The following is a 56,489-nucleotide window of genomic DNA, read 5'->3' on the forward strand; positions in this document are numbered from 1 at the left end:
GCGCCCGAGCAGGTGCTGGCCCAATGCCGAGCGGTACCACCGGCGGCCGAGGAGACCCTGTCGGCGTTGTTCGCCGCCGGGCGCCGGGTGGTGGCAGTGGCCGCCAAACCGGCGCCCGCGATGACGGAGCTCAGCCGGGCGGACGAATGCGAGCTCTCGCTCGCGGGATTCCTGGTGTTCGCCGACGAGCCCAAATCCGCTGCGCGGCAATCGCTCTCGGAGCTGGCCGACCTGGGCATCGAGCTGAAGATCGCCACCGGCGACAACCCGCGGGTTGCCGAAAAGGTCTGCGGCGACCTGGGTTTGGCCTCCAAGGGCACCATCACCGGCGCGGAGCTCGACGGGTTGGACGACCACGCGTTCACCCGCATCGCGCAGAACCACACGATCTTCGCGCGCATTTCCCCCGAGCAGAAGGCGCGGCTGATCGTCGCGCTGCGGCGCGAGGGGCGATCGGTGGGCTTCCTGGGCGACGGCGTCAACGACGCGCTGGCCCTGCATGCCGCCGATGTGGGGATCTCGGTCGACAGCGCCACCGACGTGGCCAAGGACGCGGCCGACGTGGTGCTGCTGGAGAAGGACCTCGGTGTGCTGGCCACCGGCGTGGCCGAGGGCCGGCGCATCTTCGCCAACACCATCAAGTACGTGCTGATGGGCACCTCGAGCAACTTCGGCAACATGTTCAGCGCCGCGGCCGCGTCGGCGCTGTTGCCGTTCCTGCCGATGCTGCCCAGCCAAATCCTGCTCAACAACCTGCTCTACGACACCTCGCAGCTGGCGATCCCGACCGACCGGGTCGACGCGGCGCAGCTGCAGGCGCCGTCGCACTGGGACGTCGCGTTCATCCGCCGGTTCATGCTGATCTTCGGTCCGATCAGTTCGCTGTTCGATTTCCTGACGTTCGGCCTGATGCTGGGGGTGCTGCACGCCGGCGCCATCGAGTTCCGGACCGGCTGGTTCGTGGAATCCCTTGCGACGCAGACGCTGATCATCTTCGTCATCCGCACCCGCATGGTGCCGTTCTTTCGGAGCCGGCCCAGTGCGCTGCTGGCCGTCACCAGTCTGACCGTGGTCGCCGTCGGCGCCGGGCTCACGATTTCACCGCTGGCCCGCACGCTGGGCTTCACGCCGCTGCCGTGGCAGTTCTTCGGCGTGCTGGGCACCTTCGTCGTCTGTTACCTGGTGCTGGTGGAGCTCGGCAAGCTCCTTTTCTACAGCGAGCCGATACGCCTCAACGGGCAACCGCATCGCACCCGCGGAAGCGCGTACCGCATCCGGCGCCGCGCCGCGCGCTACCACCACTACGCCGAGCGACGGATGCGGAAGCGGAACTAGGTTTCAGTGCTCGACTTGCAGGATCGGCACGTCCGAAAGGCCTTGCTGGATTCCCCAGTCGACTTTGTCCATCAGAGTCGTGCTGCCCGCCGGAGCCGTCTCCTGGCAACTGCAGCTGAGGGTGTTGAAAGGGCTTGGGTCGGCGTTGGCCGATGCTGCCGTCCAGCATGCAGCGCCGATGGTGAGTGCCACGCCGACCAAAAGTTTAGGAATCATTTGGCCTTCGAGTTCTCGAGATTAGTTCAGGCGTAATTTTAGCGGCGCGCTTGTCACGGGCCTGTCAACTGACTGTTAACTTTCACGCCTGGGTGCCGTACTTCGGGCAGTACGCCCGGATGCTCACGCCGACGAAGTAGCCGGCGTGGTAGCCGTCGAGGTGGCTGTTGGACATGACGTCGTTTGCGACCTGTTGCGGCGCCTCGCCGGATTCGAGTTGCTGGCACACCAGGTGGCCGGACCGGATGGCGGTTTCGGGCGATTCGTAGTTGATGCCCTTGGCCGTCAGCGCCGCGAGGAATGCGTCATCGGCGGCGGTGGCGTGGACGGTCGGGGCCGCTGCCAGCACGCCCAGCAGCCCGACCGCCGGGACGACGCCGGCAGCCAACAGCAACACCAGCAGGCTGGGGTTGCGTACCTGGGTCCTCGTCATTTCTGATACTCCCGTGACATCGAAGTGCCGTTGCTCGCTGACAGCGGGGGCTGCCCGAATATTTGCACGCGGCGGGCTCGCACGGTGCACGATCAATGATATTGCGACCATTGCCACACCCAGCGCGGCTCCTGCGCCGGTCCCCTCGGTGTAGCGACGATATGCCATACGTGCGCTGGTTGGCGCTGGTCATCGTGGCGGTGTGCTTGGCGGGCTGTGGTGTGCGGCATGTGTCGGCGGCCAGCGCTCGGGATGCTTCCGGGACTTTCCGTTCCGGCGGCATGGACCGAACTTACCTGCTGCACGTGCCGCCGGGTACCCCGGTCGGGCTGGTGTTGAGCTTGCACGGCGGCGGCGGCACCGGCAACGGGCAGCGGGGGCTGACCGGTTTCGACGCCGTCGCCGACGCCCACAATCTGCTGGTGGTGTATCCCGACGGGTACGACAAGAGCTGGGCCGACGGGCGGGGGGCCTCGCCGGCGGACCGCCGGCACGTCGACGACGTCGGCTTCCTGGTGGGGCTGGTGGGCAAGCTGAGGGACGACTACGGCATCGCGCCGGGACACGTCTTCGTCACGGGGATGTCCAACGGCGCCTTCATGTCCAACCGGTTGGCGTGTGACCACGCCGACGTGTTCGCCGCCGTCGCGCCCGTGGCCGGCACCCTGGGCGAGGGCGTGGCGTGCAACCCGTCGCGGCCGGTCTCGGTGTGGGCGGCCCATGGCACCGCCGACCCGCTCGTGCCGTTCCACGGCGGTGTCGTGCGCGGTCGCGGCGGGGTGAGCCACTCCATCGCCGCCGACAGCATGGTGAACAAGTGGCGCTCGGCCGATGGTTGCCAAGGCGATCCGGTGGTGCAGGTCCTGCCCAACGTCGGGGACGGCACCGTGGTGCGCCGGTTCGACTCCACGGCGTGCGCGGCGTCCACCGAGGTGGTCTTCTACCAGATCGACAGCGGCGGGCACACCTGGCCGGGCGGCAGGCAGTACCTGCCCAAGGCGATCATCGGGCCCACCACCCGCGCGCTCGACGGGTCGGAAGCGATCGCCCAGTTCTTCCTGGCGCACGCCCGGGACTAGACCGTATGGGGGCTGGGGGTCGCCACCGTACGACCAGCGCCTCAGCGCTGGCAGGACGGGCACCAGTACGTCACCCGGTCCCCGGCGCTGTCGTACCCGATGGGGGTGCCGCAGCGGCGGCAACTCTGCCCGGCCCGCCCGTAGACCCACAGCTGCCGCCCGGTCCGGGTGTCGCCGGTGGTGCAGCGGTTCCAACGGAACCGGTTCAGCCACAACATGTCTCGGGCACGTGAGACCAGCCGGTGCGGGTCGGAGACCGCGCTCACCGGCGCGCTGGGCAGGTGTCCGCTGACGAAACACAGCTCGTTGCAGTAGACGTTGCCGATGCCGGCAAGCACCCGCTGGTCGAGCAGCGCCTCGGCGAGCGCCCGGTCCGGCTCAGCCGCCAGGTTGGCGGCGGCGAGCCCCGGGTCCCAGTCCTCGCCCAACAGGTCCGGCCCCAGATGCGCGACGGCGTCGCCGTCGCGGTCACGCTCGAGGATCTCCAGGACGCCCAGGTCCACGCCGACGGCGCGGACGGCGCCGGCTTCCAAGACGATGCGCGCCCGGTGGTCGACCCGCACCGGCCGGTCGGCGACCCGCCAGCTGCCGTCCATCTTCAGGTGCGAGTGGATGCTCGCCCGGCCGACCCGGATGAACAGATGCTTCCCCCGGCTGAGCACCTCGTCGACCGCCTGCCCGGTGAGGTCGACGGTGGCGTACCGCGGTACCCGGACGTCGCAGCGCGTCAGGGTGCGCCCCACCAGGCGCGCTCGCAGGACGGCCGCGGTGTGCCAGACGGTGTCTCCTTCGGGCATGGCTACCCGGCCTTACCGCAGCCGTAGTCCGCGCGGGGTGCGGGCGAAGCCGGCTCCCTGCAACGCGTTCGCCACCTGGCCGGGTCCATCCTGGGGCTGCAGCGCCGGCGTGCCGTCGATGCGTTCGATGAGGATCGACGCGACGCGCCGGACGGCGACCAGGTCGGCCAGCGCCGCGGCCGCCGCCTGGTGGGCACCGGGGTCGTCGGTGAAGGTGAGCAGGGACCGCCCGCCGCGCTCGAGGAACCAGGCCAGGTGGCCGTCCACCAGCACGACGAGCGCGCCGGCCTTGCGGCCCGGCCGGGCACCGGCCCCGACGCCCTCGCCGCCGGACGTCGGCCAGGGCAGGGCGGCGCCGTAGGGGTTGGCCGGGTCGGCCGCGGCCAATACCACCGCCCGGTATTCGGGGCGCTCGGGGTCGATGTCGTCGCTGTAGGTGCGTAGCCGGTCGACGGTCGAGGCGACGGCGAACTGGGCGCCGCCCAGCGACTCGACGAAGTAACCGCGCTGGCACCGGCCGGTTTCCTCGAAGCCGCTCAGCACCTTGTACAGCGTGGCGAACCCGCCGGTGACGCCCTCGGCCGCCACCGCGCCCCGGGTCAGCACGCCGTGGCGGCCCAACAGCAGCTCCGCCTGGTAGTGGGCGCGCACGGTGGAGTCGGGCTCGGGAGCGGGCAGGGCGGACCAGCGGCCCGCCACCGTCGGGTCGGCCGGGCGGGATTGCGCGTGCGCGACGCTGTAGCGGCTCAGGCGCGGCGGCCGGTGTGACCGGTGCGCCGGCGCCGAACGCCTGCGGCTGCCCACGCCGCCCAGCACGGCCCGCACCGGGGCGAACGTGTCACCGGTGACCCAGCCGGCCCAGATCAGTTCCCACAGCGCCGCTTTCAGTTCCGCGTCGGGGATCCCGCTCTGGGCCAGCTGCCGGAAGAAGTACGCACCCCCGCCGGCCAGCGTGTCCAGGATGGCGCGGTGGGCGTCGCTGAAGTCGATCTCGGCGGGACCGGCCAGGGTCAACGGGGCGGAATCGCCCACGTGGAGCGCGACCCAGCCGTCGCTGGACGAGATCGACCCGGCGCCCGACCAGGTGACCTCCCCGGTGGCGAGCAGCTCGTCGAGCATGGCGGGGGAGTAGTCCCGGACCCGGGGGCCCAGCACCAGCGGTTCGATCGCCGACGCGGGCATCCGGACACCGGCCAGCTGGTCGACCGCCGACATCAGCCCGTCCAGCCCCGAGTGGCCCGGCGAACCGGCGGAGCCCACCCGGTGCCAGGCCGGCAGGAACCGCCTGTACGCGGCGGTGCTCACGGGTTCGACCTGCGCGCGCAGCGCGGCCAGCGAGCGGCGCCGCAACACGCGCAGCACGTCGGCGTCGCACCACTGCTCGCCGCCGGATGCGCCGGAAATCTCGGCCGCGGCGACGAAGTCGCCGCGAACCAGCCGGCCGTCGGCGGCCAGCCGGCCCAGCACGTCGGCCGTCACCCGCAGCCCCAGCCCGAACCGGGCGGCGGCGTCGGTGGTGGTGAACGGGGTGCGGGTGCGCGCGTAGCGGCCCAGCAGTTCACCCAGCGGGTCGGCCACCGCCTCGGTGAAGGCGGCCGGTACCCCCAGCGGGACGGGCGCCCCCACCCCGTCGCGCAGCCGGCCGATGTCCTCGATGGCCACCCACCAGCTGCGGCCGGCGAACGACACGGTCAGCGCCCGCCGGGCCGCGAGCAGGCCTTCGAGCCAGCCGCCCACCTCGGCCCCGCCGGCGCGGGCGGCGATCTCGCTCTCGGTCATCGGGCCCAGCAGCCGCAGCAGGTCCGCGACGCCTTCGGCGTCGCGCGCGGCCCGGTCCTCCGACAGGTGCTGCAGCTGGCGCCCGGTCGCGGCGATGACGTCCGCGTCGAGCAGCTCGCGCAGCTCGACGCGGCCGAGCAGTTCGGCCAGCAGCGTGCTGTCCAGCGACAGCGCCGCGGCCCGGCGCTCGGCCAGCGGCGAATCGCCCTCGTACATGAACGCGCCGACATAGCCGAACAGCAGGGACGCGGCGAACGGGGACGGCCGCGCCGTCTCCGTTTCGAGCACCCGCACCGTGCGCTGGGCGATGCCGCCCATCAGCGCGACCAGGGCCGGGACGTCGTAGACGTCCTGCAGGCATTCGCGGATGGTCTCCAGCACCACCGGGAAGTCGGGGTATTTGCGCGCCACTTCCAGCAGCTGCGCCGCGCGCTGACGCTGCTGCCACAGTGGCGAGCGGCGCCCGGGGTGGCGGCGCGGCAGCAGCAGTGACCGGGCCGCGCACTCCCGGAACCGCGACGCGAACAGCGCCGAACCGCCCACCTCGGCGGTGACGACGGGGTCGATCTCGTCGGGGTCGAAGACGAAAAGTTCGGCGCCGGGCGGGGTCTCGCCGGAGTCCGAGAGCGTGTCGGGCAACCGCACCACGATGCCGTCGTCGGACGCGGTCGGCTTCTCGTCGAGCCCGTAGCGCTCCCGCAGCCGCCGGCCCACCGCCAGCGCCAGCGGCCCGTTCACCCGCAGCCCGTACGGCGAGTGCAGGATGACCCGCCAATCGCCGAGCTCGTCGCGGAACCGCTCGACCAGCAGGGTGGTGTCGGTGGGAACCACCCCCGCGGCGGTCCGCTGCTCGTCCAGCAGCGCCCACACGTTGTCCGTCGCGTAGGCGTCGAAGCCCAGGCCGGCGCAGCGCGCGTTGAACGCCTCGCGGCCCAGCCCGGCCAGCTCGCCGGTGAACGCGCCGAGCGCGGCGCCCAGCTCGGCCGGCCGTCCCACGCCGTCGCCGCGCCAGAACGGCAACCGGGCCGGCTGCCCGGGCGCGGGGATCACCAGCACCCGGTCGTGGGTGATCTCGGTGATCCGCCAGCTGGTGGCGCCCAGCGAGATCACGTCGCCGGGCCGGGATTCGTACACCATCTCTTCCTCGAGCTCACCCACCCGCGTGGGCTTTTCGGCCTCGGAGGCGAGATACACGGCGAACAGCCCGCGGTCGGGGATGGCGCCGCCGGAGGTGACGGCCAGCCGCTGCGCGCCGGGCCGCGCGGTCAGCGTGCCGGTGTCGCGGTCGTAGACCAGGCGCGGCCGCAGCTCGGCGAACTCGGTCGACGGGTACTTGCCCGACAACAGGTCCAGGGTGGCCTCGTACACGCTGCGCGGCAGCGTCGCGAAGGGGGCGCTGCGGCGCACCGTGTCGAACCACCGGTCGGCGTCCAGCGGCTCCAGCGCGGCGGCCGCCACCGTCTGTTGCGCGAGGATGTCCAGCGGGTTGGCGGGCACCCGCATCGTCTCGATCTGGCCGGCCAGCATCCGCTGCACGGTCACCGCGCAGCCGATCAGGTCGGTGCGGTGCTTGGGGAACAGGATGCCCCGGGAGACCTCGCCGACCTGGTGGCCGGCCCGCCCGATGCGCTGCAGGCCGCTGGCCACCGACGGCGGCGCCTCCACCTGGATCACCAGGTCGACCGCGCCCATGTCGATGCCCAGCTCCAGGCTCGAGGTCGCCACCACCGCCTTGAGCAGCCCGCGCTTGAGGTCCTCTTCGACCAGGGCGCGCTGCTCCTTGCTCACCGAGCCGTGGTGGGCGCGCGCCAGTATCGGATCGGCGCCGTAGGTCTGGCCGCTGCCCATGATGTGCGCGGGCGCCCCGCCCGGCACCCCGCGGTTGGCGTCCGACGCCAGTTCGATCCCGCAGCGTTCGGCGTGGATCTCGTTGAGCCGCGCGGTCAAGCGCTCGGCCAGCCGCCGCGAATTGGCGAACACGATGGTCGAATTGTGCGCTTCGATCAGGTCGACCAGCCGGGCCTCGACGTCGGGCCAGATGCTGTTGTTGGCCAGGTTGGCCATGTCGGGCACCGGCACCTGCACCGCCAGCTCCACGGTCTTGGCCGCCCGGGGCGCCACGATGGTCGTCGGTTGCTGCCCGGACAGGAACCGCGCGAGCTCTTCGGGCGGGCGCACCGTCGCCGACAACCCGATGCGCTGGGCTGGCGCAGCTTCCCGCAGCTCGTCAAGCCGCTCCAGCGACAGCGCCAGGTGCGCGCCGCGCTTGCCCGCGGCGATGGCGTGGATCTCGTCGACGATCACCGTCTGCACGCCGGCCAGGGTTTCGCGAGCGGCCGAGGTGAGCATCAGAAACAGCGACTCCGGCGTGGTGATCAGCACGTCGGGGGGTCGCGCGATGAGCTGGCGGCGCTCGGCGGCCGGGGTGTCGCCCGAGCGGACGCCGACGCTGATGTCCGGTGGCGGCCGACCGTGGCGCTCGGCGATGCGGGTGAGGCCGGCCAGCGGGGTGCGCAGGTTGCGCTCGACGTCAACCGCCAGCGCCTTGAGGGGCGACACGTACAGCACCCGGGTCCCCCCCGGCCTTTCGCCCGAGCCGGCAAGTCCGGCCAGGGAGTCCAGGGCCCACAGGAAGGCCGCGAGCGTCTTGCCGGATCCGGTCGGCGCGATCACCAGCGTGTTGTCGCCGTCGGCGATGGCGTCCCAGGCTTGTGCCTGCGCGGTGGTGGGCCCGGCGAACGTGCTGGTGAACCATTCGCGGGTGGTCGCGCTGAACCGGCCTAGCGGGTCACGGGTGGTCACCTACACCATGGTGCCAAGGTGCACCGACAAGAGCGTGGGCTAGCGCGGCTGGATGCGGGCCGTCGCCATCGCATGGGACAGTTCCGGCGGTATCTCGGGGACCCGGGCGATGGCGTCGAACAGCGAGTGCGCGCACGCGTCGGCGAGGCGCTCGGCGTCGATCGTGGGATCGATGATGCGCTGGCGGCACAGCTCGAAGGTGAACGCCAGCCAGCCGTGACAGATCACCCGAAGGTCCCGCTCGACGTCCCCTTCGAGCTTGGCCCCCGAGATGTTGGCCACCAGGTCGTGGATGCGGCTCATGATGTGTTCGAGCTGGCGGTTCTTGGCTTCGTCGTCGACGCCCAGCAGAACCGGGTCGGACCGGCCCAGGCCGACGTACGCGGCCCACGCGGCCTCCGGGTTCTGCTCGTGGTAGGCCATGTACGCCATGACCCCCATCCGCACCTCTTCGTACATGGTCAGGCCGGTGGCGTCGTCCATGTTGGTGGTCTCGTACAGGCGGTCGGCCTCGTCCTTGACCACGGCGGCGAAGAAGGCCCGCTTGTCGGGGAAGTAGTGATACATCAGCGCCCGCGACACTCCGGCGCGCTCGGCGATCTCGTCGATGCGCACCTCGTCGTAGGGTCGCTTTCCGAAGACTTCTGCCCCCAAAGCGAGCAGCTCAGCGCGTCGATCCTCGGGGGATAACCGCCTTCTGGCTGTCGGCATGTGAGAGATAGTACTCACCGGTCCTGAGACACCGACCAAATTGTGTTTATCCGGGCTCCACGCCCTGTGCCAGCGATTATTGGCGGATTAATTGACGGAGGCGTCGGTGGCCTCCGCGCCCCCGGGGCCCGGCACGCGCGCCGAAACCGGGCTTCCCGCATGCCGCCGGCTGTGGCAACGTCGCCCGGTTTCACCGGTTTTACCGGTGGGTATCTGTTCCCATGCGTATTCCGCTGGTGCCAGCGCGATCGCAGCGCCGAGTTTCGTCGGCCCATTTGTCATCGCGCGGTAACTATTGCGACGCAGCAAACGATGAAGAAAGCATTGACGACGCGGGGGACATAAGGGGCAGGGATGCACAAAGCGGAGGAGCGATCGGGTGGTGATCGCTTGGGGCAGGAAGACGGCGAAGTGCGCGCCGCCGTGCGGTTCGCGGCGCTGTCCGCCGTGGCGGCGGTGGGGTTCCTGGTCATGGCCGCGCTGTGGGTGAGCACCTGTCCGGGCACCGGGGTGGACACCGCGGCCTGCGGCGCTCCGCAGCGCACGTTGCTGGCGCTGGGGGGACCGCTGATTCTGCTGGCGGCCGGACTCTGGGCGTTCCTGCGCACCTACTTGGTGTGGAAGTCGCGGGGCACCTGGTGGGGATGGCACGGTGCCGGCTGGTTCTTGTTCACCCTGATGGTGCTGATGGTGGCCCTGGGCGTGTCCCCGATCGCCGGTCCGGCGCTGGCCCTCTGAGCAGGGTCTCGCCAAAGCCTTCCGGGGGATCTACCGTTGATGGTGCAACCCGTATTGAGCTGCGCACGAGCATCAAATCTCCACGAGGAGCAGCCATGGGAGACACATTTCATGACCCCGTTGACCATCTGAGGACCACACGGCCGCTCGCCGGCGAGTCATTGATCGACGTATTGCACTGGCCCGGGTATCTGCTGGTGTTGGCCGGCGTGGTCGGGGCGTGCGGAAGCCTGGCGGCCTTCGGCACCGGACACCATCACGAGGGCGTGACCGCGGGCGTACTGGCCGTCATCGCCGCGGTCGTCGGGTTGACGTGGGTGGCGATAGAACACCGGCGGATCCGCCGGCTGGCGGATCGCTGGTACGCCGAGCACCCCGAGGTGCAGCGGCAGCGGCCCGCCAGCTAGCTGGCGCGCCGGCCGCGCTCCAGGTGAGCGCCGGACCATTTTTCGGGTGAGCGGATACGGGGGGTTACCGGCCCCGCGGAGTGGGTATCACGTGTGCACCATGATGAGTGCCGGAAGGGTTGCGTCAGCGTGGTCACCCCATCATGGGGGACAGGATCACGAAGACACCGACATAGATGCTTACCGCCAGAACCACCACTACGGCCAGCGCGATCCCGGCTGCCATCATCGCCACGCGCCGAAGCCGTCGCGTCCGGACCGTTCCGGTGGTTTCGGGACCCTCCACAGCGGGTCGCATACCCGGCGGCAAACATGACTAATCGGCTCGAACGCACGGTCCACGGCGGTCTGCCGGGCGGTAGTAGTGTCAGTCAATCATTGCCGGGAGACCAGATGAACGATGCGGGATTGCGCACCAACCAGCGTCAGCGCGGGCATCGCGCCGTCGAATTGCACGTCGCGGCGCGCCTGGAAAACCTCGCGATGCTGCGGACGCTGGTCGGTGCGATCGGCACCTTCGAGGACCTGGACTTCGACGCGGTGGCGGATCTGCGGCTCGCGGTCGACGAAGTGTGCACCCGGTTGATCCGCTGCGCCACCCCCGACGCCGTCCTGGTCGTCGTGGTGGACCCGCAGGACGACCAATTGGTGGTGGAGGCGTCCGCGGCGTGCGACACCCACGACGTGGTGGCGCCCGGCAGCTTCAGTTGGCACGTGCTGACATCCTTGGCCGACGACGTCCAGACCTTCCACGACGGGCGTGAACCCAACCAAACCGGCAGCGTCTTCGGTATCACGCTGACGGCGCGACGGGCGGCCTCCAGCAGGTGACACCACCAGCTGCCGGCGGTTCGGTCTCGCGTCCGAACGAGTACGCCGATGTCCCGGACATGTTCCGCGAGTTGGCGACCGTGCCCGCCGACTCGATGGAATTCCAGCGTCAACGGGACAAGATCGTCGAGCGTTGCCTGCCGCTGGCCGACCACATCGCCCGCCGGTTCGAGGGCCGCGGCGAACCGCGCGACGACCTCGTCCAGGTGGCGCGGGTCGGGCTGGTCAACGCCGTGGTCCGCTTCGACGTGGAGACGGGCTCGGACTTCGTGTCGTTCGCGGTGCCCACGATCATGGGCGAGGTCCGCCGGCACTTCCGCGACAACAGCTGGTCGGTCAAGGTACCGCGCCGCCTGAAGGAACTGCACCTGCGCCTGGGCACCGCGACCGCCGATCTGTCGCAGCGGCTCGGCCGGGCGCCCACCGCGACCGAACTCGCCGCCGAACTCGGCATGGACCGCGAGGAGGTCGTCGAGGGCCTGGTGGCGGGGAGCTCGTACAACACCCTGTCCATCGACAGCGGTGGCGGCAGCGACGAGGACGAAGCCCGCGCCATCGCCGACACCCTGGGCGACGTGGACACCGGTCTGGACCGGATCGAGGACCAGGAGTCGCTGCGCCCCCTGCTCGAGGCGCTGCCCGAACGGGAGCGAACGGTGTTGGTGCTCAGGTTCTTCGAGTCGATGACGCAGACACAGATCGCCGAACGGGTCGGCATCTCGCAGATGCACGTCTCCAGGCTGCTGGCGAAGTCGCTAACGCGACTGCGTGACCAACTGCAATAGGGACAGCGACTCGTCGCCTTCCGCCCGCAGCGGTTCCAGCAGCGGCTCGGCCATCGGTGTCGTCACCGGCAGCGTGCCGTCGGGGTCGCAGATGCGCAGCAGCCGCGACACGGCCGGGCTGGGCGCCATGGCCCAATCCGCCTGGGCGCCCGAGGACATGACGTTGATCCGGTGCAGTGCCGAAAAACCCGCCGTACCAATGAATTTCAGGCCACGAAGGTCGAGGACCAGGCGCCGCGAACGGCCGATGCTCTGTCGGACATACGCCGCCAGCTGGTCGGCGTTGGCGGCGTCGAGTTCACCGTCGACCGTGATCAGGGTTCCCGAGGGTTCCCAGCGCGCGGTGAACTGCGCCGCGCGGCTGTGCTGCCAAGATTGGGCCACAGGCATGACTGACTCCATCCGTAGAGGAGGGTGTGCTGCGGAATAGGCCCGGCGTGGACCCGAAGGAGAGAGCAGTGAGTTCAAGTTCCCGCGCCCGTCGAGCTATCCGCACGGCTGTGAACTCAACCTGACCTGACCCTACCCGCGGTGCCGCAAGCCGACAACGATTCCTGTGCCAATTCTCAGGAACGCCGCATCACTTGATCTCGGCAAGTACCGTGCCCTGGGTGATGGCGGCCCCGGCCTCGACCGCGAGGCCGGTGATCACGCCGTCCTTGTGTGCGGTGACCGGGTTCTCCATCTTCATCGCCTCGAGGACCACGACCAGGTCGCCGCTGGCGACCTCCTGCCCCTCCTCGACCGCGACCTTGACCACGGTGCCCTGCATCGGGGCGGTCACCGCGTCGCCGGAAGCGGCGGCACCCGCGTGCGCCCCGCGCTTGCGCGGCTTGGGCTTCTTGCGGATGACACCGGCCGGATCGGCGGCGGAACCGTTGCCCAGCGCCAGGTCACCGGGCAGCGACACCTCGAGCCGGCGGCCGCCGACCTCCACGACCACCTTCTGGCGCGGGCGGGCGTCGTCCTCGTCGAGGGGCTCGCCGCCGGTGAAGGGTTCGATGGTGTTGTTCCACTCGGTCTCGATCCAGCGGGTGTGGACCGAGAAGCCGTCGCCGTCGCCGATGAACGCCGGGTCGGACACCACGGCGCGATGGAACGGGATGACGGTGGCCAGCCCTTCGACGTGGAATTCAGAAAGAGCACGCCGGGAGCGGGCCAGGGCCTCTTCGCGGGTGGCGCCGTACACGATGAGCTTGGCCAGCATCGAGTCGAACTGGCCGCCGATCACCGAACCGGCCTCGACACCGGAATCCAGCCGGACCCCGGGTCCGCTGGGGGTGTCGTACCGGGTGACGGGGCCCGGCGCCGGGAGGAAGCCACGCCCGGCGTCCTCGCCGTTGATCCGGAACTCGATGGCGTGGCCGCGCGGCGTGGGATCCTCGGTGAGATCCAGCTTTTCGCCGTTGGCGATCTTGAACTGCTGCAACACCAGGTCGATGCCCGCGGTCTCCTCGGTGACCGGGTGCTCGACCTGCAGGCGGGTGTTGACCTCCAGGAACGAGATCAGGCCGTCCTGGCCGACCAGGTACTCGACGGTCCCGGCGCCGTAGTAGTGCGCCTCCTTGCAGATGCGCTTGGCCGACTCATGGATCTCCTTGCGCTGCGCGTCGGTCAGGAACGGCGCGGGCGCCTCCTCCACCAGCTTCTGGAAGCGGCGCTGCAGGGAGCAGTCGCGGGTGCCGGCCACGATGACGTTGCCGTGCTGGTCGGCGATCACCTGCGCCTCGACGTGGCGGGGCTTGTCCAGGTAGCGCTCGACGAAGCACTCGCCGCGGCCGAACGCGGCGACGGCTTCGCGCACCGCCGACTCGTACAGGTGGGGAATCTCTTCGATGGTGCGCGCCACCTTCATGCCCCGCCCGCCGCCGCCGAAGGCCGCCTTGATGGCGATCGGCACGCCGTACTCCTTGGCGAAGGCGACCACCTCGTCGGCGTCCTTGACCGGGTCGGGGGTGCCGGGCACCAGGGGTGCCTGGGCGCGGGCCGCGATGTGGCGGGCGGTGACCTTGTCACCGAGGTCGCGGATCGACTGGGGGCTCGGGCCGATCCAGATCAGCCCGGCGTCGATGACCGCCTGCGCGAAATCGGCGTTCTCCGAGAGGAAGCCGTAGCCCGGGTGCACGGCGTTGGCGCCCGACTTGGCCGCCGCGTCGAGCAGCTTGCCGAAGTCCAGGTAGGACTCCGCGGAGGTCTGGCCACCGAGGGCGAATGCCTCGTCGGCGAGGCGCACGTGCGGCGCGTCGGCGTCGGGCTCGGCGTACACCGCCACGCTGGGCAGGCCCGCGTCGCGGGCCGCCCGGATCACCCGGACAGCGATCTCGCCGCGGTTGGCGACAAGCACTTTGGAGATCCTCGAGCTGGCGTGACTAGCCACTGCGCCTCCTGTTTGGCATATCTGAAGCGGACGTTCTTTCCGCCGTGGGCTTCTTTAAGAGAGTTTCTTACAACTCCCGGGAAGTCTAAGCGCCGCGCCGTCAGGCCGACGAGGCGGTGCCGGTATTTTGACCGGACTCGCGCAGCCGCCGCTTGATGCGGGCGAGCATCGCCGACATGCCGCGCAACCGCAGCGGGCTGATGAGCGCGGCCAACCCCAGGTCGGTGTAGAAATCCTCGGGCACCGCCAGAATGTCGGCGGCCGGCTGCTCGTCGAGACCGGCGGCCAGGATCGCCGCGAACCCCCGGGTGGTCGGCGCCTCGGCGGGCGCGCTGAAGTGCAGCCGCACCCGGTTCGGGTCGCCGGCGTCGACGTGGAGGAAGAGCGGGGTCTGGCACTCGGGCACCGGCTCCATGGCCTGTTCTTCCAACTCGGCGGGCAGGGCCGGGAGTTCGTTGGCGTATTCCAGCAGCAGCGCCAGCTTGTCCTGGCCCTCGACCTCGGCGAAGTCGGACACCACCTCGGCCAACGGGGCGGGCAGGGTCATCGGATGGGAACGTCGCCCGGCTCTTCACCCGCGACGATCGGGGTGCGCACGGTGTTGCCCCACTCGGTCCACGATCCGTCGTAGTTGCGCACCCCGGGCTTGCCCAGCAGGTAGGTGAGCACGAACCAGGTGTGGCTGGACCGCTCCCCGATGCGGCAGTACACGACGGTCTTGTCGTCGGGGGTGATGAAGTCGTAGAGCTCCTCGAGCTCGTCGCGGCTGCGGAAGCGCCCGCTCTCGTCGACCGCCTTGGCCCACGGGATGGACCGGGCGGTGGGGATGTGGCCGCCGCGCAGCACGCCCTCCTCGGGGTAGTCGGGCATGTGGGTGCGCTTGCCGGTGTACTCGTCCGGCGAGCGCACGTCGATCAGCGGCTGGGTGCCCAGAATGGCCAGCACGTCGTCCTTGAAGGCCCGGATGGGTTCGTCGTTGCGCGCGACGACGGGGTAGCCGCTGGAGGTCTTGGTCGGCACGTCCAGGGTGGTCTCCCGGCGCTCGGCCAGCCAAAGGTCGCGGCCGCCGTTGAGCAGGCGCACGTCGGGGTGGCCGAACAGCGTGAAGACCCACAGCGCGTAGGCGGCCCACCAGTTGCTCTTGTCGCCGTAGATCACCACGGTGTCGTCGCGCGAGATGCCCTTGCGGTCCATCAATTCGGCGAACTGCTCGCCGTTGATGTAGTCGCGGACCCTCGGGTCGTTGAGGTCGGTGTGCCAGTCGATCTTGACCGCGCCGGGGATATGGCCGACGTCGTAGAGCAGGACGTCTTCGTCGGATTCGACGATCACCAGGCCGGGGGTGCCCTGGTGGGCGGAGAGCCAGTCGGCCGTGACCAGTCGTTCCGGGTGGGCGTAGGCCGTCAGAGTCGGGCTTGGATCGGGGGGTAATGCCACGCCACCGAGCCTACCGCCAGGGGTGAAGCGTGCGTTTGCCGCCGCGACAGTTACGCCATGGCGACGACACGCCGGATCGGGCCGCCATGGTTCAAGTCTCGGGGATGTCGGTTGCCCGGTTAGCCGCCCACAACGCGGCGACCGACAGGCCGACGCGGCCCAACATCGACCGCAGCAGCGGCAGGCTGACGCCGATCACGTTCGACGGGTCGCCGTCGATCCCGTCGACGAACCAGCCGCCCAGCCCGTCGAGGGTGAACCCGCCGGCGACGTGCAGCGGCTCGCCGCCGGCGACGTAAGCCCGCAGGTCCGCGTCGGAGGGGTCGGCGAAATGCACTGTGGTGCAGGCCGATTCCGCTTCGCGGCCGGTGATCGCGCCGCCGCTCAGCCGCAACAGGCAGTGCCCGGTGTGCAGCCGGCCCGACCGGCCGGCCATGCCCCGCCACTGGGCCATCGCCGCGTCGGCCGAGCCGGGCTTGCCGCACAGTTCGCCGTCGAGGTGCAGCATCGAATCGCAGCCGAGCACAACGCAATCCGCCGCGACGGCGCCGTCCAGCTCGCCCGCCACCCGTTCGGCCTTCGCGGCGGCCAGCGCGCACACCACCTCGGCCGGTTCGGCGCCGGGAGCGAGCCCGGCGATGACGGCGTCCTCGTCCACACCGGAGACCACGACCAGCGGATCGGCGCCGGCCTGGCGCAGCACCTTGCGGCGGCCCGACGAGGCCGACGCGAGGACCAGGCGGGTCAACGCTTCATGTGTGTCATTTGCTGCATGGTGAGCCGCTGGTAGTTGGACATCGCGAACCGCAGCCGGTCCACCGGCAGGCCCCAGCGGGTGGGCTCGGGCTCGGTGGGCTCGGGGACGCCGCCGCCGATCAGGCCGAGCGCGGTGACCAGCGCGGCCAGCTCATCGTCGGTGGGGTGCCCCTTGAGGATGTGGAGGTGCGGCTCGTGCGCCTCGCGCGGCTCGTGTGCCTCGGGCGCGGTTTCGGTTGCCGCGGAACCGTTCTTCTCGCTCACAGCGGAATGTTCCCGTGCTTCTTGGGGGGCAGGTGCGAGATCTTGCGTTCCAGCAGCCGCAGCGCCGTGCCGATGTAGCCGCGGGTGTGCGACGGCGGGATCACCGCGTCGACGTAACCGCGCTCGGCGGCTACGTAGGGGTTGACCAAGGTGTCCTCGTACTCCTGCTGCAGCTCCAGCCGCAGCGCGTCGACGTCGTTGCCCTCCCTGGCCGCCTCGGCCAGCTGCTTGCGGTAGACGAAGCCGACGGCGCCGGAGGCGCCCATCACCGCGATCTGCGCGGTCGGCCAGGCGATGTTGACGTCGCAGCCCATGTCCTTGGAGCCCATGACGCAGTACGCGCCGCCGTAGGCCTTGCGGGTGATCACGGTGATCTTCGGGACGGTGGCCTCGCCGTAGGCGAACAGCAGCTTGGCGCCGCGCCGGATGATGCCGTTGTATTCCTGGCCGGTGCCCGGCAGGAAGCCCGGGACGTCCACCAGCATGATGATCGGGATGTTGAAGCAGTCGCAGGTCCGGACGAACCGGGCCGCCTTCTCCGAGGCGTTGATGTCCAGGCAGCCGGCGAACTGCGTGGGCTGATTGGCCACGATGCCGACCGGCCGGCCCTCGATGCGGCCGAACCCGACGATGATGTTGGTGGCGTAGCCGTTCTGGATTTCCAGGAACTCGTCATCGTCGAGGATGCGGGTGATCACCTCGTGCATGTCGTAGGGCTGGTTGGCCGAGTCCGGGATCAACGTGTCCAGCTCGAGGTCCTCCTCGGTGAGGTTGTCCTCGATCGCGCCCTCGGGGATGGGCACGGCGTAGCGCGGGGCGTCGGTGGCGTTGTTGGGCGGCAGGTAGCTCAGCAGGTCGCGCACCCAGTCGAAGGCGTCCTGCTCGCCGGAGGCGACGTAGTGCAGGGTGCCCGACTTGGCCATGTGGGTGTGGGCGCCGCCGAGCTCTTCCATCGTGACGTCCTCGCCGGTGACGGTCTTGATGACGTCCGGCCCGGTGATGAACATCTGGCTGGTCTGGTCGACCATCACGACGAAGTCGGTCAGGGCGGGGGAGTAGACGTGCCCGCCGGCGGCGGCACCCATGATCAGCGAGATCTGCGGGATCACGCCCGAGGCCAGGATGTTGTTGCGGAAGATTTTGCTGTACAGGCCGAGCGAGACCACGCCCTCCTGGATCCGCGCGCCGGCGCCGTCGTTGATGCCGATCAGCGGGCGGCCGGTCTTGATCGCCAGCTCCTGCACCTTGACGATCTTCTCGCCGTACACCTCGCCGAGGCTCCCGCCGAACACCGTGGCGTCCTGGCTGAAGATGCACACGTCGCGGCCGTCGATGGTGCCGTAGCCGGTGATCACGCCGTCGCCGAGCGGGCGGTTGTGCTCGAGGCCGAAGTTCTTGCTGCGGTGCCGCGCCAGCGCGTCGAGCTCGACGAACGAGTCCTCGTCCAGCAGGGCGAGGATGCGCTCGCGGGCGGTCAGCTTGCCCTTGGCGTGCACCTTCTCGACCGCCTCTTCGCCCACCGGGTGCAGCGACTCTTCCCGGCGCTTGTGCAGTTCGGCCAGCTTGCCTGCGGTGGTGTGGATGTCGATGGTGTGCTCGGCGGCCGGCTCCGCGGTGTGGTCGGTAACGCTTGTCATGGGATCCGATGGTATCGGCCGCCGCCCCGACGGAGTTTTAGGCTGGGTGGTGATGGCCACCGATGAGCTCCGGGCGCCGCTGGACGCGGCCGCGCTGCGCGCCGAACTGATCGGCACCGGGCTGGGCTGGCGCCGGCTGGACGTCGTCGAACAGACCGGCTCCACCAACGCAGACCTGCTCGCGCAGGCGACGTCGGGGACCGACGTGGCCGGCGCCGTGCTGATCGCCGAGCACCAGACCGCCGGCCGCGGGCGGCACGGCCGCGACTGGTCGGCCACCCCGCGGGCCCAGATCACGATGTCGGTCGGCGTCAGCATCGTCGACGTGCCGACCGCGGGGTGGGGGTGGCTGCCCCTGGCCACCGGGGTGGCGGTGGTCGACACGGTCGCCCCGCTGCTCGAGGGGGTTCGGGTGGGGCTCAAGTGGCCCAACGACGTGCTGGCGGGTCCCCCGGATTCGCCGGGCAAGCTGGCGGGCATCCTCGCCGAGGTGGCCAAGCCGGTGGTGGTGATCGGCCTGGGGCTCAACGTATTCCAGGCCCCTGATGGCATCGTGGGGGCCACCTCGCTGCTCGACCTGGGCGTGCCGGCGCCCGACCGCACCCGGCTGGTGTGCGGCCTGCTGTCCGAGCTCGGCCGGCGGATCGTGGCCTGGCGCGCCGCGCGCGGGGCCGACTGGGCGCTGGCGGCCGACTACCGGGCGCGCAGCCTGACCATCGGCAACCGGGTGCGCGCCCACCTGCCCGGCGGCAAGGAGGTCGTCGGCCTGGCGAGCGCCGTCGACGACCAGGGCAGGCTGTGCATCGAGACCGGGGGACAGACCGTCGTCGTTTCCGCCGGTGACGTGGTGCATTTGCGGTAGCTTCGGGCGAGTGAGCTATCCGGATAACGTCCTGGCCGCCGGCGAGCAGGTGATCGTCCACCGCCACCCGCACTGGAAGCGGCTGATCTGGCCGGTCGTGGCCCTCCTGCTGGCGACGGCGCTGGCGTCGTTCGGCTCCGGCTACCTCAACTCGACGCATTGGGGCCAGCTGGCCAAGAACGTCATCTACGGCGTCATCTGGGGCGTCTGGCTGGTGATCGTCGGCTGGCTGACGTTGTGGCCGTTCCTGACCTGGCTGACCACACACTTCGTCGTGACGAACCGGCGGGTGATGTTTCGGCACGGGGTGCTGACCCGCACCGGAATAGACATCCCGCTGGCGCGGATCAACAGCGTGGAATTCCGCGACCGGATTACCGAGCGGATGTTTCGCACGGGGACGCTGATCATCGAATCGGCGTCACAAGATCCATTGGAGTTCTACGACATTCCGCGGCTGCGCGATGTGCACGCGCTGCTGTATCACGAAGTCTTCGACACCCTCGGCTCGGAGGAATCGCCCAGCTGAGTCAACCGGCCGCGCCGGTTGCGCCAGGCCCGCAGCGGCGTGACGTTGCCGCCCTCGATCTCGTCCTCGAGCATCTCGGCGATGCCGCCGGCGGTCAGCGCGGACTCCAGCGCCTTGTCGGGGTTGCGCGCGAACTCGTCGGGGAACACCCAGCGCCGGAACGCCCAGAAGCGGAACGCCATCTGCAGCAGGTTGCCGATGACGTAGGCCGAGATGAAGTCCGCGATGTTCTCCACGGTCAGCGACACCGTGGGCTCCCGCAGCTGCAGGACGTAGCTGGAGAACCACAGCGGCGCCATGGAGAGCAGCACCCCCACGCCGCTGAAGGCGAAGAACAGCAGCGCCTCGTGGTGGCGTTCGCGGCCGCCGCGGTCGCGGAAGCTCCATTCGCGGTTCAACACGTAGGACGCGATCACCGCGACGATGCCGGCGATGACCTTCGCGGTGACCGGCTTGTAGTCCAGAATTGTCAGCTTCAGCGTGTAGAAAATCGCCGAGTCGATCACGAACGTCGTTCCGCCGACGATGGCGAATTTGATCAGTTCGTGGTGGCGCAGCAAATAGGGCTGAATAAACCCGGGCAGACGCTCGATTGCGGCTTCGGCGAAGGGCACAAGTCGTCAGTGTACGGACGCACACAAAATCGACGCAAAATGGTACATAACGATTCGGCGTCACCGCCGGTCAACACGCCGCCGGTGCCATGACACCATGATGGCCGTGCCGAGTACACGCCCGCCGGGGCCCGTTCCCGCAGTATCGCCGTTGGTCGCCATGGTCGGCGGCGGTCAACTGGCCCGGATGACCCACCAGGCCGCGATCGCCCTCGGGCAGACCCTGCGGGTGCTGGCCACCGCCGCCGACGAGTCGGCCGCGCAGGTCACCCCCGACGTCGTGATCGGCTCGCATACCGACCTGGAAGACCTGCGCCGGGTCGCGGCCGGCGCCCACGTGCTGACGTTCGACCACGAGCACGTGCCGGCCGAGCTGCTGGACAAGCTGGTCGCCGAAGGCGTCAACGTCGCGCCGCCGCCGCAGGCGCTGGTGCACGCCCAGGACAAGCTGGTCATGCGCCGGCGGCTGGAGGCGCTGGGCGTTCCCGTGCCCAGCTATGCGGAGATCCGCAGCCTCGACGAGCTCGATGCCTTCGCGCACCGCATCGCCGGTCCCGTCGTCGTGAAGGCGGTCCGCGGCGGTTACGACGGGCGCGGGGTGCGGATGGCGCGCGACCCGGTGCACGCCCGTGAGATCGCGGCGACTTTCCTGGCCGACGAGGTGCCGGTGATGGCCGAGCAGCAGGTGAACCTGCGGCGCGAACTGTCGGCGCTGGTGGCGCGGTCCCCGTTCGGCCAGGGCGCGGCGTGGCCGGTCGTCGAGACCGTGCAGCGAGACGGGATCTGCGTGCAGGTGATCGCGCCCGCGCCCGGGCTGCCCGACGACGTGGCGGCGGCCGCCCAGCAGCTGGCCTTGCGCTTGGCCGCCGACCTGGGCGTGGTCGGGGTGCTCGCCGTCGAGCTCTTCGAGACCACCGACGGCGCCCTGCTGGTCAACGAGCTCGCGATGCGGCCGCACAACTCCGGGCACTGGACCATGGACGGGTCGCGCACCGGTCAGTTCGAGCAGCATCTGCGCGCGGTGCTGGACTATCCGCTCGGCGACACCGACGCCGTCGCGCCGGTGACGGTGATGGCCAACGTGCTCGGCGCCCCGCAGCGGCCGGCGATGACGATCGACGAGCGGCTGCACCACCTGTTCGCGCGGATGCCCGACGCCCGGGTTCACCTGTACGGCAAGGAGGAACGCCCCGGTCGCAAGGTCGGGCACATCAACTTCCTGGGGACCGACATGGCGGGGGTGGCCGCGCTGCGGGAGCGCGCCGGGCTGGCGGCACACTGGTTGGCGAACGGGCAGTGGACGGACGGATGGGATCCGCATGACTAGTACTCAGGCGCCTCGCGTCGGGGTGATCATGGGCAGCGACAGCGACTGGTCGGTGATGGTTGACGCCGCGGAGGCGCTGGCCGAATTCGACATACCGGCCGAGGTCCGGGTGGTCTCGGCGCACCGCACGCCCCAGGTCATGTTCGACTACGCGCGCGGGGCGGCCGAGCGTGGCATCGAGGTGATCATCGCCGGCGCCGGCGGCGCCGCACACCTGCCCGGCATGGTCGCGTCCGCGACGCCGCTGCCGGTGATCGGGGTGCCGGTGCCGCTGGCGCGCCTCGACGGCCTGGATTCGTTGCTGTCCATCGTGCAGATGCCGGCGGGCGTCCCGGTGGCCACCGTCTCCATCGGCGGCGCCCGCAACGCGGGCCTGCTCGCCGTGCGCATGCTCGGGGCGTCCGACCCGGCGCTGCGCGCGCGGATCGTCGAGTTCCAAGCCCAGCTGGCCGAGAGCGTGCGGGCCAAGGACGAGGCGCTGCAACAGCGTCAGGGTAAAGTTACCGACGAGTAGCTATAGGAGGCTCGAGATGGCTGGTTGGGCCGGAGACCCCACGTTCGATCTGTTCCAGTTGCCCGAGGAACACCAGGAACTGCGGGCCGCGATCCGCGCGCTGGCGGAGAAGGAGATCGCCCCGCACGCCGCCGATGTGGACGAGAATTCGCGGTTCCCGGACGAGGCGCTCGAGGCGTTGAACGCCTCGGGGTTCAACGCGGTGCACGTGCCCGAGGAGTACGGCGGCCAGGGCGCCGATTCGGTGGCGGCGTGCATCGTGATCGAGGAGGTCGCCCGCGTCGACGCGTCGGCGTCGCTGATCCCCGCGGTGAACAAGCTGGGCACGATGGGGCTGATCCTGCGCGGGTCCGACGAGCTCAAGAAGCAGGTGCTGCCGTCGATCGCCGACGGCTCCGCGATGGCCTCCTATGCGCTCTCCGAACGGGAAGCCGGCAGCGACGCCGCCTCCATGCGCACCCGCGCCAAGGCCGACGGTGACGACTGGATCCTCAACGGCGCGAAGTGCTGGATCACCAACGGCGGCAAGTCGTCCTGGTACACGGTCATGGCGGTCACCGACCCGGACAAGGGCGCCAACGGCATCTCGTCGTTCATGGTGCACGCCGACGACGAGGGTTTCACCGTCGGCCCCAAGGAGAAGAAGCTGGGCATCAAGGGCTCGCCGACCACCGAGCTGTACTTCGAGAACTGCCGCATCCCGGGCGACCGGATCATCGGCGAGCCCGGCACCGGTTTCAAGACCGCGCTGGCGACCCTGGACCACACCCGGCCCACGATCGGCGCCCAGGCGGTGGGCATCGCCCAGGGCGCGCTGGACGCCGCGATCGCCTACACCAAGGACCGCAAGCAGTTCGGCCGCCCGGTCAGCGACAACCAGGGTGTGCAGTTCATGCTCGCCGACATGGCGATGAAGCTGGAGTCCGCCCGGCTGATGGTCTACCACGCGGCCGCGCGCGCCGAACGTGGCGAATCCAACCTGGGCTTCATCTCCGCGGCGTCCAAGTGCTGGGCCTCCGACGTCGCGATGGAAGTGACCACCGACGCGGTGCAGCTCTTCGGCGGCGCCGGCTACACCGTCGACTTCCCGGTCGAGCGGATGATGCGCGACGCCAAGATCACCCAGATCTATGAGGGCACCAATCAGATTCAGCGCGTGGTCATGTCGCGGGCGTTGCTGCGCTGACCGATAGGATCTCCGACGGTTGACCATTCGGGGTGGTAGGCCGGACGTAGAGTCGTGCGATGGGTCTTGCCCGCGGCAGGGGGTCTGAAGTGAACAGCGTTGCTACCTCTGCGCGTCCTCGAATGTCCGGGAATTGATGCCCGTGCGCGCTGCAGCGACCCCGGCGGATTGGCAGTCGTTGTCGTTGCTGTTGGTCGAGGACGACCGCGCCGATGCGGTCCTGGTGGAAGACCTGATCGCCGACGCGGTCGCCGACATCCGGGTGGTGTGGGCGCAGTCGATGGCCCACGCCGAGCGCGAGCTGGCCTCCGCCCGGCCCGACTGCGTGCTGCTGGACCTGCACCTGCCCGACGCCAGCGGCATGGACGCGCTGGATCGCATCGCCAAGCGCGATGCCACCGTTCCGATCGTTGTGCTGACCGGCTTGAACGACGAGTTCTTCGGGGCCTCCGCGGTCGCGGCCGGCGCCCAGGACTACCTGGTCAAGGGCCGCGTCGAGCCCGAGATGCTGCGGCGCGCGCTGCTGTACGCGATCGAGCGCAAGCGCGCCGAGCTGATCGCCGCCGACCTGCACGCGACCCGGCTGCGGGCCCGCGAGAATGCGCTGCTGGAGCGCGGGCTGCTGCCCTCCCCGCTGCTGCTGGACAACCCGGGCGTCGACATCGTCGCCCGGTACCGGCCGAGCCGCGAGGACGCGCTGCTGTGCGGGGACTTCTACGACGTGGTGCAGACGCCCGACCGGGTCGTCCACGTCCTGATCGGCGACGTCGCCGGGCACGGGCCGCACGAGGCCGCCCTGGGCGCGGCGCTGCGGATCGCCTTTCGCGCGCTCACCTTCGCCGGCGTGCACGGGGTGGAACTGATGCGGCAGCTCGAGCGGGTGCTGCACTCCGAACGAACGGGCACAGGGGTTTTCGCGACCGTGCTCAGTCTGGAGATCCCGCCCGACAGCCCGCGCATCAGAGCCATCCGGGCCGGCCATCCCGGGATGCTGTTACAGCGTGACGGCACCGTGGAATGGGTGGAGCCGCCGGGGGGGCCGGCGCTGGGCCTGCGCGCCGACGACTGGCCGCTGCACGAGATGGATCTGCCGGCGGGGCACGGCCTGCTGCTGCTGACCGACGGGCTGTTCGAGGGATATGCGGGGCAGGGCGCCCGCCGCCTCGGCGAGGAGGGCCTGCTCGAGCTGGCCCGCTCGCACGCGAACCGGCCGGGGCCGGAGTTCGTCGACGCGCTCATCGACGGGGCCCAGCGACTCGCTCAGCCCCAAGGCGGGCTGACCGACGACATCGCCGTGCTGCGGGTCGAAAGGACCACGAGGTGACCCCCGGGTTGCGCCGCCTGCGGCTGTCGCAGCTCACCGTGCGCGGATGGCAGGCCCTCATCCTGGTCAGCATGGGCGTGATGGTGCTGGCCGGTGCGTTGATCGGCGCGGCGCTGCTGAACCGCACGGACGAGATGACGCGACAGCTCGTCGACAACATCCAGCCGGCGCGCGTGGCGGCCTTCCAGATGCAGGCCGCGTTGCGCGACCAGGAGACCGGAATCCGTGGCTACCTGATCGCCGGGGACCGGCAATTCCTCACGCCGTACTACGACGGGCAGCACGCCGAACAGGTGGCGGCGGAAGAGATCCGGCGCCGCCTGAGCCAGCGTCCCGACCTCGTCGTCGACCTGGTGGCGATCGAGGACGCCGCGGCCGACTGGCGGGCGAGCTACGCCGAACCGGTCATCGCCACGGTGATGCCCAACGGCAAGAACGTCACAAGCAAACCGTCGGCGGAGCGCGGAAAGAACGAGTTCGACCATCTGCGAACGCTTTTCGATCGGCAGAACGCGAACCTGTCCGCGGCCCGGACGACCGCCGCCGACGAACTCAAACACACCGACGCCTGGCGCAACCGGGTGCTCGGCGCCATGGTGTTGCTGTTCTTCGTCACCGCCGGGCTGCTGGGCTTCCTGGTCCGGGACACGGTCGCCCGTCCGCTCGCGGCGCTGGCCGCGGCGTGCCGCCGGATCACCCAGGGCAGCTTCGACCAGAGCATCACACCGCCGAGGCGGCCCAAGGACGTTCGCGACATGGCGATCGACGTGGAGAACATGCGCAAACGGATGGTCGAGGAGCTCGAGGTGTCGCGTTCGGCCCAGGCGCAACTGGACGAGCAGGCGGCCGAATTGCGCCGGTCCAACGCCGAACTCGAGCAGTTCGCCTACGTCGCGTCGCACGACCTGCAGGAGCCGCTGCGCAAGGTCGCCTCCTTCTGTCAGCTGCTGGAGCGTCGCTACGGCGACAAGCTCGACGAGCGCGGCATCGAATACATCGGGTTCGCGGTCGACGGGGCCAAGCGGATGCAGGCGCTGATCAACGACCTGCTTACCTTCTCGCGCGTCGGCCGGCTGGGCACCACGGAAACCGACGTGAACATCGACGCGACGCTGGATTCGGCGCTGGCCAACCTGGCCCTCGCGATCGAGGAGTCGGAGGCCGAGATCGTGCGCCCCGACGCCCTGCCGCATATCAAGGGCGATCCGATGCTGCTGACGATGCTGTGGCAGAACCTCATCGGCAACGCGGTGAAGTTCCGGCACAAGGATCGCCGGCCCCGCGTCGTCGTCGAGTGCGCGCCGGGCACCGGCAATCAAAGCGGCGAATGGCTGATCACCTTGTCGGACAACGGCATCGGCATCCCGGCGGAATTCGCCGACAAGGTCTTCGTCATCTTCCAGCGCCTGCACGGCCGCGAGGTGTACGCCGGGACCGGCGTCGGCCTCGCGCTGGTCAAGAAGATCGTCGAACACCATGGCGGCACCATTCGGATCGACACGTCCCGCACCGAGGGAACGCGGTTCGAGTTCACCCTGCCCATGGCCGGGCCCGAGCCCGACCCGGACGCGGACGCGTCACGCCCAGCCGCTTTGGAAGGAGCGCATGAATGACATCGGCCGGTAGAGCCATCGACATCCTGCTCGTCGAAGACGACCCGGGAGACGAGCTCATCACGCGGGAAGCGTTCGAGCACAACAAACTTCAGAACCGGCTGCACGTCGCGCACGACGGGGAGGAGGGCCTCGACTACCTTTATCGGCGCGGCCAGTTCTCCGACGCGCCGCGGCCCGACCTGATCCTGCTGGACCTCAACCTGCCGAAGTACGACGGCCGCCAGCTGCTGGAGAAGATCAAGTCCGACCCGGACCTGGCCCGCATCCCGGTCGTCGTGCTGACCACCTCCTCGGCGGAGGAGGACATCCTGCGCAGCTACAAGCTGCACGCCAACGCCTATGTGACCAAGCCGGTCGACCTGGACCAGTTCATGAAGGCGGTCCGGCAGATCGACGAGTTCTTCGTCCAGGTGGTGCGCCTGCCGAGCCTGTGACGGTGTACGGCTAGCCCGCCGTCTGCGGCGCGCTCAGGAACTCGTCGTTGTGCTGCCCCGGCGCGGGCGGTGGTTCGGTGGCCACCGCGTCGAAGCTCGCGTAGCGCGCGGGCATGCGGACCACGGTGATCGGGTCCTCGGGGCCGCCCACCCGCAGGGCCAGCTCGTTCTCCGCGAACAGCGGGGTGTCGACCACCTGCTTCCAGGTGTAGGCCAGGCAGGCCATCAGGCCGCCTTCTTGGAGCAGCTCCACCCATTCGGCCGCGGTCTTGGCCGCCAGCGCCGACTCGAGCTCCTCGGTCAGCTCGGGGTAATTCATTGCGCGCGAACGCTGGTCGATGAACCGCTCGTCGGTCAGCAGGTCCGGCCGGCCGATGATCTGGCACAGCTTGGCCCAGTGCTTGGGCACATACGCGCTGATCACCAGGTACCCGTCGGCGGCCCGGAACGCGTCCGACGGTTGGGTCGCGAAGCCAACACCCTTGCGCTTCTTGGGTTTCGGCGCGGCATCGGGTTTCGGCGTGGCCGCCTCCGTCGGCTTGTTCAGGTGGATCGTGAGCTGGCTGGCCTGCAGGTTGACCGCGACGTCGTACATGGCGACCCGCACCACGTCGGCCACGCCGTGGCGCTCGCGGTTGAGCAGCGCGGCCAGCACCGCCTGGGCCAGCACGTGGCCGCTCGCGGCGTCGACGAGCTGGAAGGGGATGATCTGCGGCTTGCCGGTCGGCGTCGGCATGCCGGTGGTCATGCCCGACTCGGCCGCGACCATCAGGTCGACGCCGGGCCGGCTGCCGTGCGGGCCGTTGCCGCCGTAGGCCGACAGCCGCGCGTAGATCAGCCTGGGGTTGCGGGCGCGCAGGTCGTCGGGGCCCAGGCCCATGCGTTCCATCACGCCGGGGCGAAACCCCTCCAGCACGACGTCGGCGGTGTCGACCAGCCGCAGGATCTGCTGCTTGGCCTCGTCGTCGGTGAGGTCGACCGCCACCGATTTCTTGCCCCGGTTGTGCGGCAGAAACAGCGTGGGCAGCGGCGGGCGCCCGGGCAGCACCGCGGTGATGTGCCGGGCCGCCTCGCCGTGGGGCGCCTCGACCTTGATCACCTCGGCACCCAGGTCGGCCAGCACCTGCCCGGCCAGCGGCCCGGCGATGTTCTGGGTGAAATCGAGTACCCGGAATCCGTCCAGGGGCTTGGCGGGGGTGCTGTTTGCCATGGGTGGCCTTCCGTCAACGGGCCGCGCGCTGTGCCTTGGGCAAAATGGCCGTGCAGTAGTAGTTCTCGGCGAACGGCGCACCGGGGTCGGTGCGCTGCAAAGGTAACCCGTTGTCGGCCAACAGCTGATTCAGGGGGGTTCGAACCGCGCGCCAGCCGCGCCGCTCCAGGTGGGCCGCCGCGTCGTTGCGCTCGCCGGGGAAGCCCAGGTCGCCCAGCGCGATGTCCAGGCCGTTGTCCCGCCACTTCTGGCTGGCGGCGTTCAGGGCGTCCCCACTGGTCCCGGAGTTGACGAAGACCTCGGCCACCAGCCGGCTGCCGTCGGCGCTGAGCGCGGTGATGTCGTCGAGCAGCCGGTCCTGCGCCTCGGGCGGCAGGAAGCCGAGCAGTCCCTCGGCCGCCCAGGCGGCGGGCCGTCCGGTGTCGAACCCGGCACGGCGCAGCGCCGACGGCCAGTCGTGGCGCAGGTCGATCGGGATGGCCCGGACCTCGGCGGTGGGCTTTGCGCCGAGGTCGGCGATGGTGGCGGTCTTGAATTCGATGACCTGCGGCTGGTCGATCTCGAAGACCGTGGTGCCCGCCGCCCACGGCAGCCGGTAGGCGCGTGCGTCCAGGCCGGAGGCCAGGATGACGACCTGGCGGATGGCCGGGTCCTGTTGGGCGCCGGCCTCGGCGAAGAACGCGTCGATGTAGCGCGTGCGGGCGGCCAGCATGTCGGTCATGCGCTGCATGCCCCACGGGGCGCCCGGCTCGTCGACGTCGGCGGAGCTCAATTCACCGGCGGCCCACCGGGTCATGAAGTCGACGCCGACGGCGCGTACCAGCGGCTCGGCGAACGGGTCGTCGATGAGTCCGTCGCGGGTGGCCCGGGCCCGTCCGGCCGCCACCATGGTGGCGGTGGCCCCCACACTGGTGGCCAGGTCCCAGGCGTCGTTCTCGGTACGCGTCATCGGCACTGCCCCTTCCGTCTAGTCGTTAGCCAGAATAACGATGGTGACCTAAGGCCCCACCCGGTAGTGGCGTTGCGCCCTTACCCCCGCGCCGGGCCGGGCGGCAGCATCGACGTGTGCAAATCGTCCGGCGCGCGGGTCTGGAAGCCCGGTCGCTCCTGCTCTATGCCCGGTCCGGGGGCCTGCGGTGGATCGCGCCCGGACGACTCCCTTCGGTGCTGCGCGCCCTGGAGCGCTACGGCCTGCTCGGGGCGGCGACGGCCATCGCGGCCGGACGAGACCGCGACGGGGTGGCGCTGATCGACGAGCGTGGGCCCCTGACGTTCGGCGAGCTGGACGAGCGGACCAACGCGTTGGCCAACGAGTGGCGGCGGCGCGGCCTCGGACCGGGGGCCGGCGTGGCGATCCTGGTGGGCAATCACCGGGGCTTCCTGGAATCCGTGTACGCCGCCGCCAAGTGCGGCGCCGGTGTCCTGCTCCTCAACACCGGGTTCGGCGCAGCGCAGCTGGCCGAGATGCTGTCCCGGGAACGCGCCGACCTGCTGGTGTACGACGAGGAGTACGACGCCGTCGTCGCCGACGTCCGGCCGAGGCTGGGCCGGATCCGGGCCTGGACCCAAACCCCCGCCCCCGACAGCCTCGACGCGCTGATCGAACGCGGCGACCCCGGTCCGCCGCCCCCGTCGGGTGGGCGGCCCAAGATCGTCATCGCGACCAGCGGGACCACGGGTACGCCCAAGGGCGCCGCGCGTTCCGAACCCAGTTCGCTGATCCCGGTCGGCGGACTGCTCGGCAAGGCACCGTTCCGCGGCCGGGAAGTCACCGAATGCTGTGTGCCGCTGTTCCATTCGATGGGCTTCAGCCACGCGATGTACGCGATGGTGCTGGGCTCGACCCTGGTGCTGCGCCGCCAGTTCGACGCCCGCCAAGCGCTGGCCGGCGTGGCCGCGCACCGGGCCAGCGCCATGGTCGTCGTGCCGATCATGTTGCGGCGCATCCTCGATCTGGGGCCGGCGGCCCTGGCCGAGCACGACCTGTCCTCCTTGCGCATCGTCTTCGTCGGCGGCTCCCAGCTCGGTGCCGCACTGGCCACCCGGGCGCTCGCGGCGCTCGGCCCCGTGGTCTACAACATGTACGGGTCCACCGAGGTTGCCTACGCCACCATCGCCACGCCCGCCGACCTGGCCGCCGCGCCCGGATGCGTAGGGGCGGTGGTGCCCGGATCGGTCGTCAAGATCCTCGGCGACGGCGGCCGGGAGGTTCCGCCGGGCACGCCGGGCCGGATCTTCGTCGGTAACGTGCTGGCCTTCGAGGGCTACACCGGCGGCGGCACCAAGGAGTCGATCGGGGGCCTGATGTCGACCGGTGACGTCGGCCATTTCGATTCCGGCGGAAGGCTTTTCATCGACGGACGCGACGACGAGATGATCGTCTCCGGCGGGGAGAACGTGTACCCCGGCGAGGTCGAAGACGCCCTCGCTCATCATCCCGACATCCTCGAAGCCGCGGTCGTCGGCGTGGACGACGAGCAGTTCGGCCAGCGGTTGCGCGCCTACGTCGTGGTCCGGCCGGGCGGGGCGCTGACCGAGGACGCCGTCAAGGAGTACGTGCGGAACCGGCTGGCGCGCTTCAAGGTTCCCCGCGATGTGTGCTTCGTCGACGCACTGCCCCGCAATGCGGGCGGCAAGGTGCTCAAGCGGGTGCTGGCCGGGGGCGGGTCAGTCCAGCCGGTAGCGGATCAGCCGGGAACTGTTGGCCACCACGGCAACTGACGACGCGTTGTGCAGGATGGCGGCCAGCACGGGGGACAGCGCCCCGCCGGCGCCGATGATCAGCCCGGCGGCGTTGACCGCGATGGACATGCCGTAGTTCTCCCGGATGACGTCGACGGCCCGGGCGCCGAGGTCCCGCACGTCGAGCAGGCGGTGCAGGTCGTCGTTGGCCAGCGCCACGTCGGCGGTCTCGACGGCGACGTCGGTCCCGGCCAGGCCCATGGCGATCCCGATGTCGGCGGCGGCCAGCGCCGGCGCGTCGTTGATGCCGTCGCCGACCATGCCGACCACGTAGCCGTCGTTCTGCAGCCCGCGCACCACCTCGAGCTTGTCCTCGGGCATCACCTCGGCGCGCCATTCGTCGATGCCCAGCTCGTCGGCGACGACCTCGGCGATGTCGGGGTGGTCACCGGTGAGCATGACGATCCGGCGGATGCCGTTGTCCCGCAACGTCTTCAGCACCTTGACCGCCTCGGGCCGCACCTCGTCGCGCAGGCTGATCAGCCCCACCAGGTTGCCGTCGACCGCGAGCAACAGCGGGGTCTCGGCCTGCCGCCGGAGCCTGTCCACCCACTCCGACGCCTTCTTGGACACCCGCACCTTTTCGGCGCGCAGCAACCCGGGGCTGCCGAGCAGCAGGGTGCGGCCGTCGGCCCAGGTCCGCATGCCCAGGCCCACCAGCACCTCGCACTCCTCGTGCGGCGGGATGGTGATGTGGCGCTCTTCCGTCGAGCGGATCACCGCCTCGGCGAGGGGGTGGCGGGAGTGGATCTCCGAGCTGGCCGCGTACGCCAGCACCTGCTCGGGCTCCCAGTCCTTATGCAGGGCAATGATATTGGTGACCACCGGGCGGCCGACGGTCAGCGTCCCGGTTTTGTCGAACACGATCGCGTCCACGCGGCCGGCCTGTTCGAGGTGGGAGCCGCCCTTGATCAGGATGCCGCGGCGCGCGCCGTTGCCGATCGCGGCGCTGATCGCGGTCGGGGTGGACAGGCCCACCGCGCAGGGGCAGGCGATCAACAGCATGGTCATCGCGCGGCGCACGTCGCCGGTGACCGCCAGGGTGAGGGCCGAGACGACGAACGAGGTGGGAACGAAACGGCGGGAGAAGTTTTCGCCGACGGTCTGGATGGGCGCCCGGTCGTGTTGGGCCTCCTCGACCCGGCTGATGATGCGCCCGATCGCGGTCTGGTTCCCGACGGCCTGCGCGCGCACCACCAGCCGTCCGCGCACCGCGACCGACCCGGCGTGCACGTGCGCGCCGACCATGACGCTGACCGGTAGGTTCTCGCCGGTGATCGCGGACTGGTTGACGATCGCCTCGCCGTCGACCACCTCGCCGTCCACCGGGATCGCGACGTGGTCGTGAATGACCACCTCGTCGCCGATCTGCACGCCGTCGATGGGCACCTGGACTTCCGCCCCGTCGGTCAGCCGGATCCACGCCGTGTCCTGGCTGCCGCGCAGCAGTTCGGAGATGGCCCGCCGGGTCCGGCGCAGCGTGAGGTCTTGCAGGTACTCGCCGATGTTGAGCAGCCAGAGCACGGTGAGCGCCACCACGTTCTCGCGCAGCACCAGGCTCGCCACCGTCGCCGCCGACACCAGGGCATCGGTGCCGGCCCGGCCGGAGCGCAGTGAGCGCAGCGCGCCGCGCAGGAACGGGTAGCCGGTGAAGACGGTGACGCCGGTGGCCAGCGCCCGGCCGTTCGGGCCGAGCAGCGGCGGCCGGGCGAACACGTAGCGGCGCACGCCGAGCAGGGCCAGCGCCGCCCCGCCGACGACCATCCGCAAGACGTCGGTGTTGCGGATCTCCGACGAATGCGGCGCCCGCGCCGGGATCAGCTCGGCGGCGACGTGCGCGGCCGAGCCGATCGCCGCCAGCACTTCGGAGCGGGCGCAGCGCCGCGGTGAATACCAGACGACGACGGATCCGGTGCGCGGGTAGGCGTGCACCACGCGCACGCCGTCGCACTGGGCGACGGCCTCCTCGACCGCCACCGCGCGCCGCGAGTCGCACCGGACCCATTCGACGGACACCCGCATGCGCCCCGCCGCGTCGGAAACAATTTGCAGCGCAGGGTTATTCGTCGTGATGTCGGGGAGCGCGGCCGTGCCGACGGACATGCCCGCCCGATCAGTGCTCGTGCTGGTGGGCGTCGGTGACCGACGGCGTCGGGGCCTCCTCGCCGATGCGTTCGCGGGCCTCGGCCATGACATCGGCGATCTTCAGCCGGGCCGACTCGGCGGCCTCCTCGGCCCTGCGCGTCCCGCGCAGCCCCAGCTCGGCGGCCGACACCGCGGTCTCGTGCAGCGGCGCCTTGGCCACGGCCTTGCGCACCACCTCGTAGGCCGTCACGCCGACGAGGCCGGTGACCACCGTCGATGCCGCCTTTGCCAAGAGCGCGTACCCCGCCATGTGCCCGGACCTCCCTGTCGTCGCGGCGTCAGCTGATGCTCGCTCGACGTTAACATTGAAATATTGCGATATCAATATGAATTGGGGCCGGTGGGCGGCTCTACAACACCCGGGTGACCTTCTCGGTCTCGACCCTGCGCTGCAGCGCCGACGGGTCGGGATTGGCCACCTGCACCAGCGACGCGCCGACGGCCAGGATCGCCAGCAGGCCATCCACCAGCTCCCCGGGTCCCGACCACGGGGCGGTGGACAGGACCCGGTCGGTCGCCGTCAATTCCCTTGCTGCGGCCGATGTTCGGCAATCGGCGAGCACCTCGTCGACCGATCGGCCGGCCAGCGCCGGACCGGGATGGCGTTCGGCAACGATCTGGTCGCCGTGCACCCGCACGGCCGTCGCGTAGTCGGTGACCCCGATCGGCAGCTCGGGGGCCGGGCGGCCGAACGGGTCCAGCGAGAGCACCGCCACCTCACCCCCCGATGCGGCCACCGCGGAGTCCGCGTCGTCCAGCCGTTCGGCGGTGCACAGCGCCAGGTCCGCCGGGCCCGAGAGCACCGCCTCGGCGCCGATCCACCACACCCCGAACAGCACGGCCGCGGTCTGCCAGTGCGCGGGCAGCAGGATCGCGACCCGGCTGCCCGGCCCGGCGCCCAGCTCGTCGCGCAACAGGTTGCCGGTCTTGGCCGCCCAGTTGGCCAGCGTCACCCCGGACAACTCGATCCGCTCGCCGGTCGCGTCGTCGTAGTAGGTGATGCGCGGGCCGACCGGGTCGGCCCGCAGCATCGGGTCGAGGATGGCGCCGGAGAGCGTGCTCAGTTGATGCACTCGGGCTTGTCGGAACCGGCGGTCAGGATCGGCGAGGGCGCAGGCACATTGGGGTCGGGCGCCACCGAACCGACGTTGGACACCTTGGCGGGCATCACCGACGCGGTGCCGGAGAGCCCCGAGCCGGGGCCGCTGTAGTCGTTGCCCAGCACCACCCGGACCGAGCCCGCCGCGACGGACGGATCGGCGACCACGGGCAGCCCGCCCAGCTCCTTGGACACCTCCTGGGCGCCGAGGTCGTCGGTCTTGGCGGCCCGCACCTGGCTGCCCTTGACGTGGCCGCCGTCGTTGTTGCCGACCGTGCCGGCGCCGAATCCCTTGGCGGTCAACACCTGCGAGACGGCCGACGCCAGGCCGTTGATGTCGGTGTCGTTGACCACGCTGGCGGTCGTCTTCGCCGGGGTGTAGGCGATCTCCTCGGTCTTGCCCTGCTCCTGGTCGTGCAGCAGCCCGCTGACCCAGTCCTGCACCTGGCGCGGGTCCACCCGCACCACGCTCTGCATGCCGTCGTCGCTCCAGCCGGCCCCGTCCAGCACCGGAATGGTGGCGAACGCGACGTTGCCGCCGGCCAGCTTCTGCATCTGCTGGACGAAATCCATGACGTCCCAACCCTGGGAGATCACCACCGAGCGCTGCACGGCGGCCTCCAGCCTCTTGACGGTGGTGGGGCTGGACAGCGTCTTGCCGGAGATGACCCGGTGGGCCAGCGAGGCCATCACCACCTGCTGGCGCACCACCCGGTCCAGGTCGCCGCGCGGCAACTCGTGGCGCTGGCGGACGAAGCTGAGCGCCTCCGGCCCGTCGAGCCGCTGCGGGCCGGCCGGGAAGTCGGCGCCCGAAAGCGGTTCGAACACCGGCTCTTTGAGGCAGACGTCCACGCCGCCGAGCGCGTCGGTGATCAAGGAGAAGCCGAGCAGGCCGATCTCGGCGTAGTGGTCGACGGTGACGCCGGTGAGGTCGGCGACGGTCTTGATCAGCGCCTCGCGCCCGGCCTCGGTGCCCTGCGCCGCGGCGTCCTCGGCCGAGTCGCCGGCCTTGACCAGGCTGGTGCGCTTGGCCTCGCGGGTCTGGCCGTAGACGCCGTTGATCTTCGTCTTGCCCAGCCCGGGGGCCGCGACGTAGGAGTCGCGGGGGATCGAGATGGCGGTCGCCGACTTCCCGTTGTTGGGGATCCGGATCAGGATGATCGTGTCGGTGTTGGTCGCTTCCTCGTCGCCGGCCCGCAGGGTGGCCAGTTCCTCGGCGGACAGGGGGTTGCCGTGGGCGTCGGTGCGGCTGTCGAGGCCGACCAGCAGGATGTCGATCGCGCCGTCGTCGCCGCCCTTGCCGAGCGAGGGTGCGGACATGTGAAAGATGCCGTCCTCGAAGGACCGGACGTTGCTCCACGCCAGCCCGGTGCCGAGGACGACCGCGAGCGTGAGCGCAGTGGCAATCACACGAATCACACGTTGCACAGGCATCCCACTAGGTTACTTGCGACACAGACGCTTCGTGGGTAGCGAGGCCCCGCGCGCCCCGGGCGTTCGCCCGTGCTTTCCCGGGCATGCCAGACTCGAACGATGTCGAGCAGGATCGTGATCGCCGGTGCCGGGGGGCAGCTCGGCGGCTTTTTGCGCTCGCTGGCGGCCGCCGAGGGCCGCGACGTGCTGGCGCTGACGTCGTCGCAGTGGGACATCACCGACCCGGCGGCCGCCGAGCGGATCGTCCAGCGCGGCGACGTGGTGATCAACTGCGCGGCCTACACCGACGTCGACGGCGCCGAGAGCGACGAGGCCGGCGCCTACGCCGTCAACGCCGCCGGCCCCGAGAACATCGCCAAGGCCTGCGCGCGCGCCGGCGCGCGGTTCATCCACGTCTCCACCGACTACGTGTTCAACGGAGACTTCGGCGGGGCGGACCCGCGTCCGTACGAACCCGACGACCCAACCGCCCCGGTGGGCGTGTACGGGCGCAGCAAGCTCGCCGGGGAGCAGGCCGTGCTGGCGGCGCTGCCGGAGGCCGTCATCGTCCGGACCGCCTGGGTCTACACCGGCGGCGACGGCAAGGACTTCGTCGCCGTCATGCGCCGGCTGGCCGCGGGGGACGGCCCGGTGCGGGTGGTCCACGACCAGGTCGGCTCCCCGACCTACGTGGGCGACCTGGCGGCGGCCCTGCTGCAAATCGTCGACGACCGCGTGCCCGGGCCCATCCTGCACGCCGCCAACGAGGGCGCGGTGTCCCGCTTCGAGCAGACCCGGGCGATCTTCGAGGAGTGCGGCGCCGACCCGGCCCGGGTGCATCCGGTCAGCACCGCGGAATTCCCCCGCCCCGCGCCGCGCCCCAGCTACTCCGCGCTGTCGGGACGCCGGTCCGCCGCGGCCGGGCTGCGGCCGTTAAGGCCCTGGCGCGCTGCGCTTGTCGCGGCGCTGGCCGCCACCGATACCACCGTCGCCGCCGATCGACCGTTACCCTCTACGCGTGACTGACGTCCTGCCGGTCGTGACGGTGACCTATTCACCGGGCCCGCACCTCGAGCGCTTCCTGGCCTCGTTGTCGCTGGCCACCGAGCGGCCGGTGTGCGTGGTGATGGCCGACAACGGCTCCACCGACGGAACCCCGCAGGCCGCCGTCGAGCGCTACCCGAACGTGCGGCTGTTCCACACCGGGGCCAACCTCGGGTACGGCACCGCGATCAACCGCGCGGTCGCGCAGCTCGCCGAGACGCCGGAGGTCGACGACGACTGGGTGATCGTGGCCAACCCGGACGTGCAGTGGGGCCCCGGCAGCATCGACGCCCTGCTCGACGCCGCCACCCGCTGGCCGCGCGCCGGGGCGCTGGGCCCGCTCATCCGCGATCCGGACGGCTCGGTCTACCCGTCGGCGCGCCACCTGCCCAGCCTGGTCCGCGGCAGCATGCACGCGGTCGTCGGGCCGCTCTGGAAGCGCAACCCGTGGACGGCGGCGTACCGGCAGGAGCGGCTGGAGCCCACCGAGCGCCCGGTCGGCTGGCTGTCGGGGTCGTGCCTGCTGGTCCGCCGGTCCGCCTTCGCCCAGGTCGGCGGGTTCGACGAGCGCTACTTCATGTACATGGAAGACGTCGACCTCGGGGACCGGCTCGGCCGGGCCGGCTGGCTGAGCGTCTACGTGCCGTCGTCCGAGGTGCTGCACCACAAGGGCCACTCCACCGGGGACGACCCGGCGAGCCACCTGGCGGCGCATCACGCGAGCACCTATCTGTTCCTGGCCGACCGGCATTCGGGTTGGTGGCGGGCGCCGCTGCGCTGGGTGCTGCGGGTCGCGCTGGCGCTACGGTCCCGGCTGATGGTGCGCGGCGCGCTGCGCAGTCGGAGACGGAAACTGGCGGAAGGGCGGCGCTCACATGGCTAACCCGCAAGTCGATGCCGTGATCTTGGTGGGCGGCAAGGGGACCCGGCTGCGGCCGTTGACGCTGTCGGCGCCCAAGCCCATGCTGCCCACCGCCGGGCTGCCGTTCCTGACCCACTTGCTGTCGAGGATCGCCGCCGCGGGCATCGAGCACGTCATCCTGAGCACCTCGTATCAGGCCGCGGTGTTCGAGGCGGAGTTCGGCGACGGGTCCAAGCTGGGCCTGCAGATCGAATACGTCACCGAGGAGCGGCCGCTGGGGACCGGCGGCGGCATCGCCAACGTCGCCGGCCACCTGCGCTACGACACCGTGATGGTGTTCAACGGCGACGTCCTCTCGGGCGCCGACCTGGGCCAGATGCTCGAGTTTCACCGCAGCAGCCGGGCCGACGTCACCCTGCACCTGGTGCGGGTCGGCGACCCGCGCGCCTTCGGCTGCGTGACCACCGACGAAAACGGCCGCGTCACAGCATTTTTGGAGAAGACGCAGGATCCGCCCACCGATCAGATCAACGCCGGCACCTATGTGTTCGCGCGCGACATCATCGACCGCATTCCGCGGGGCCGCGAGGTGTCGGTCGAACGCGAGGTGTTCCCCGCGTTGCTGTCCGATCCGGACGTCAAGGTGTGCGGCTACGTAGACGCCACCTACTGGCGCGACATGGGCACGCCGGAGGACTTCGTGCGCGGTTCGGCGGACCTGGTGCGCGGGATCGCGCCGTCGCCGGCGCTGCACGGGCACCGCGGCGAGCAGCTGGTGCACGACGGCGCGGCGGTGTCGCCGGGCGCGGTGCTGGTCGGCGGAACCGTCGTCGGGCGGGGCGCCGAGATCGGCCCCGGCGTCCGGCTGGACGGCGCGGTGATCTTCGACGGCGTCAAGGTGGAGGCGGGCAGCGTGATCGAGCGCTCCATCATCGGCTTCGGCGCGCGCATCGGCCCGCGGGCGCTCATCCGCGACGGCGTGATCGGCGACGGCGCCGACATCGGCGCGCGCTGCGAGCTGTTGCGCGGCGCCCGGGTCTGGCCCGGCGTTTCGATTCCCGACGGCGGGATCCGCTACTCCTCCGACGTCTAGGTCCGTGCGCGGCTAGGGGCGGCGGGCCCGCCCCACCAGGTACGCCAGCGCGTGGTCGGCGCCGTCCGGCAACGCGCCGGCCGGCCACCACCGCAGGTCCTCCGACTCGTCGCTGATCGTGATGCGCGCCCCGGCCGGCGCGTGCGCGACGAACTGCAGGTCCAGGTGGCGGGTGGGCACGCCCAGCGAGCAGGTGACCGGGTGGACGTGGATGGCGGCCAGCCCGGGCGCGATGCGCAGGCCGTCGACACCGGACTCCTCGGTGGCCTCGCGCAGCGCGGCGGCGACGATGTCGCCGTCGTCCTCGTCGCAGTGGCCGCCAAGTTGCACCCAGCGGCCCACGCGGGGGTGCAGGGTGAGCAGCACCCGCTCGCCGGTGTCGTCGAGGACCAGCGCCGAGGCGGTGACATGGCCCGGCACGCACTCGCGCCGGCAGGCGTCGGGGCGGGCGAGCACGAAGGCAAGGACCGCGTGCCGCAACGCGTCCTGCGCCGCGTCGGGGGCTTGCCAGTCGGACAGCAGCGCGATCACCGACTCCCGCACGCTCATCGAGAAGCCCGCCGTTTCCGGCGATCCCGCAGCGAGACCCAGGCCGCGCGGCACTGCGCCACCACCTCGGGCGGCAGCCCCAGCCCGTCGATCAGGACGTGGCGGTCGACGAGGTCGAGCGCCTTCTCGGTCTCGCCGGCCCTCAACAGCAGATCGACGTCACCGGCCAGCCCCGGGCCGGCGAGCGCGGGCGGGGGAATGGGCAGCTGCTCGGCCTCGCCGGGCTCCAGCTCCAAGATGCCCCCGCCGTAGCTGCGGCCGAGGATCTCGGCGAAGGCGAACGTGACGCTGTTGTGGAACACCGCGGCCAGCGCGGCCGGGTCCACGCCGGCGGCGAGCCGGACCCGGTGCACCGTGTCGGTGCTCGTCGCCGCGGCGGCGTTGACGGTCAGCCGCGGCGCCAGGTGGATCTGGCGCAGCAGGAACAGGTCGGGGATCCACAGCGACGGCGTGCTCCACCACGGGTCGCGGATCGAGCACTTGTAGCCCCGATCCACCCCCGCGGCCGCGCCGGCCTCGATGTGCGCGGCCAGGTCGGGGTCGGCCGGGTCGCGCGGCGCGTTGAGTAGCCAGCCGCGGTGCCCGGCGGCGAGGTCGCCCGCGCGGCAGTCGATGTCGTAGACCAATCCCGACAACTGCGCGCTGCGCGAGACGAGGGGGACGCAGTGGGGCAGCAGCCCGAGTTCGCGGGCCTGTGCGTCGGTGAACGTGAAGAAGCTGTTGCGGCCCGTCACGATGCCCACATCCACCGCGGCGACCGACCCGAGCCGGGTCATGGCCGTCGACCCCTTGAGCGTGCGCAGCATCCGGATCGCGGCCGGGTCCAGGAAGTACTTGGTCCACTTCTCGTTCTCGTGCAGGAGCGCGGGCGCCGATTCGACGTCGAGGTCCGCCGCCGCGAGCGATTCGGCGGCGGCGAGGTGGACCATGCGGATGCGGGCGGGACCGGCGCCCGCCACCCCGCAGAACAACACGACCTCCTGCAGGATGCCGTCGAACACCAATCGCTCGAACGTCACCAGCGTGATGTCGCTGAATCGGCTCAGCAGGAACTCGCGCAGCTGCGCGGCGTAGGTGACCTGGAGCAACTCGGCGGGAAGCACCAGGCCCACCCGGCCGCCGTCGCGCACCAGGGTCGAGCTCGCCACCACGAAGGGGACCCAGGCGTTGGTCAGCCGGGTGGGCCGCAGACCCGCGCGCCGCATCAGGTCCAGCGCGGGGTCGCGCTGCTCGGCCGCCCAGTTGCCGAACCGGATGTAGGGCGGATTCCCGGCGACTCCGTCCCAGCCGCCCCGGTCGGTGGTGGCGAGCCACGCGAACAGGTTCGCCGCGTCGACGGGAGCGAATTCCCGCGCCTTGGCCGCCTCTTCGGCGACCAGCTCGACGCCGTGGACTCCAGCGCCGAGTGCGGCCAGCTCGCGCAGGATCGCGCCGTCGCCGCAGGCGGGTTCCAGGATGCGTGGTCCGGCTTCGCGGACCCAGGCGGCCAGGAAGCGGGCCACCGGCACCGGCGTGTAGTAGCCGCCGCGGGCCTTCTCGGCGGAGGCCGCCGCCTTGCCGGCGAATCTCATGGGCTTGAGTATCGCCGAACGGACCCGGCTCACTTGCGGATCAACAGATCCCCGGCGTCCGCCGGGTCGCGCGGCCCGGCGGGCTCCTCGGGGTAGCCGATGGCGATGGCGCCCAACGGCTCCCACTCGGCGGGCAGCTCCAGCTCGGCGCGCACCAGGTCGGCGGCGAAGATCGTCGAGCCGATCCAGCAGCTGCCCACCCCGCGCACGGCGAGCGCGACCAGCAGCGCCTGCACGGCCGCCCCCACCGCCACGGTGAACATGGTGTGCTCGGCGCCGGTGCGGGCGGCGTCGGGATAGGCGTGCGCGCCGTCGGGAACCAGCATCGGGATGACGACCTCGGGTGCGTCGTAAAGGATCTGGCCGCGAGCCACCCGGCGCTCGATCGCGTCGGCGGGCCGGCCGTCGCCGGCGAGGTCGGACCGCCACTTGTCCTTCATGCGGTCCAACAGCCGCAGCCGGACCTCGCGCGTCTGCAGCCAGAGGAACCGGACCGGGCGGGTGTGGTGTGGGGCCGGGGCGGTGAGGGCCTCGGCGACGGCGGCTTCGATCAGCCCGGGCGGCACCGGCTCGGCGCCGAACCGCCGCACCGATCGGCGCAACAGCTGCGCCTGCCGGCGCCCCATGTCGAGGGCCTCGGCGGTGCCGAGCCAGAACAGGTCCTCCTCGCCGGGCCGCAGCAGCTGCCGCGCCGTCGAGCCGTCGTCGGCCACAGCCAGGCCGCGCACCACCGCCACCGGCATGGCGGTCAGCTTGCCCTTCACCAGATCGGCCGCCGCCGCCACCTCGTCGGCGACCGCGATCTCGGTGACCACCAGCTCGTTGCCGTGCCGGTCGACGGTCCCCGAATAGCCGTGCAGCACAGCCAGACCCGACGAGCCAACCGCGGCGTCGATCTGGCCGTTGCGCCAGGCGCGGCCCATCGTGTCGGTGACGACCACCGCGACGTCGACGCCGAGGTGCTCTGCCAGCCCGGCGCGCAGCGCCGCGGCGCTGGCGTCCGGGTCGACCGGCAGCAGCGCCAGCTCGTCGCGGCCCACGTTGGATCCGTCCACGCCCGCGGCGGCCTGGATCAGGCCGATGCGGTTCTCGGTGATCAGGGTGCGGCCCTTGCGCGCCAGCACCCGCACCGCCTCGGCGTCGACCAGCTTGCGCCGGAGTTGGTCGCGCTCCTCGGCGTCCTGCGGCGCAGGCACCAGCCGGCCCTCGCACTTGGACACCACCTTGCTGGTCACCACCACCACGTCGCCGTCGCGCAGCCAGGGCGCGGCCGCGGCCAGCGCCGCGGCCAGGTCGTCGCCGGGCCGGAATTCGGGAAGCCCGGGGACGGGCAGGATCTCGATCGCCGCCGCCGAGCCGTGTTCCGTCACGGGTGCACGCCCGCGAGCTCGAGCCCGGCGCGGACCATCTCGGCCGTGGCCTTCGGGTCGGTCATCAACAGGGGCACGGCGGTCACCGCCACGCCGTCGATGTCGGCGTGGTCGCCTTCGTGCACCAGCCAGCAATCCAGGATCCCGGTGCCGCCGCGCGCGCCGTAGTGCCGGCCGACCGCCTCCGCGGTGGATTCCACCCCGATCACCGACAGGCAGGCATCGGCCATGCCGCGCAAGGGTTTTCCGCCGATGATGGGGGAATAGCCGACCACCGGGGCGGTCGCCGAGCGCAACGCGGCGCGGATCCCGGGGACGGCCAGGATGGCGCCGACGCTCACCACCGGGTTGGACGGCGCCAGCAGGATGACGTCCGCGTCGGCGATGGCCGCGACAGCTTCACTTGTGGCGGTGGCCTTTTCGGCGCCGATGAAGGCGAAGCTGTGCGTGGGCACGCCGGCCCGGTAGCGCACCCACCACTCCTGGAAGTGGATCGCCCGCCGGGTGCCGTCGTCGGGATCGGTGATCACCACGTGCGTCTCGCAGCGGTCGTCACTGGCCGGCAGCAACCGGGCGCCGGGTTGCCAGCGATCGCACAGCGCCGTGGTGATCTGCGACAGCGGGTAGCCGGCGCCCAGCATCTGGGTGCGCACCAGGTGGGTGGCGATATCCCGGTCGCCGAGGCCGAACCAGTCCGGCTGCACGCCGTAGCGCGCCAATTCCTCTTTGGCGTGCCAGGTTTCGTCGCGGTGACCCCACCCTCGCTCCGGGTCTACCCCTCCACCTAAGGTGTACATGCAGGTGTCCAAATCCGGGCAGACCCGCAGTCCGTGAATCCAGGCGTCGTCGCCGATGTTGACGATCGCGCTAAGTTCGTGGTTGCCGGGTCCCGCGTCTGGGTGCCGTTGCGTTTCGAACTGCCCCAGCCCGAGCAGCTGTTGAACCCCCAGCAGGAAGCGGGCGCCGCCAACCCCACCGACCAGAACGGTGACCTTCACGTGGACGACAGTACTGCCCGACGACCGTGCGGTGGCGGGCCCGTTACGCGGCCCTTAAGCCTAATCGTGGGCGGTGTGATCGACACGCCGAATGCGCAAAACAACGGAAACGCCGTAATTCGGTCACGAGATGGTATGGAAATGCGCCGAAGTGCTTGACCCGGCTGGTCAACCCGTGTCTAATCACAACAGTGTCATTTCCCGGTTGGCCGGCCGGTTCCGGTGTCGCAGACCGAGATTCGATCACTTGTTCGAATTGTCTGTACACATCAGAAAAGTGGGAACCACTCACTCTCTCAATGAAACTGAGGAGGCGGACGACCGTATGTCTTACGAACATCTTCGAGGAGTCATGGCGAGCACGCCGCACACCCCTATCGGCTCAGCGCCGGTCCGACCCGTTCGGCCGCACCTGACCGTGGTTCCCGATGCGCCAGTCGCATTCGAGCCCGAGCCGATGCTGGCGCCTGTCGCCGACCAATGGCAGGACCGGGCGCTGTGTGCCCAAACCGATCCCGAGGCCTTCTTCCCGGAGAAGGGTGGCTCCACCCGTGAGGCGAAGAAGATCTGCCTCGGGTGCGAGGTACGCCACGAGTGCCTGGAGTACGCCCTCGAGCACGACGAGCGCTTCGGCATCTGGGGCGGCCTGTCCGAGCGCGAGCGCCGCCGCCTCAAGCGCGGCATCATCTAACGCGCCGAAGGCGCCAACGCGCCAGCGCTATTCGTCCTCGATCGTCGGGTCGATGACCGAAGGCTCGACATCGAGGTAGATGGCCACCTGGGCCACCAAGATTTCGTGCAGCAAATCACCGAGTTCGACGGTGTCCTTGGCCCGTCGCTCGATCGGCTTGCGGAACAACACAATTCGCGCCCGCGTGGCGTTGCCGCGGACGTCGACGCCGGCCGGGATCAGGCGCGCGAGCGGGATCGGCCCGTCGGCGATGACCTCCGGCGGCCACTGCACGCTGTCGGGATCCTTGGCCGCGATGCGGGGAATCTCATCGACCGCCACGTCGAGCTCGGCGAGGCGCGACTGCCAGTGCCGCTCGATGGGTTCGTAGGCCTCCAGCACCGCCATGTCGAACCGCTCGGCCCGGCTGCGCCACCCGGGGACCGTCGGCGGCAGCAGTGGGCCGCGCACGTCGCGGCCCCGCCGGGCGGACCGACGGGAAGCGAACCGGCCCTGGGACCGATCCCTCCGCGGGGAGCTGCGCGAATCGCCCACGCGCCGATGGTAACGGTTGAACATCGGGGGCCGGCCGGTTGCGCGTGTCCGGCGCTTCAGCGGCGTTTGTGCACGATAGCCTTTCGGCGTGAACGTTCCCCGTCGCTGTTGCCGGCCCGGGTGTCCGCACTACGCCGTGGCGACCTTGACGTTCGTCTACTCGGACTCGACGGCCGTGGTGGGGCCACTCGCGACCGCGCGGGAGCCGCACTCGTGGGACCTGTGCGTCGGCCACGCCGGCCGGATCACCGCGCCCCGTGGGTGGGATCTCGTGCGCCACGCCGGTCCGCTGCCCACCCATCATCCGGATGAGGACGACCTGGTCGCCCTGGCCGACGCGGTGCGCGAAGGCGGCCCCGTCGAGCGCGCCGTGCCCTACGGCGGCACCGGCTCGCCCCTCAACGGCTTCGCCGACCCGCACATCCCCCACGGCGGGACCCAGGCCACCGCGCCCAGCAGCAGCGTGCTCGCGCCGCCGGAGCATCGGTCCTCCGGTCGCCGCCGCGGGCATCTGCGCGTGTTGCCCGACCCCAGCGACTAACCGCTGCGGCGTCGCGCCCGATCCCCGCGCACCGCTGCGGTCCGTGTTTCCCGGGGGCCGATAGGCTGACGGCCAAGAGGCGAAGGAATCGATGGCGTCAGGAGGCCCCGCATGTCTCGGCTCGCCGCGACCGTGCACCGCGTCGTCAAGGCTTACGACGTGCGGGGGCTGGTTGGCGAAGAGCTCGACGAACCGTTGGTCACCGCTTTGGGGGCGGCCTTCGCCAGGCTGATGCGCGGCGAAGGCGCCCGGCGGGTGGTGATCGGCCACGACATGCGCGACAGCTCTCCGGCGCTGGCCGCCGCGTTCGCCGCAGGGGTGACCGCGCAGGGCCTGGACGTGGTGCGGATCGGCCTGGCCTCCACCGATCAGCTCTACTTCGCCTCCGGGTCGCTGGACTGCCCCGGCGCCATGTTCACCGCGAGCCACAACCCGGCGGCATACAACGGGATCAAGCTGTGCCGCGCGGCCGCCAAGCCGGTCGGCGCCGACAGCGGCCTGCGCACCATCAGCGAGGACGTGATCGCGGGCGTGCAGCCCTATGACGGGCGGCCCGGAACCGTCACCGACCGCGACGTGCTGGACGACTACGGGACGTTCCTGCGGTCGCTGATCAACACGTCGGGGCTGCGGCCCCTGCGGGTGGCGGTGGACGCCGGCAACGGCATGGCCGGTCTCACCGCGCCGGCGGTGCTCGGGGCGATCGAGTCGATCACCTTGCTGCCCTTGTACTTCGAACTCGACGGCTCGTTCCCCAACCACGAGGCCAACCCGCTGGATCCGGCCAACCTGGCCGACCTGCAGGCGTACGTGCGTGACACGGGTGCGGACGTCGGGCTGGCCTTCGACGGGGACGCCGACCGCTGCTTCGTCGTCGACGAACGCGGCCGGCCGGTGTCGCCCTCGACGGTCACCAGCCTGGTGGCCGCCCGCGAGCTGGGCCGGGAGATCGGCGCCACCATCATCCACAACGTGATCACGTCGAGGGCGGTACCCGAGCTGGTCACCGAACGCGGCGGCACACCGCTGCGCTCCCGCGTCGGCCACTCCTATATCAAGGCGCTGATGGCCGACACCGGCGCCATCTTCGGCGGCGAGCACTCGGCGCACTATTACTTCCGTGACTTCTGGGGCGCGGACTCCGGCATGCTGGCGGCGCTCTACGTGCTGGCCGCCCTCGGCGAGCAGGACCGGCCGTTGTCGGAATTGACCGCCGACTACCAGCGCTACGAATCGTCCGGCGAGATCAACTTCACGGTCGCCGACGCGTCCCTGTGCACGGAGGCGGTGCTGAAGTCCTTCGGCAGCCGCATCCATTCCATCGACCACGTGGACGGGGTCACGGTCGACCTCGGCGACGGCAGCTGGTTCAACCTGCGCAGCTCCAACACCGAGCCGTTGCTGCGGCTCAATGTGGAGGCGCGCAGCACCGAGGACGTCGACGCGGTGGTTGCCCAGGTCAGCGCGGAGATCGAGGCCCAGGCGGCGCCGGCAGAGGTCGCCCCGTGAGCGCCGTCCGGGCGATCGATCTCGAGGACACCGAGGGTCTGCTCGCAGCCGACCGTGACGGGCTGCTGCGCTCGGCGTCGTCGGCCGGCGCGCACGTGCGCGCGATAGCCGCCGCGGTCGACGAGGGCGCGCTGGACGCCCTGCGAACCGACGACCGGCCGCGCAGCGTGATCTGGGTGGCCGGCCGCGGGGCCGCCGACAGCGCCGGCGCCATGCTGGCCGCGACGGTGGGGGGTGCGGCTTCCGAGCCGATCGCGCTGACCGCCGAGGTTCCGCCGTGGATCGGCCCGCTCGACGTGCTGGTCGTCGCGGGCGATGACCCCGGCGATCCCGCGCTGGTGACCGCCGCCGCGACCGGGGTGCGCCGCGGGGCCCGGGTCGTCGTCGTCGCGCCGTACGAGGGGCCGCTGCGGGATTCCGCGGCCGGCCGGGCGGCGGTGCTGGCGCCGCGGCTCGCCATCTCCGACGAGTTCGGGCTGTGCCGCTACCTGGCCGCCGGCCTGGCCGTCGTGCAAACCGTGGACCAGCGACCGAGCGTCGACCTGCGGGCGCTGGCCGACGAGCTGGACGCCGAGGCGCTGCGCAACAGCGCGGGCCGCGAGCTGTTCACCAACCCGGCCAAGACGATCGCGGCGCGCCTGGCCGGCCGCGAGGTGGCGCTGGCCGGCGACTGCGCGGCGACGCTGGCGCTGGCGCGGCACGGCAGCTCGGTGCTGCTGCGGACCGCCCACCAGGTGGTCGCCGCCAGCGGGTTGTCGGACGCCGTCTTCGCGCTGCGCGCCGGGGCGCCCGGCGGCTTCCGGGATCCCGACGAGGCGCTCTTTCACGACGAGCAGATCGACGGGCCGCTGCCCGTCCGGCTGCTGGTGCTGGCGCTGACGTTGTCCGCCGAACAGCCGGTGGTCGCCGCCCGCACCGCCGGGCTCGACGACGTGTACCTGCTCGCCGCCGAGGACGTGCCGGACGGGCCCGGCGGCTCGGCCGGTTCGACCGTCGCGCCGGCGGTGGGCGGGGCCGTCAGCGCCGAGCAGCAACTGGCGGTATTGGCGGTCCGGCTGGAGATGGCCGCGGTTTACGCGCGACTGGTGCGGGGATAGATAGAACAGTGGAACTGCTTCGCGGAGCCTTGCGGACCTATGCCTGGGGATCACGCACCGCCTTAGCCGAATTCACCGGGCGTGCGGTCCCGGCCGCCCATCCGGAGGCCGAGCTCTGGTTCGGCGCGCACCCGGGCGACCCCGCCTGGCTGGAAACGGATCAGGGCGAGATCTCGCTGCTCGACGCGCTGATCGCCGACCCGGAGGGCGAGCTCGGCCCCGCCGCGCGCGCCCGCTTCGGAGACGTGCTGCCCTTCCTGGTCAAGGTGCTCGCGGCCGACGAGCCGCTGTCCCTGCAGGCCCACCCCAGCGCGGCGCAGGCCGCGGAGGGTTATCTGCGCGAGGAGCGGCTGGGGATCCCGCTGACCTCGCCGGTGCGCAATTACCGCGACACCTCGCACAAACCCGAGCTGCTGGTGGCACTGCAGCCGTTCGAGGCGCTCGCCGGCTTCCGTCAGGTCTCCCGCACGGTCGAGCTGCTGCGTGCCCTGGCCGTCTCCGACCTCGACCCCTTCATCGACCTGCTCAACGACCAGTCCGACGCCGACGGCCTGCGCGCGCTGTTCACCACCTGGATCACCGCACCCCAGCCCGACATCGACGTGCTGATCCCCGCCGTGCTCGACGGTGCGATCCAGTACATCAGCTCCGGGGCAACGGAATTCGCCGGTGAAGTCAAGACGGTGCTGGAACTGGGGGAGCGCTATCCCGGCGACGCCGGGGTGCTGGCGGCCCTGCTGCTGAACCGCATCATCCTGGCCCCGGGGGAGGCGATCTTCGTGTCGGCCGGCAGCCTGCACACCTACCTGCGAGGCTTCGCGGTCGAGGTGATGGCCAACTCCGACAACGTGTTACGCGGCGGCCTGACCCCCAAGCACGTCGACGTCCCCGAGCTGCTGCGGGTGCTCGACTTCACCCCGACCACCGAGGCGCAGGTGCGGCCCCACGTCCGCCGCGAGGGCTTCGGCCTGATCTATGAGACCCCGGCCGACGAGTTCGCGGTCGCGCTGCTCGAGCTCGACGGCGATTACCTCGGCCACGAGGTCGACGCCTCGTGCAGCCACGAGGGTCCGCAGATCTTGCTGTGCACCGAGGGTTGCACGACCGTGCACGGCAAGTCCGGGTCGCTGACGCTGCGCCGGGGGATGGCCGCCTGGGTGGCGGCCGACGACGCCCCGATCCGGCTGGTCGCGCTGGAGCCCACCAAACTGTTCAGGGCGACCGTAGGGCTGTGACGGGGCGCCGGCGGTCTTATAGTGGCGACCCGCATCGCCCGGCTTCGCCGCGCTCGCGATCGCCACGGGCGGCCCGGCGGCGCTCGCCCAGCCACAGCCGCAGGTTGTGCGCGATGGTCCGGCCGACGATGCGCGGCGGCGGGACCATATAGAGGCTGTCGAGCAGCGAGAACCGGCGCAAAAACCATTCCGCCAGAACCGGATCCGTCTCGGCGGCCCCCAGGAACTGGTCGAACAGCGCGCCCGACGGCCGCCACCACCAGGGGATGGGCCCCTTGGTGTCGGCGTGGTGAAAGGTCACGTCGCCGATGGCGTTCATGGTCCAGACCGGGAAGGTGGTCTTGGCGGTGGCGCGGCTCAGCTCCGCGGCCAGCTCGTCGTCGGGGGAGGCCAGCGCGCGCCGCAGGTGACCGGCCTGCAGGGACGTCATCGTCATGCCCTGCCCGAAGGTCGGATTGAAGCTGGCGACGGCGTCGCCGAAGGGGATGATGCCGGCGGGGAAGCGGTCCAGCTTGTCGTAGCGTCGCCACTTACTGGCCGGAAAGGCGTGGAACGCCGGCTCGCCCAGGGGTTCGGCCTGCCTCAGCGCCACGTTGACGTGGGCCGGGACCAGCTCTTCGGCCAGGGCCAGCATCTCGGGGAAAGTCCGCGGCGGTTTGGCGTTGGCCACCCCGAAGGTGGTCAGCACCCAGGTGCCGTCCTCGTAGCACAGCATGCCCAGCCCCAGCGACTTGTCGTGCGAGGCGCCCGCCACCACCACCTTCTCCGCGATCAGTCCGTCCGGGATGCGGAACTGCTGGGTGGCGTAGTGGATGCCGATGTCCAGGACGTCTTCCCTGGGCCGCTCGTATCCCCACTGCTCCAACCACACCGGAAGCCGGGTGCCCCGCCCGGCCGCGTCGACGACGAGGTCCGCCGCGACGAATTCCGGCTCCTCGCCGTCGCCGGGGTCCAGCTGCACCCCGGTCACCCGCCGGCGGGCCGGGTCGAACCGCGGTTCGGCCACCGAGCGGCGCACCATCGCGACGTTGTCGGTGTGCTGGACTCGTTTGCGCAGCTGCCACTCCAGGTGCGGGCGGCTGGGCACGTACGCGGTGAATTCGTCGCGCAGGGTGTGCGCCGTCCCGAGCACGTGGCCCGCGGCGCCGAGGTGGATGCAATCGGGGCGGTTCTCCAGGATCGGCACGCCGGCGGCCACCATGTCTTCCAGCAGCCCGGGGAACAGGCTCTCGAACTCCATTGCGCCGCGGGCCATCAGCATGTGCAGGTGCCGGTCCTGCGGGACCGTCGCCCGGTTCGACGGCGTGCTCGGCAAGTCGTCGCGTTCGTAGACGGTGACGCGGGAATACGCATCCGAGAGCACCCGCGCGGCGCACAGGCCGGCGATGCTGCCCCCGATGACCACCGCATGGTCCCTGGTGCTTGCTTTGGTGTCCGGCATCTCGGCAGAGTACCCAGTACTGTCCCGGACCAATGGGTCCCAGCAGACGGGAAAGGGCGGCGGATGGCCAACCGATGGCGGATGAAGTCGGTCGAACAATCGATCGCCGACACCGACGAGCCAGACACCCGGCTACGCAAGGAACTGACCTGGCTGGACCTGGTCGTTTTCGGGGTCGCGGTGGTGATCGGCGCCGGTATCTTCACGGTGACCGCGTCGACCACCGGCGACATCACCGGCCCGGCGATCTGGATCTCGTTCATCATCGCGGCGGTCACCTGCGCGCTGGCGGCACTGTGCTACGCCGAATTCGCCTCGACGCTGCCGGTGGCCGGCAGCGCATACACCTTCTCCTATGCCACCTTCGGGGAGTTCCTCGCCTGGATCATCGGCTGGAACCTGCTGCTGGAGCTCGCGATCGGCGCGGCGGTCGTGGCCAAGGGGTGGTCCAGCTACCTGGGCAACGTGTTCGGATTCGCCGGCGGCACTTCCCAGCTCGGCTCGATCAACCTGGACTGGGGCGCGCTGCTGATCGTCGCCGGGGTGGCCACCCTGATCTCCCTGGGCACCAAGCTGTCGTCGAGGTTCTCCGCCATCATCACCGGCATCAAGGTCTCGGTGGTGCTGCTGGTCGTCGTCGTCGGCGCCTTCTACATCAAGGCCTCCAACTTCTCGCCGTTCATCCCCAAGCCCGAATCCGGGCACGAGGCCTCGGGCGTCAACCAGTCGGTGCTGTCGCTGCTGACCGGCGCGCACAGCAGCCACTACGGCTGGTACGGCGTGCTGGCGGGCGCGTCGATCGTGTTCTTCGCGTTCATCGGGTTCGACATCGTCGCCACCATGGCCGAGGAGACCAAGCGGCCCCAGCGCGACGTCCCGCGGGGAATCCTGGCGTCGCTGGCCATCGTGACCGTGCTGTACGTGGCGGTGTCGGTGGTGCTGTCCGGGATGGTCTCTTACACCCAGCTCAAGACCGCCCCCGGCCACAAGCCGGCGAACCTGGCCACGGCGTTCACGGCGAACGGGATCCACTGGGCCAGCAAGATCATCGCGATCGGCGCGTTGGCCGGGCTGACCACCGTCGTGATGGTGCTGATGCTCGGCCAGTGCCGGGTGCTATTCGCCATGGCGCGCGACGGGCTGTTACCGCGGCAGCTGGCGAAGACCGGCGCGCGTGGGACCCCGGTCCGGATCACCGTGCTCGTCGCGGTGGTGGTGGCCGCGACGGCGTCGGTGTTCCCGATCGCCAAGCTCGAGGAGATGGTCAACGTCGGAACGTTGTTCGCGTTCGTCCTGGTCTCGGCCGGCGTGATGGTGCTGCGCCGGACCCGTCCGGACCTGGAGCGCGGCTTCCGGGCCCCGTGGGTGCCGGTGCTGCCGATCGCCTCGATCTGCGCCTGTGTGTGGCTGATGGTCAACCTCACCGCGCTGACCTGGGTGCGGTTCGGCGTCTGGCTGGTGGTGGGCACCGCGATCTACGTCGGTTACGGATACCGGCACTCCGTGCAGGGCCGTCGCGAGGCGGAGGGGATCCAACCGCCCGCGCGGGCCGAACCCGACACCGTGCCCTAGAACTCCTTTACAAAACCACGTCTTGTGTCTAGACACGAGACGCTATGGGCGATATTGTCAACCTCAAGCGTGGTGTGACTCACAAGGAGGTTTGGCATATGACGACATTGAGGCCGCAATCGGACGTCGCGGAGGCGCCCGTCTGGCGGGACAAGAAGCGCCGGCTCTGGCTGATGGGGCTGATCGCCCCCACGGCGCTGTTCGTCATGCTGCCGATCACCTGGGCGCTCAACCAGCTCGGCTGGCACGTCGCCGCGCAGGTGCCGCTGTGGATCGGGCCCATCCTGCTCTACGTCCTGCTGCCGATCCTCGACCTGCGGTTCGGGCCCGACGGGCAGAACCCGCCCGACGAGGTGATGGAGCAGCTCGAGAACGACAAGTACTACCGCTACTGCACCTACATCTACGTTCCGTTCCAGTACCTCAGCGTGATCATGGGTGCCTACCTCTTCACCGCCTCCGACCTGCACTGGCTCGGCTTTGACGGCGCGCTGGGCTGGGCGGGCAAGCTGGGCGTGGCGCTGTCGGTCGGCGTGCTCGGCGGCGTCGGCATCAACACCGCGCACGAGATGGGCCACAAGAAGGACTCGCTGGAACGGTGGCTGTCCAAGATCACCCTGGCGCAGACCTGCTACGGCCACTTCTACATCGAGCACAATCGCGGCCACCACGTGCGCGTCTCGACCCCGGAGGACCCGGCGTCGGCCCGCTTCGGCGAGACGTTCTGGGAGTTCCTGCCGCGCAGCGTCTTTGGCAGCCTGCGCTCGTCGCTGCGGCTGGAAGCGCAACGCATACGCCGGCAGGGCTCGAGCCCCTGGAATCCCAAGACGTATCTGTCCAACGACGTGCTCAACGCCTGGCTGATGTCGGTCGTGCTGTGGGGCGTGCTGATCGGGGTCTTCGGTACGGCGCTCATCCCGTTCGTGATCATCCAGGCCGTCTTCGGTTTCAGCCTGCTCGAGGCCGTCAACTACCTGGAGCACTACGGGCTGCTGCGGCAGCAGAACGCCAACGGCCGCTACGAGCGCTGCGCCCCGGTGCACAGCTGGAATTCCGACCACATCGTCACCAACCTGTTCCTGTACCACCTGCAGCGGCACAGTGATCACCACGCCAACCCCACCCGGCGGTACCAGACCCTGCGCAGCATGACAGGCGCGCCCAACCTGCCCAGCGGATACGCGTCGATGATCTCGCTGACCTACTTCCCGCCACTGTGGCGCAAGGTGATGGACCATCGGGTGCTGGCGCACTACGAGGGCGACATCACCAAGGTCAACATCCAGCCGCGGATGCGAGACAAGCTGCTGGCGCGCTACGGGGTGCCGGCATGACCACCTACCGCTGCCCCGGCTGCGACTACACCTACGACGAAGCGAAAGGCGATCCGCGGGAAGGCTTTCCCGCGGGCACGCCCTTCAGCGACATCCCCGACGACTGGTGCTGCCCCGACTGTGCGGTGCGCGAGAAGGTCGATTTCGAGAATTCAGGAGTGAACCGGTGAGCGACTACAGGCTCTTCATCTGCGTGCAGTGCGGATTCGAGTACGACGAGGCCAAGGGCTGGCCCGAGGACGGCATCGCCCCCGGCACCCGCTGGGACGACGTTCCCGACGACTGGAGCTGCCCGGACTGCGGCGCGGCGAAATCCGACTTCGAGATGGTCGAGATAGCCCGGGCGTGATCGGCACCAACGGCGTGGCCCAAGCGGCTATTGTCGCGCCTGTGAAGCGGATGCAGTACGCCGAGGCGTCGCGCGTCCTGTTGCGCGACTCGGTGCTGGATGCGATGCGGGAGCTGCTGGGAAGCCGGGACTGGTCCGCGATCACGCTGGCCGACGTGGCCCGCGCCGCGGGCATCAGCCGGCAGACCATCTACAACGAGTTCGGCTCGCGGCAGGGGCTGGCGCAGGGGTATGCCCTGCGCCTGGCCGACCGGCTGGTCGACACCGTCCATGCCGCGATCGACGCCAACGTCGGCAACATCTACGAGGCGTTCCTGCAAGGCTTCCGCGACTTCTTCGCGGAGTCGGCGGCGGACCCGCTGGTGATCTCCCTGCTGACCGGAGTCGCCAAGCCGGACCTGCTGCAGATCATCACCACCGACAGCGGACCCATCATCACGCGGGCGTCGGATCGGCTCGGCGCGGCCTTCACCCAGAGCTGGGTGGCCACCAGTGACAAGGACGCCGGCGTGCTGGCGCGGGCCATCGTGCGGCTGGCGATGAGCTACGTGTCGATGCCGCCCGAGGCCGACCACGACGTGGCGGCCGACCTGGCGCGGCTGATGACGCCGTTCGCCGAGCGTCACGGCGTGGTCAACGTCCCCTGACGCCCTGCGGCGGCCGCCGACTACAGTGGCGCAAGAGCGCATACCTAAGCTAAGTAATCGCTGGGAACCCAAGCCGTAGTAAGGAATGAGACTTTTATGACGACGACCGAAAGTTCGCTGACCGCCGACGTCCGCAACGGCATCGATTTCAAGGTCGCCGACCTGTCGTTGGCGGAATACGGTCGCCGGGACATCGAACTCTCCGAGCAGGAAATGCCGGGTCTGATGTCGCTGCGCCGCGAGTACCACGACGTGCAGCCTCTCAAGGGGGCGCGGATCTCGGGCTCGCTGCACATGACGGTGCAGACCGCCGTGCTCATCGAGACCCTCGTCTCCCTCGGCGCGCAGGTCCGGTGGGCGTCGTGCAACATCTTCTCCACCCAGGACCACGCCGCCGCCGCCGTGGTCGTCGGCCCGCACGGCACCCCCGAGGAGCCCAAGGGCGTCCCCGTGTTCGCCTGGAAGGGCGAGACGCTGGAGGAGTACTGGTGGGCCGCCGAGCAGATGCTGACGTGGCCCGACGAGCCGGCCAACATGATCCTCGACGACGGCGGTGACGCCACCATGCTGGTGCTGCGCGGCGCGCAGTACGAGAAGGCCGGCGTGGTGCCCCCCGCGGAGGAGGACGACCCCAGCGAGTGGAAGGTCTTCCTGGAGCTGCTGCGCAAGCGCTTCGAGACCGACAAGGACAAGTGGACCAAGATCTCGGAGTCGGTGAAGGGTGTCACCGAGGAGACCACCACCGGCGTGCTGCGGCTCTACCAGTTCGCCGCGGCCGGTGACCTGGCCTTCCCGGCCATCAACGTCAACGACTCGGTGACCAAGTCCAAGTTCGACAACAAGTACGGCTGCCGGCACTCGCTGATCGACGGCATCAACCGCGGCACCGACGTGCTGATCGGCGGCAAGAAGGTCCTGGTCTGCGGCTACGGCGACGTGGGCAAGGGCTGCGCCGAATCGGTCAAGGGCCAGGGCGCGCGCGTCGTGGTCACCGAGATCGACCCGATCAACGCGCTGCAGGCGCTGATGGAGGGCTACGACGTCGAGACGGTCGAGGACGCGATCGGCTCCGCCGACATCGTCATCACCGCCACCGGCAACAAGGACATCATCACGCTGGCCCACATGAAGGCGATGAAGGACTATGCGGTGCTGGGCAACATCGGGCACTTCGACAACGAGATCCAGGTCGCCGCGCTGGAGCGCTCCGGCGCCACCAAGACCAACATCCGGCCGCAGGTGGACGTGTGGACGTTCCCCGACAGCGGCAAGTCGATCATCCTGCTCTCCGAGGGCCGGCTGCTGAACCTGGGCAACGCCACCGGGCACCCGTCGTTCGTCATGAGCAACAGCTTCTCCAACCAGGTGATCGCCCAGATCGAGCTGTGGACCAAGAACGACGAGTACGACAACGAGGTGTACCGGCTGCCCAAGCACCTCGACGAGAAGGTGGCCCGCATCCACGTGGAGGCGCTCGGCGGCAAGCTGACCAAGCTCACCAAGGAGCAGGCCGAGTACATCGGCGTCGACGTCGACGGCCCCTACAAGGCCGACCACTACCGCTACTGAGCCCGCTTTGGCCGAACGCCCGGCCCGCCGGGCGCTCGGCGGCCCGATAGGCTCGGCGCCGTGCTGATCGCGATCGAAGGGGTCGACGGCGCGGGCAAGCGGACGCTGTCCGAGGGCCTGCGCAAGGCCTTCGAGGCGGCTGGGAAGTCCGTGGCGATCCTGGCCTTCCCGCGCTACGGCAAATCGGTGACCGCCGACGTCGCGGCCGAGGCCCTGCACGGCGAGCACGGTGACCTCGCGTCATCGGTCTACGCGATGGCGATGCTGTTCGCGCTCGACCGCGCGGGCGCCGTCGACGACATCGAGGCGCTGCGCCGCGACCGCGACGTGGTGATCCTGGATCGCTACGTCGCATCCAACGCCGCCTACAGCGCCGCGCGCCTGCACGAGGACGCGGCCGGCGCGGCGGCCGCCTGGGTGCTCGAGCTCGAGTACCGCCGGCTGCGGTTGCCCGCGCCCGACTGGCAGGTGCTGCTCGCGGTGCCCGCGGAGCTGGCCGGGCAGCGCGCGCGCGGCCGCGCGCAGTCCGACCCCGGGCGGGCACGCGACAGCTACGAACGGGACGCCGAACTGCAGCTGCGCACCGGCGCCGTCTACGCGGAGCTGGCCGCCGCGGGCTGGGGCGGGCCGTGGCTGGTCGCCGGCGCGGACGTCGATCCGGGCCGGCTGGCCGCCACCCTCATCGGCGCCAAGGACGTCCCCGCGACCGTCCGGGAGGGCACGCCGGGGGCGCCGGACAGGGGTTTTTGACCGGATTTGCATCCATATTTGCGGCTCTGCGCACGAAACGCCCGTGTGGCGCGCCGGGTTTGTCCCGTTCTGGTGACACCATGGACTCCATGAGGCAAAGGATTTTGGTCGTCGATGACGACGCTTCGCTGGCCGAGATGCTCACCATCGTGTTGCGTGGGGAGGGTTTCGACACCGCGGTCATCGGTGACGGCACCCAGGCCCTGACTGCGGTGCGCGAACTGCGCCCCGATCTGGTGTTGTTGGACCTGATGCTGCCGGGCATGAACGGCATCGACGTGTGCCGCGTGCTGCGCGCCGACTCCGGTGTGCCGATCGTGATGCTGACCGCCAA

General features: G+C 70.5%; 57 protein-coding genes (2 of these 57 only partly in view). 31 read left to right on the forward strand and 26 right to left on the reverse strand.

The annotated features are described in order from the left end of the window. Positions 1-1,335, forward strand: the 3' portion of a protein-coding gene (gene mgtA / locus G6N37_RS25280; protein WP_163684212.1) for a magnesium-translocating P-type ATPase. 1,299 nt of this gene lie to the left of the window's left edge; the window shows 1,335 of its 2,634 coding nt (coding positions 1,300-2,634); the start codon falls outside the window, past its left edge; its stop codon occupies positions 1,333-1,335. Positions 1,336-1,338: 3 nt separating this feature from the next. Here mgtA and G6N37_RS25285 read toward each other — a convergent pair whose 3' ends face one another. Next, on the reverse strand, positions 1,339-1,527 hold the full coding sequence (locus G6N37_RS25285; protein ID WP_232075181.1) for a hypothetical protein: 189 nt from the start codon (positions 1,525-1,527) through the stop codon (positions 1,339-1,341). Between the two features lie 106 nt (positions 1,528-1,633). Beyond that, positions 1,634-1,984, reverse strand: a complete 351-nt coding sequence (locus G6N37_RS25290; protein ID WP_163684216.1) for a DUF732 domain-containing protein — start codon at positions 1,982-1,984, stop codon at positions 1,634-1,636. 161 nt (positions 1,985-2,145) lie between these two features. On the opposite strand from G6N37_RS25290, the gene G6N37_RS25295 reads away from it, so the two are divergent. Next, positions 2,146-3,063, forward strand: a complete 918-nt coding sequence (locus tag G6N37_RS25295; RefSeq protein ID WP_163684217.1) for an extracellular catalytic domain type 1 short-chain-length polyhydroxyalkanoate depolymerase — start codon at positions 2,146-2,148, stop codon at positions 3,061-3,063. Positions 3,064-3,104: 41 nt separating this feature from the next. On the opposite strand, the gene nei2 is transcribed toward G6N37_RS25295, so the two are convergent. From nei2 to G6N37_RS25310, 3 genes are read right to left on the reverse strand one after another with little or no spacing between them, the layout of a single operon-like run. Then, positions 3,105-3,860 carry an endonuclease VIII Nei2 gene (gene nei2 / locus G6N37_RS25300; protein WP_163684219.1) on the reverse strand — a complete coding sequence of 252 codons (756 nt, stop codon included), beginning with the start codon at positions 3,858-3,860 and terminating at the stop codon, positions 3,105-3,107. Positions 3,861-3,872: 12 nt separating this feature from the next. Next, positions 3,873-8,441, reverse strand: coding sequence for an ATP-dependent helicase (locus G6N37_RS25305; protein ID WP_163684221.1), 4,569 nt, complete (start codon positions 8,439-8,441; stop codon positions 3,873-3,875). 39 nt (positions 8,442-8,480) lie between these two features. Further along, on the reverse strand, positions 8,481-9,152 hold the full coding sequence (locus G6N37_RS25310; protein WP_163684223.1) for a TetR/AcrR family transcriptional regulator: 672 nt from the start codon (positions 9,150-9,152) through the stop codon (positions 8,481-8,483). A gap of 354 nt (positions 9,153-9,506) precedes the next feature. On the opposite strand from G6N37_RS25310, the gene G6N37_RS25315 reads away from it, so the two are divergent. Next, complete coding sequence (locus G6N37_RS25315; RefSeq protein WP_163684225.1) at positions 9,507-9,890, forward strand: hypothetical protein; 384 nt, start codon at positions 9,507-9,509, stop codon at positions 9,888-9,890. Positions 9,891-9,985: 95 nt separating this feature from the next. Beyond that, positions 9,986-10,297 (forward strand): protein UsfY, encoded by a 312-nt coding sequence (gene usfY, locus G6N37_RS25320; RefSeq protein WP_163684227.1) that lies wholly within the window; start codon positions 9,986-9,988, stop codon positions 10,295-10,297. 133 nt (positions 10,298-10,430) lie between these two features. On the opposite strand, the gene G6N37_RS25940 is transcribed toward usfY, so the two are convergent. Then, the gene (locus G6N37_RS25940) at positions 10,431-10,583 is read right to left on the reverse strand and encodes a hypothetical protein (RefSeq protein WP_167527411.1); all 153 of its coding nucleotides are present in this window, start codon (positions 10,581-10,583) and stop codon (positions 10,431-10,433) included. Positions 10,584-10,690: 107 nt separating this feature from the next. Here G6N37_RS25940 and G6N37_RS25325 point away from each other — a divergent pair, with 107 nt between their 5' ends. Next, entirely contained in the window at positions 10,691-11,128 is a 438-nt protein-coding gene (locus G6N37_RS25325) for an ATP-binding protein (protein ID WP_083169842.1), read from the forward strand. Next, a complete protein-coding gene (locus G6N37_RS25330; RefSeq protein WP_067918163.1) occupies positions 11,125-11,913 on the forward strand; it encodes an RNA polymerase sigma factor SigF in 789 nt (262 codons plus the stop codon). The genes G6N37_RS25325 and G6N37_RS25330 overlap by 4 nt, the downstream gene beginning before the upstream one ends. Here the strand turns inward: G6N37_RS25330 and G6N37_RS25335 are convergent. The 7 genes from G6N37_RS25335 to G6N37_RS25365 form a co-directional block, all read right to left on the reverse strand. Next, positions 11,884-12,315 (reverse strand): STAS domain-containing protein, encoded by a 432-nt coding sequence (locus G6N37_RS25335; protein WP_163684229.1) that lies wholly within the window; start codon positions 12,313-12,315, stop codon positions 11,884-11,886. The genes G6N37_RS25330 and G6N37_RS25335 overlap by 30 nt on opposite strands. A 178-nt stretch (positions 12,316-12,493) precedes the next feature. Next, the gene (locus G6N37_RS25340; RefSeq protein ID WP_163684231.1) at positions 12,494-14,290 is read right to left on the reverse strand and encodes an acetyl/propionyl/methylcrotonyl-CoA carboxylase subunit alpha; all 1,797 of its coding nucleotides are present in this window, start codon (positions 14,288-14,290) and stop codon (positions 12,494-12,496) included. Between the two features lie 100 nt (positions 14,291-14,390). After that, positions 14,391-14,837, reverse strand: a complete 447-nt coding sequence (locus G6N37_RS25345; protein ID WP_163684233.1) for a SufE family protein — start codon at positions 14,835-14,837, stop codon at positions 14,391-14,393. After that, positions 14,834-15,727: a sulfurtransferase gene (locus tag G6N37_RS25350; RefSeq protein WP_163684235.1), complete on the reverse strand. Its 894-nt coding sequence runs from the start codon at positions 15,725-15,727 to the stop codon at positions 14,834-14,836. The genes G6N37_RS25345 and G6N37_RS25350 overlap by 4 nt, the downstream gene beginning before the upstream one ends. Before the next feature lie 91 nt (positions 15,728-15,818). Beyond that, positions 15,819-16,475: a Maf family protein gene (locus G6N37_RS25355; RefSeq protein ID WP_163684237.1), complete on the reverse strand. Its 657-nt coding sequence runs from the start codon at positions 16,473-16,475 to the stop codon at positions 15,819-15,821. Continuing rightward, positions 16,472-16,747 (reverse strand): acyl-CoA carboxylase subunit epsilon, encoded by a 276-nt coding sequence (locus G6N37_RS25360; protein WP_163684238.1) that lies wholly within the window; start codon positions 16,745-16,747, stop codon positions 16,472-16,474. The genes G6N37_RS25355 and G6N37_RS25360 overlap by 4 nt, the downstream gene beginning before the upstream one ends. Next, positions 16,744-18,384: an acyl-CoA carboxylase subunit beta gene (locus G6N37_RS25365; RefSeq protein ID WP_163684240.1), complete on the reverse strand. Its 1,641-nt coding sequence runs from the start codon at positions 18,382-18,384 to the stop codon at positions 16,744-16,746. Before G6N37_RS25365 ends, G6N37_RS25360 begins: the two co-directional genes overlap by 4 nt. A gap of 49 nt (positions 18,385-18,433) precedes the next feature. Between G6N37_RS25365 and G6N37_RS25370 the strand changes: the two genes are divergently transcribed. Beyond that, on the forward strand, positions 18,434-19,246 hold the full coding sequence (locus G6N37_RS25370; RefSeq protein ID WP_163685495.1) for a biotin--[acetyl-CoA-carboxylase] ligase: 813 nt from the start codon (positions 18,434-18,436) through the stop codon (positions 19,244-19,246). A gap of 10 nt (positions 19,247-19,256) precedes the next feature. Next, entirely contained in the window at positions 19,257-19,775 is a 519-nt protein-coding gene (locus G6N37_RS25375) for a PH domain-containing protein (protein WP_163684242.1), read from the forward strand. Here G6N37_RS25375 and G6N37_RS25380 read toward each other — a convergent pair. Beyond that, positions 19,730-20,389 (reverse strand): GtrA family protein, encoded by a 660-nt coding sequence (locus tag G6N37_RS25380; protein WP_163684244.1) that lies wholly within the window; start codon positions 20,387-20,389, stop codon positions 19,730-19,732. The two genes, G6N37_RS25375 and G6N37_RS25380, sit on opposite strands and share 46 nt — an antisense overlap. A 97-nt stretch (positions 20,390-20,486) precedes the next feature. Between G6N37_RS25380 and G6N37_RS25385 the strand changes: the two genes are divergently transcribed. The 6 genes from G6N37_RS25385 to G6N37_RS25410 all read left to right on the forward strand — a co-directional run bounded on the left by G6N37_RS25385 (position 20,487) and on the right by G6N37_RS25410 (position 26,790). Then, positions 20,487-21,716 (forward strand): 5-(carboxyamino)imidazole ribonucleotide synthase, encoded by a 1,230-nt coding sequence (locus G6N37_RS25385; RefSeq protein ID WP_179961868.1) that lies wholly within the window; start codon positions 20,487-20,489, stop codon positions 21,714-21,716. Then, a complete protein-coding gene (purE, locus tag G6N37_RS25390; RefSeq protein ID WP_163684248.1) occupies positions 21,709-22,230 on the forward strand; it encodes a 5-(carboxyamino)imidazole ribonucleotide mutase in 522 nt (173 codons plus the stop codon). The genes G6N37_RS25385 and purE overlap by 8 nt, the downstream gene beginning before the upstream one ends. A 16-nt stretch (positions 22,231-22,246) precedes the next feature. Beyond that, positions 22,247-23,416 carry an acyl-CoA dehydrogenase gene (locus tag G6N37_RS25395; RefSeq protein ID WP_163684250.1) on the forward strand — a complete coding sequence of 390 codons (1,170 nt, stop codon included), beginning with the start codon at positions 22,247-22,249 and terminating at the stop codon, positions 23,414-23,416. Positions 23,417-23,552: 136 nt separating this feature from the next. Continuing rightward, complete coding sequence (locus tag G6N37_RS25400; protein WP_232075182.1) at positions 23,553-24,740, forward strand: PP2C family protein-serine/threonine phosphatase; 1,188 nt, start codon at positions 23,553-23,555, stop codon at positions 24,738-24,740. A gap of 71 nt (positions 24,741-24,811) precedes the next feature. Continuing rightward, a complete protein-coding gene (locus G6N37_RS25405; protein ID WP_163685498.1) occupies positions 24,812-26,353 on the forward strand; it encodes a sensor histidine kinase in 1,542 nt (513 codons plus the stop codon). Further along, the gene (locus tag G6N37_RS25410; RefSeq protein WP_163684252.1) at positions 26,350-26,790 is read left to right on the forward strand and encodes a response regulator; all 441 of its coding nucleotides are present in this window, start codon (positions 26,350-26,352) and stop codon (positions 26,788-26,790) included. Before G6N37_RS25405 ends, G6N37_RS25410 begins: the two co-directional genes overlap by 4 nt. Positions 26,791-26,800: 10 nt before the next feature. Here the strand turns inward: G6N37_RS25410 and G6N37_RS25415 are convergent, their stop codons facing one another. Together G6N37_RS25415 and G6N37_RS25420 are read right to left on the reverse strand one after the other, a co-directional pair. Continuing rightward, a complete protein-coding gene (locus G6N37_RS25415) occupies positions 26,801-28,000 on the reverse strand; it encodes a CoA transferase (RefSeq protein WP_163684255.1) in 1,200 nt (399 codons plus the stop codon). A gap of 13 nt (positions 28,001-28,013) precedes the next feature. After that, entirely contained in the window at positions 28,014-28,949 is a 936-nt protein-coding gene (locus G6N37_RS25420; protein WP_163684256.1) for a class I SAM-dependent methyltransferase, read from the reverse strand. A 116-nt stretch (positions 28,950-29,065) separates the two neighbouring features. On the opposite strand from G6N37_RS25420, the gene G6N37_RS25425 reads away from it, so the two are divergent. Next, positions 29,066-30,721, forward strand: coding sequence for an AMP-binding protein (locus G6N37_RS25425; RefSeq protein WP_163684258.1), 1,656 nt, complete (start codon positions 29,066-29,068; stop codon positions 30,719-30,721). Here the strand turns inward: G6N37_RS25425 and ctpC are convergent. The 4 genes from ctpC to G6N37_RS25445 all read right to left on the reverse strand — a co-directional run bounded on the left by ctpC (position 30,668) and on the right by G6N37_RS25445 (position 35,420). Beyond that, positions 30,668-32,845: a manganese-exporting P-type ATPase CtpC gene (gene ctpC, locus G6N37_RS25430; protein WP_163684260.1), complete on the reverse strand. Its 2,178-nt coding sequence runs from the start codon at positions 32,843-32,845 to the stop codon at positions 30,668-30,670. The genes G6N37_RS25425 and ctpC overlap by 54 nt on opposite strands. A 10-nt stretch (positions 32,846-32,855) precedes the next feature. Further along, on the reverse strand, positions 32,856-33,137 hold the full coding sequence (locus tag G6N37_RS25435; RefSeq protein ID WP_163684262.1) for a DUF1490 family protein: 282 nt from the start codon (positions 33,135-33,137) through the stop codon (positions 32,856-32,858). A 100-nt stretch (positions 33,138-33,237) separates the two neighbouring features. Continuing rightward, the gene (locus G6N37_RS25440) at positions 33,238-33,960 is read right to left on the reverse strand and encodes a TIGR03089 family protein (protein ID WP_197745720.1); all 723 of its coding nucleotides are present in this window, start codon (positions 33,958-33,960) and stop codon (positions 33,238-33,240) included. Continuing rightward, positions 33,948-35,420, reverse strand: a complete 1,473-nt coding sequence (locus G6N37_RS25445) for an LCP family protein (protein ID WP_163684264.1) — start codon at positions 35,418-35,420, stop codon at positions 33,948-33,950. Before G6N37_RS25445 ends, G6N37_RS25440 begins: the two co-directional genes overlap by 13 nt. 99 nt (positions 35,421-35,519) lie before the next feature. On the opposite strand from G6N37_RS25445, the gene rfbD reads away from it, so the two are divergent. From rfbD to manB, 3 genes are read left to right on the forward strand one after another with little or no spacing between them, the layout of a single operon-like run. Continuing rightward, a complete protein-coding gene (gene rfbD, locus G6N37_RS25450; RefSeq protein WP_163684266.1) occupies positions 35,520-36,425 on the forward strand; it encodes a dTDP-4-dehydrorhamnose reductase in 906 nt (301 codons plus the stop codon). After that, on the forward strand, positions 36,418-37,326 hold the full coding sequence (locus tag G6N37_RS25455) for a glycosyltransferase family 2 protein (protein WP_163684270.1): 909 nt from the start codon (positions 36,418-36,420) through the stop codon (positions 37,324-37,326). Before rfbD ends, G6N37_RS25455 begins: the two co-directional genes overlap by 8 nt. Then, positions 37,319-38,398 (forward strand): mannose-1-phosphate guanylyltransferase, encoded by a 1,080-nt coding sequence (manB, locus tag G6N37_RS25460; protein ID WP_163684272.1) that lies wholly within the window; start codon positions 37,319-37,321, stop codon positions 38,396-38,398. Before G6N37_RS25455 ends, manB begins: the two co-directional genes overlap by 8 nt. A 12-nt stretch (positions 38,399-38,410) precedes the next feature. Here the strand turns inward: manB and G6N37_RS25465 are convergent, their stop codons facing one another. From G6N37_RS25465 to cofD, 4 genes are read right to left on the reverse strand one after another with little or no spacing between them, the layout of a single operon-like run. Further along, positions 38,411-38,947 carry an NUDIX hydrolase gene (locus G6N37_RS25465; RefSeq protein ID WP_163684273.1) on the reverse strand — a complete coding sequence of 179 codons (537 nt, stop codon included), beginning with the start codon at positions 38,945-38,947 and terminating at the stop codon, positions 38,411-38,413. After that, positions 38,944-40,518 (reverse strand): Eco57I restriction-modification methylase domain-containing protein, encoded by a 1,575-nt coding sequence (locus G6N37_RS25470; RefSeq protein WP_163684275.1) that lies wholly within the window; start codon positions 40,516-40,518, stop codon positions 38,944-38,946. Before G6N37_RS25470 ends, G6N37_RS25465 begins: the two co-directional genes overlap by 4 nt. Positions 40,519-40,547: 29 nt before the next feature. Beyond that, positions 40,548-41,888, reverse strand: coding sequence for a coenzyme F420-0:L-glutamate ligase (locus G6N37_RS25475; RefSeq protein ID WP_163684277.1), 1,341 nt, complete (start codon positions 41,886-41,888; stop codon positions 40,548-40,550). Next, positions 41,885-42,886 (reverse strand): 2-phospho-L-lactate transferase, encoded by a 1,002-nt coding sequence (gene cofD / locus G6N37_RS25480; RefSeq protein ID WP_163684279.1) that lies wholly within the window; start codon positions 42,884-42,886, stop codon positions 41,885-41,887. The genes G6N37_RS25475 and cofD overlap by 4 nt, the downstream gene beginning before the upstream one ends. Before the next feature lie 352 nt (positions 42,887-43,238). On the opposite strand from cofD, the gene G6N37_RS25485 reads away from it, so the two are divergent. Continuing rightward, on the forward strand, positions 43,239-43,577 hold the full coding sequence (locus tag G6N37_RS25485) for a WhiB family transcriptional regulator (protein WP_083169899.1): 339 nt from the start codon (positions 43,239-43,241) through the stop codon (positions 43,575-43,577). Positions 43,578-43,604: 27 nt separating this feature from the next. Here the strand turns inward: G6N37_RS25485 and G6N37_RS25490 are convergent, their stop codons facing one another. Continuing rightward, positions 43,605-44,027: a metallopeptidase family protein gene (locus G6N37_RS25490; protein WP_163685502.1), complete on the reverse strand. Its 423-nt coding sequence runs from the start codon at positions 44,025-44,027 to the stop codon at positions 43,605-43,607. A 172-nt stretch (positions 44,028-44,199) separates the two neighbouring features. On the opposite strand from G6N37_RS25490, the gene G6N37_RS25495 reads away from it, so the two are divergent. The 4 genes from G6N37_RS25495 to manA all read left to right on the forward strand — a co-directional run bounded on the left by G6N37_RS25495 (position 44,200) and on the right by manA (position 48,493). Continuing rightward, a complete protein-coding gene (locus tag G6N37_RS25495) occupies positions 44,200-44,652 on the forward strand; it encodes a DUF3499 domain-containing protein (RefSeq protein WP_163684281.1) in 453 nt (150 codons plus the stop codon). A 111-nt stretch (positions 44,653-44,763) separates the two neighbouring features. Further along, positions 44,764-46,161: a phosphomannomutase/phosphoglucomutase gene (locus G6N37_RS25500; protein WP_163684283.1), complete on the forward strand. Its 1,398-nt coding sequence runs from the start codon at positions 44,764-44,766 to the stop codon at positions 46,159-46,161. Next, positions 46,158-47,258 carry a TobH protein gene (locus G6N37_RS25505; protein WP_163684285.1) on the forward strand — a complete coding sequence of 367 codons (1,101 nt, stop codon included), beginning with the start codon at positions 46,158-46,160 and terminating at the stop codon, positions 47,256-47,258. Before G6N37_RS25500 ends, G6N37_RS25505 begins: the two co-directional genes overlap by 4 nt. A gap of 8 nt (positions 47,259-47,266) precedes the next feature. Then, the gene (gene manA / locus G6N37_RS25510) at positions 47,267-48,493 is read left to right on the forward strand and encodes a mannose-6-phosphate isomerase, class I (RefSeq protein WP_163684287.1); all 1,227 of its coding nucleotides are present in this window, start codon (positions 47,267-47,269) and stop codon (positions 48,491-48,493) included. 16 nt (positions 48,494-48,509) lie between these two features. Here manA and G6N37_RS25515 read toward each other — a convergent pair whose 3' ends face one another. Continuing rightward, a complete protein-coding gene (locus tag G6N37_RS25515) occupies positions 48,510-49,898 on the reverse strand; it encodes an FAD-dependent oxidoreductase (RefSeq protein WP_163685504.1) in 1,389 nt (462 codons plus the stop codon). A gap of 99 nt (positions 49,899-49,997) precedes the next feature. Between G6N37_RS25515 and G6N37_RS25520 the strand changes: the two genes are divergently transcribed. From G6N37_RS25520 to mtrA, 8 genes are all read left to right on the forward strand, one after another. Further along, positions 49,998-51,506, forward strand: a complete 1,509-nt coding sequence (locus tag G6N37_RS25520; protein ID WP_163684289.1) for an APC family permease — start codon at positions 49,998-50,000, stop codon at positions 51,504-51,506. A gap of 98 nt (positions 51,507-51,604) precedes the next feature. Then, complete coding sequence (locus G6N37_RS25525) at positions 51,605-52,840, forward strand: alkane 1-monooxygenase (protein WP_163684291.1); 1,236 nt, start codon at positions 51,605-51,607, stop codon at positions 52,838-52,840. Then, positions 52,837-53,010: a rubredoxin gene (locus tag G6N37_RS25530; protein ID WP_163684293.1), complete on the forward strand. Its 174-nt coding sequence runs from the start codon at positions 52,837-52,839 to the stop codon at positions 53,008-53,010. The genes G6N37_RS25525 and G6N37_RS25530 overlap by 4 nt, the downstream gene beginning before the upstream one ends. Continuing rightward, on the forward strand, positions 53,007-53,189 hold the full coding sequence (locus G6N37_RS25535; protein WP_163684295.1) for a rubredoxin: 183 nt from the start codon (positions 53,007-53,009) through the stop codon (positions 53,187-53,189). Before G6N37_RS25530 ends, G6N37_RS25535 begins: the two co-directional genes overlap by 4 nt. Positions 53,190-53,239: 50 nt before the next feature. Next, on the forward strand, positions 53,240-53,836 hold the full coding sequence (alkX, locus tag G6N37_RS25540; protein ID WP_163685505.1) for a TetR family transcriptional regulator AlkX: 597 nt from the start codon (positions 53,240-53,242) through the stop codon (positions 53,834-53,836). Positions 53,837-53,932: 96 nt separating this feature from the next. Beyond that, the gene (gene ahcY / locus G6N37_RS25545) at positions 53,933-55,405 is read left to right on the forward strand and encodes an adenosylhomocysteinase (RefSeq protein ID WP_163684297.1); all 1,473 of its coding nucleotides are present in this window, start codon (positions 53,933-53,935) and stop codon (positions 55,403-55,405) included. A gap of 60 nt (positions 55,406-55,465) precedes the next feature. Further along, positions 55,466-56,155, forward strand: a complete 690-nt coding sequence (locus tag G6N37_RS25550) for a dTMP kinase (RefSeq protein ID WP_163684299.1) — start codon at positions 55,466-55,468, stop codon at positions 56,153-56,155. 80 nt (positions 56,156-56,235) lie between these two features. Beyond that, positions 56,236-56,489: the 5' portion of a two-component system response regulator MtrA gene (mtrA, locus tag G6N37_RS25555; RefSeq protein WP_007168097.1), read on the forward strand. The gene runs 433 nt beyond the window's last position; only the first 254 of its 687 coding nucleotides appear in the window; its start codon is at positions 56,236-56,238; its stop codon lies beyond the right edge, outside the window.

Origin of the sequence: Mycobacterium seoulense (genome assembly GCF_010731595.1) — a bacterium.
Taxonomy (GTDB): domain Bacteria; phylum Actinomycetota; class Actinomycetes; order Mycobacteriales; family Mycobacteriaceae; genus Mycobacterium; species Mycobacterium seoulense.

Coding starts and splice junctions, on each gene's coding strand:
- G6N37_RS25405 (WP_163685498.1), top strand. CDS start 24,812: ATGGGCGTGATGGTGCTGGCCGGTGCGTTGATCGGCGCGGCGCTGCTG.
- G6N37_RS25530 (WP_163684293.1), top strand. CDS start 52,837: ATGACCACCTACCGCTGCCCCGGCTGCGACTACACCTACGACGAAGCG.
- G6N37_RS25485 (WP_083169899.1), top strand. CDS start 43,239: ATGGCGAGCACGCCGCACACCCCTATCGGCTCAGCGCCGGTCCGACCC.
- G6N37_RS25500 (WP_163684283.1), top strand. CDS start 44,764: ATGTCTCGGCTCGCCGCGACCGTGCACCGCGTCGTCAAGGCTTACGAC.
- G6N37_RS25315 (WP_163684225.1), top strand. CDS start 9,507: ATGCACAAAGCGGAGGAGCGATCGGGTGGTGATCGCTTGGGGCAGGAA.
- manB (WP_163684272.1), top strand. CDS start 37,319: ATGGCTAACCCGCAAGTCGATGCCGTGATCTTGGTGGGCGGCAAGGGG.
- G6N37_RS25470 (WP_163684275.1), bottom strand. CDS start 40,518: ATGAGATTCGCCGGCAAGGCGGCGGCCTCCGCCGAGAAGGCCCGCGGC.
- G6N37_RS25395 (WP_163684250.1), top strand. CDS start 22,247: ATGGCTGGTTGGGCCGGAGACCCCACGTTCGATCTGTTCCAGTTGCCC.
- G6N37_RS25445 (WP_163684264.1), bottom strand. CDS start 35,420: ATGCCTGTGCAACGTGTGATTCGTGTGATTGCCACTGCGCTCACGCTC.
- G6N37_RS25385 (WP_179961868.1), top strand. CDS start 20,487: ATGATGGCCGTGCCGAGTACACGCCCGCCGGGGCCCGTTCCCGCAGTA.
- G6N37_RS25400 (WP_232075182.1), top strand. CDS start 23,553: ATGCCCGTGCGCGCTGCAGCGACCCCGGCGGATTGGCAGTCGTTGTCG.
- G6N37_RS25365 (WP_163684240.1), bottom strand. CDS start 18,384: ATGACAAGCGTTACCGACCACACCGCGGAGCCGGCCGCCGAGCACACC.
- G6N37_RS25410 (WP_163684252.1), top strand. CDS start 26,350: ATGACATCGGCCGGTAGAGCCATCGACATCCTGCTCGTCGAAGACGAC.
- G6N37_RS25420 (WP_163684256.1), bottom strand. CDS start 28,949: ATGACGCGTACCGAGAACGACGCCTGGGACCTGGCCACCAGTGTGGGG.
- G6N37_RS25335 (WP_163684229.1), bottom strand. CDS start 12,315: ATGGAGTCAGTCATGCCTGTGGCCCAATCTTGGCAGCACAGCCGCGCG.
- ahcY (WP_163684297.1), top strand. CDS start 53,933: ATGACGACGACCGAAAGTTCGCTGACCGCCGACGTCCGCAACGGCATC.
- G6N37_RS25465 (WP_163684273.1), bottom strand. CDS start 38,947: ATGAGCGTGCGGGAGTCGGTGATCGCGCTGCTGTCCGACTGGCAAGCC.
- nei2 (WP_163684219.1), bottom strand. CDS start 3,860: ATGCCCGAAGGAGACACCGTCTGGCACACCGCGGCCGTCCTGCGAGCG.
- purE (WP_163684248.1), top strand. CDS start 21,709: ATGACTAGTACTCAGGCGCCTCGCGTCGGGGTGATCATGGGCAGCGAC.
- G6N37_RS25435 (WP_163684262.1), bottom strand. CDS start 33,137: ATGGCGGGGTACGCGCTCTTGGCAAAGGCGGCATCGACGGTGGTCACC.
- G6N37_RS25295 (WP_163684217.1), top strand. CDS start 2,146: ATGCCATACGTGCGCTGGTTGGCGCTGGTCATCGTGGCGGTGTGCTTG.
- G6N37_RS25525 (WP_163684291.1), top strand. CDS start 51,605: ATGACGACATTGAGGCCGCAATCGGACGTCGCGGAGGCGCCCGTCTGG.
- rfbD (WP_163684266.1), top strand. CDS start 35,520: ATGTCGAGCAGGATCGTGATCGCCGGTGCCGGGGGGCAGCTCGGCGGC.
- G6N37_RS25310 (WP_163684223.1), bottom strand. CDS start 9,152: ATGCCGACAGCCAGAAGGCGGTTATCCCCCGAGGATCGACGCGCTGAG.
- G6N37_RS25290 (WP_163684216.1), bottom strand. CDS start 1,984: ATGACGAGGACCCAGGTACGCAACCCCAGCCTGCTGGTGTTGCTGTTG.
- G6N37_RS25345 (WP_163684233.1), bottom strand. CDS start 14,837: ATGACCCTGCCCGCCCCGTTGGCCGAGGTGGTGTCCGACTTCGCCGAG.
- ctpC (WP_163684260.1), bottom strand. CDS start 32,845: ATGTCCGTCGGCACGGCCGCGCTCCCCGACATCACGACGAATAACCCT.
- G6N37_RS25520 (WP_163684289.1), top strand. CDS start 49,998: ATGGCCAACCGATGGCGGATGAAGTCGGTCGAACAATCGATCGCCGAC.
- G6N37_RS25325 (WP_083169842.1), top strand. CDS start 10,691: ATGAACGATGCGGGATTGCGCACCAACCAGCGTCAGCGCGGGCATCGC.
- usfY (WP_163684227.1), top strand. CDS start 9,986: ATGGGAGACACATTTCATGACCCCGTTGACCATCTGAGGACCACACGG.
- alkX (WP_163685505.1), top strand. CDS start 53,240: ATGCAGTACGCCGAGGCGTCGCGCGTCCTGTTGCGCGACTCGGTGCTG.
- G6N37_RS25415 (WP_163684255.1), bottom strand. CDS start 28,000: ATGGCAAACAGCACCCCCGCCAAGCCCCTGGACGGATTCCGGGTACTC.